We start from the raw sequence: 43,988 nt of genomic DNA, 5'->3' as shown, positions 1-43,988 counted from the left end.
CTTGCTCCCCCCCCCCCCTCTTCGTGGGTGTTTACTTTTACAACTGCGGGGGGGTTGGTTTAACTGTACCCCACGCTCGTTGCTCTCGGCGGGGCCTGGAAGAATGGCCGGCGATGACCTCCCCGACCTCGCACGACCCCGCCCCCCGCCCCGCCGGCACGCTGCTGCCCTACCTGCCCGCCCCCACCGGAGGGGCGCCGGACCCCGACGTGCTGTTCGAGGGCTTCGGCGAGTGGGCCGCGGGCACGGGGCGCCCGCTGTACCCGCACCAGGAGGAAGCCCTCCTCGAGCTGATGACGGGCTCGCACGTGGTGCTCGCGACGCCCACCGGGTCGGGCAAGTCCATGGTCGCGATGGGCGCCCAGTTCGCGGCGCTCGCGAACCGCCGCTCGGGCCGCGGCGGCCGCACCTTCTACACCGCGCCGCTCAAGGCGCTGGTGAGCGAGAAGTTCTTCGACCTCGTCGCCGCGTTCGGGTCGCGCAACGTCGGCATGATGACCGGCGACTCCGCCGTCAACGCGGACGCCCCGATCATCTGCTGCACGGCGGAGATCCTCGCCAACCTGGCGCTGCGGCGCGGCGACGACGACGGTCCGGGGGGCGACGGCGCGGACAGCACCGTCGACGAGGACGACGCGATCGCGCAGGTCGTCATGGACGAGTTCCACTTCTACGGCGACCGGCAGCGCGGCTGGGCGTGGCAGGTGCCGCTGCTGGAGCTGCCGCGCACGCAGTTCCTGCTGATGTCGGCCACGCTCGGCGACACCACCCGCCTGCGCGAGGACCTGGAGGAGCGCAGCGGCCGCCCCGTCGCGGAGGTCGCGGGCGCCGAGCGCCCGGTGCCGCTGACGTTCTCCTACGTCGTCGAGCCGCTCACCGACGTCATCACCGAGCTGGTCACCACGCACCGCGCGCCCGTCTACGTCGTGCACTTCACACAGAAGGACGCCGTCGAGCGCGCCCAGGCGCTCCTGTCCACGAACCTGGCGTCCAAGGACGAGAAGGCCGCCATCGCCGCCGAGATCGGCGCGTTCCGGTTCGGCACCGGCTTCGGCAAGACGCTGAGCAAGTTCCTGCGCGCGGGCGTCGGCGTGCACCACGCGGGGATGCTGCCCAAGTACCGGCGGCTCGTGGAGCGGCTCACCCAGCGCGGGCTGCTCAAGGTCGTGTGCGGCACCGACACGCTCGGCGTCGGCATCAACGTGCCCATCCGCACCGTGCTGATGACGTCGCTGGTGAAGTACGACGGCGAGCGCATGCGCCACCTCACCGCGCGCGAGTTCCACCAGATCTCCGGCCGGGCCGGGCGCGCCGGCTTCGACACCGTGGGCGAGGTGCTCGTCATGGCGCCCGAGCACGTCATCGAGAACCGCAAGCTCCTCGCCAAGGCCGGCGACGACCCCAAGAAGCTCAAGAAGGTGGTGCGCAAGAAGGCGCCCACCGGGGCCGTGAACTGGACCGACTCCACGTTCGAGCGGCTGCGGGACGCCGACCCGGAGCCCCTGACCAGCCAGTTCCACGTCAACCACGCCATGGTCCTGAACGTGCTCGCCCGCACCCGCGACGAGCGCGGCGGCGCCGACCCCGTGGAGGCGATGCGGCACCTGCTGACCGCGAACCACGACACCGAGTCGCAGCAGGCCGAGCACGTGCGCCAGACGTTCCGCATCTACCGCTCGCTGCGCGTCGCCGGCGTCGTGGAGAAGGTGCGCGTGCCCGACCCGTCGCGCCCGGCCGGCTACCGCCCCAGCGTGCGGCTCGTCGTGGACCTGCCCCGCGACTTCGCGCTCAACGCGCCGCTGTCGCCGTTCGCGCTCGCCGCGATGGACCTGCTCGACGTGGAGAGCCCGACGCACGTGCTCGACGTCGTCTCCGTCATCGAGGCGACCCTCGACGACCCGCGCCAGATCCTCTACGCCCAGCAGTCCAAGGCGAAGGGCGAGGCCGTCGCGGCGATGAAGGCCGAGGGCATGGAGTACGAGGAGCGCATGGAGGCGCTCGAGGACGTGAGCTGGCCGAAGCCGCTCGCCGACCTGCTCGAGCCCGCCTTCGCCACGTACAAGCGGGCCAACCCGTGGGTCGCGGACGCCGAGCTCGCGCCCAAGTCCGTGGTGCGGGACATGCTCGAGCAGGCGATGACGTTCGCCGAGCTCGTCAGCGTGTACGGCCTGGAGCGCACCGAGGGCGTGGTGCTGCGCTACCTCGCGGACGCCTACCGCGCGCTGCGCCAGGTGGTGCCCGAGGAGCACCGCTCCGAGGAGGTGCACGAGGTCGTCGAATGGCTCGGCGAGCTGGTGCGCGGCGTCGACTCGTCGCTCCTGGACGAGTGGGAGCGCCTGCAGAACCCGGTCGACGACGACGCGGACGCCGTCGTCGAGGGCGAGCTCGCCGAGGCCGGCGCGGAGGCGCCCGCGCGCCCCGTCACCGGCAACCCGCGCGCGTTCCGCCGCCTGGTGCGCAACGCGACGTTCCGCCGCGTCGAGCTCGCGGCCCGCGAGGACTACGACGCGCTCGGGCGGCTCGACGGCGCGCACGGCTGGGACGGGGACGCCTGGGCGTCCGCCCTCGACCCGCTGTTCGAGACGCAGGGCGACGACGCCGTCAGCATCGGCCCCGCCGCCCGGTCCGCCGCCCTGCTCACGGTGCTCGAGCCGGGCGCCGAGCTGCCCGGCGGCGCCACCACGACCACACCGGACGGCGTGGAGGTCGCCGAGGTGCCCGCGGGCACGTGGTGGGTGCGCCAGGTGCTGGACGACGCCGACGGCGACCACGACTGGGCGATCACCGCGCTCGTGGACCTCGCCGCCAGCGACGAGGCGGGGGCGGTCGTGCTCACCGTCGTGGACGTCGGGCGCATCTAGCCCGGCCCGGCGGGCCGACGAGCGACGTCAGGCGAGGTGGGCGAGCCCCTGCGCGAAGGTCGCCGCCCCGCCGACGTACGCCAGCACGATCAGCCCGCGCCGGACGGCCGCCGCGGGCACGCGCGGCGTGAGCCAGTCGCCGACCATCAGGCCGGCCACGATCGCGGCCAGCACGACCACCCACTGCCAGAGGGCGAACGGCGGGAACGACGCGTCGGTGAGCGTCAGCTTGGCGGCGAGCGCGGCGAGCGCGTTGGTGGCGAAGAAGGGCTGCGCCGTCGCGGCGAAGGCGCGCGGCTCCCAGCCGCTGAGCACGGAGTAGATCGCCACCGGCGGGCCGCCGATGCCCGCGGCCACGCTCCCGACGCCGCTCGCGACACCCGTGACGACCAGCGGCGCCCGGGCCCCCGGCCGCACGGGGTGCCGGCCGTCGCGCCGCAGCCGCGTCGTGACGACGGCGAGCGTCATCGCGACCACGACGAGAGCCCCGACGGCGACCTCGAGCGCCGCGCGGCTCGCGTCGCGCAGCAGCAGGGCGGCGGGCACCATCACCAGCACGGACGTGGTGGCGAGCCAGGCGTAGCGCCGCCAGTCCACGTCGCGCACCACGCGGCCCAGGATGAGCGCGGACGCGATCGAGCCCGCCAGGTTGACGAACAGCACGCCCTCGAGCGGGCCCACGAGCAGCACGATGAACGGACCGGCCACCAGGCCGAAGCCCATGCCCGTGACCCTCTGAAGAGCCCCTCCTACCAGGATCGCGAGGACGAGGAGCAGGAGCACCGCACCACCCTACTCAGGCACAATCGACGGCGTGTCCAAGAAGAAGACGCACGCCTCGCACGGCACGCCGGCGCTCGTCGCCCTCGACCGGGCCGGCGTCGCCTACGACCAGCACGCCTACGAGCACGACCCCGCGTCGGAGCTGAGCTACGGGCTGGAGGCGGCCGGGGCGCTCGGCGCGGACCCGGCCCAGGTGTTCAAGACGCTCCTGGCGGACGTCGACGGGCGGCTCGTCGTCGGGATCGTGCCCGTGGACGGCAGCCTCGACCTCAAGGCCCTGGCGCGCGCCGTCGGCGGCAAGCGGGCGGCGATGGCGGACCCGGCCGCCGCGCAGCGCGCCACCGGCTACGTCGTGGGCGGCATCTCGCCGCTCGGGCAGAAGCAGCGGCACGCCACCGTGCTCGACGAGTCCGCGGCCGGCTTCGACGTCGTCTACGTGTCCGGCGGGCGCCGGGGGCTGGACGTGTCCCTCGCCCCCGACGACCTGCTGCGCCTCACGGACGGGACGACGGCGCCGATCGCCCGCGCATAGCGCGGTCGCGCCGTTCGGCAGCGCCGCTCAGTGCTGATAGGTCGGGTACCGGGCGTCGCTGGGCACGATGTCCTTGCCGAGCGGCAGCAGCGAGATCGGGATCATCTTGATGTTGGCGATCGCCAGCGGGATGCCGATGATCGTGATCGCCTGCGCGATCGCCGTCGTGATGTGGCCGATGGTGAGCCAGATGCCGGCGAAGACGATCCAGATGATGTTGCCGAGCACGGACCAGCCGCCCGCGCCGGGCTTGTCGACCACGGTGCGGCCGAACGGCCACAGCGCGTAGCCGGCGATCCGGAACGACGCGATGCCCCACGGGATGGCGACGATCGTGATGCAGCACAGGATCCCGGCGGCGGCGTAGCCGAGCGCCAGCCAGAAGCCGCCGAAGACGAGCCAGATGATGTTGAGCAGGGCCTTCACCCCACCATCCTCGCCCGCCGGCGGCGCGGCGCACCACCCGGGATCCCCCTGACGCGACCCTGGTCCGCCGAGGGCTCGGGCGTTCGTAGACTGGCGTCCATGCCCACCGATCGTCCCGGGATCCCCGCACGCCTGGCCGCCGTCCACGACCGCGCCGCCGCGGCCGCCCGGGCGGCGGGGCGCGACCCGCGCGAGGTCCGCGTGCTGCTGGCCACCAAGACGCAGGACGCCGCGACCGTGCTCGAGGCGGTGCGGGCGGCCGTCGACCTCGCCGCCGCGGCCGGCGACGACCGGCCCGTCCTCGTGGGCGAGAACCGGGTGCAGGAGCTCGTCGCCAAGGCCCCCGCGCTGGCCGACCTGGTCGCGGCCGGGCGGGTCGAGGCGCACCTCATCGGGCACCTGCAGAAGAACAAGGTGAACGCCGTCCTGGGCGCGGCGACCGCCGTCGACTCCGTCGATTCCCTCGCCCTGGCCCAGGCCCTCTCGACGCGCTGCGCCCGCGACGGCCGCACGCTCGACGTCCTCGTGCAGGTCAACGTCTCCGGCGAGGAGAGCAAGTCCGGCGTCACGCCCGAGGACGCCGTCGCGCTCGCCCTCGACGTCGCCGCGCTTCCCGGCCTGCGCCTGTGCGGCCTCATGACGATCGGCGCCCGCTCGGACGACGACGCGCGGGTGCGCGCCGGCTTCGCCCGCCTGCGCGCCGTGCGCGACGAGGTGCTCGCGAGCGGTGCGCCCGGCACCGCCGACGCCCGCGAGCTCTCCATGGGCATGACCGGCGACCTGGAGCTCGCCGTCGCCGAGGGCGCCACCGTCGTCCGCGTCGGCAGCGCGGTCTTCGGCGCGCGCCCCACCCCCGCGCCGTAGAGCGCGGCTACCGCGGCGGGGCGGAGCCCAGGCGCGACAGCGCGCCGCGGACACCGTCGCCGCCGGCGAGGGCGGCGCGGGCGGCCGCGGCGTCGACGCCGGCGAGCAGCATCACGAGCGCCACCTGCACCTCCCCGTCGGCGTCCGCGAGCACGGGCGCGCACACCTCGGGCGTGAGCCCCGTGGCCTGGCTGAGCAGCCGCACGAGGCGGGCGCGGAGCTTGGCGTTGGTGGCGCGCACGTCGACCATGAGGTTCGAGTACGTCTTGCCGAGCCGGATCATGGTGGCCGTCGAGAACGTGTTGAGCACGATCTTCTGCGCGGTGGCGGCCTTCATGCGGGTGGAGCCGGTGACGGCCTCGGGGCCCGTGTCGACGAGGATCGCCACGTCCACGAGGTCCGCGAGCGGGGCGGACGGGTTGGCGCTCACGAGGGCGGTGCGGGCGCCGCGCTCGCGGGCCAGCTCCAGCGCGCCGCCCACGTACGGCGTGCGGCCGGAGGCGGCGAGGCCGACCACGAGGTCGTGCGGGCCCACGTCGTCGAGGTCGCGGCGGCCCGCCTCGGCGTCGTCCTCGGCGCCCTCGACGGCGAGGGTCATCGCGTCGGGGCCGCCCGCGAGGTGCGCGTCGAACCACTCGGTCCCGACCCCGTACGTCGGCGAGAGCTCGACGGCGTCGAGCACGCCGAGGCGCCCGGAGGTGCCCGCGCCGGCGTAGTGCACGCGCCCGCCCGCGCGGATCGCCTCGACGGCGAGCTCGACGGCCTGCGTGACCCGGAACCGCTCGGCCCGCACCACGCTCGCGACCCCGGCGTCCTCGTCGAGGATGAGCCGCACGACGTCGGCCGCGGGGAGCAGGTCGATGTCGGTGGTGCGCGGGTTGCGCTCCTCCGTCGGCGAGACCATCCGCGCGACGGCGAGCAGGTCCTCCGGCGCGTCGGCGGGCGCGCCCGCGGGGGTGCCGGAGGGGTCGGGGGCGTGCTCTCCGCTCATCGGGTGCTTCCTCTCGGGGTCGTCAGGTGACGCGGCCGGGCCAGGTGGTCCGGCGGCGAGGTCGCGAGGACGAGTCGCGTGACGGCGCCCCTGACGGGGGCGACGGGCAGCGGCGTCGGCGGGGTCAGCGACCCGAGCACGACGGGGCGGCGGGCGCCGGTGGCCTGCCGCCGCTGCGGCCCGGCGGCGGTGCCGGGCACACCGTGCACGCCGAGGAAGCCGAGCAGGGCGAAGAGGTACGCCTCCTTGCCGTCCACGGGCATCCCCAGCTCGTCGGACGTGACGAGGGTCGTCGTGGCGGGCAGGTGCGCCCGCAGCCGCTCGACGAGCACGGGGTTGCGCGCACCCCCGCCGGAGATCACCACGCGGCCGACGCCGGCGGCCGGGCCGTGCTCGGCCAGCGACCGCGCCACGGTGACGGCGGTCAGCTCGGTGAGCGTGGCGACGAGGTCGGGGGTGCTCAGCCGGTCCGCGCCCAGCCCGGTGGCGGCGAGCCGCGTCGCGACGTACTCGCCGTCGTAGAGCTCGCGGCCGGTGGAGCGCGGCACGGGCAGGTCGTAGTACGGCTCGCCGAGCAGCGCGTCCAGGGCGTCGCGGTCGACGGCGCCCTGCGCGGCGAGCTCCCCGTCGCGGTCGAACGGCCGGCCGGTCAGACGCTGGACGGCGTGGTCGACGAGGCAGTTGCCGGGCCCGGTGTCCCAGCCGAGGACGGGGGCGCCGTGCGCCCCGACCACGGTGACGTTGGCGATGCCACCCACGTTGAGCGCCGCGGTGTCGCGCGCCCCGTCCTCGCCGTCGTGCCCGAGCCACAGCGCGTCGAGGACGCTGACGAGCGGGGCGCCCTGGCCGCCGGCGGCGACGTCCGCGACGCGGAAGTCGCTGACCACCGGCCGCCGCGAGCGCTCCGCCACCCACGCCGGGTTGCCGAGCTGCAGCGTGCCGCGCGTGCGGCCCGCGACCACCCAGTGGTGCAGCGTCTGGCCGTGCGAGGCGACGAGGTCGGCGTCGCCGCCGGCGAGGTCGTCGACGGCCCGCCGCGCGGCGGCCCCGAGCTCCTGCCCGACGAGCGTGTCGAGCTGGCACACCTCACCCATGTCGACGGGGGCGGGCGGCAGCGCCGCGAGGATGCGGCGGCGCAGGTGGTCGGGCCAGGGATACTCGGCGTGGCCGAGCGGGCGCAGGTGCAGCGTCCCGTCCGCGCGCAGGTCGAGGTCGGCGGCCGCGGCGTCGATCGCGTCGACGCTGGTGCCCGACGAGACACCGATGACGATCATCGCCTCACCTCCGCGCGGGATCCAGCGAGCAGCGCGACCGCCGCCGCGGCGTTGGCCCGGCCGGTGCCGCACGCGAGCACGGTCGCGGGCAGGCCGCCGGGCAGCGCGGCGAGCCAGCGCTCCCCCGCCGCCGGGACGCCGGTGTGCACGACGACGAGGCCGGGCCGCGCCTCCTGCAGCGCGGCCAGCCGGGAGTGCTCGACGCTGCCGGGGACCGGCTCGCGCGTCACGACGACCAGCGGCCGCGCCCCCGCGGGGGCCCGCAGGGCCGCGTCGAGAGTGGCGTCGAGGGCCGCGTGCACGTCGGCGTCGGGCCAGCGCTCCGCGATCGCGCGCTGCACGTGCGTGGCGGTGCGGCCGGCGGCGTGGTCGAGGCGCAGGCGCAGGTCGACGACGTCGGGCGCGCCCGGGAGGACGGGCGACGGCCCGACCCCGCGCACCGCCCGCCGCGCGGCCTCCGCCCCGACGGCGGCGAGCTCCACCAGCGCGCGCCGGGCGTCGGTCGTGCCCGCGCCCACCGCCGCGCGCCGGGCGCGCAACCGCGCCACCAGCGCGTCGGTGCGGCGCCGGGACGCGGCGAGCCGCTCGGGGGTGACGCGCCCCGTGCGGAGCGCCTCGACCAGCGCGTCGACGGCGGAGCGGAACAGCCCCTCGTCCTCGCGGCCCGAGGTGGTGCCGAGGCAGAGCAGGTCCGCGCCGCCCTCGACGGCGCGCACGGCGGCCTCCCCCACGTCCGCGCCGTCGGAGACGGCGCGCATGTCCAGGGCGTCGGTGATGACGGGCCCGGCGTGGCCGAGCTCGCGGGCGAGCGCCGCCACGGCCGGCTCGAGCGACGCCGGGGCCGGGCCGACGGCCGGCACGACGACGTGGGCCGTCATCACCGTGTCGAGGGCGGGCGCGTCGTCAGGGCCGGCGCCGTCGTCCGCGAGCGCCGCGGCGAAGGGCACGAGGTCCCTGCGACGCAGCGTGCCGAGGTCGGCGTCGACGACGGGCAGCTCCAGGTGGGAGTCGACGGTGGTCGACCCGTGCCCCGGAAAGTGCTTGGCGCACGTGCCCGCTCCCCCACGCTGCAGCCCCCGCGCGAAGGCCGTACCGTGCCGCGCGACCACCTCCGGGTCGGTGCCGAACGCGCGCACGCCGATCACGGGGTTGCCCGGCGCGTCGACGTCGAGCACGGGCGCGAGGTCGAGATCGACCCCGGCGGCGGTGAGCAGCCGCCCGAGCGCCTCGCCGGCGGAGCGGGTCAGGGCCTCGTCGCCGGCCACCCCGAGCGCCGCAGCGCCGGGCAGGGACGACCCGGTCGCCGCCTCGAGCCGCGACACGTCGCCGCCCTCCTCGTCGGTCGCGACCAGCAGGTCCGGCGCGACGTCGTGCAGGGCCGCCGTGAGCGCGGCCGTCGTGTCCAGGTCCGGGGTGTTGTGCCCGAAGAGCACGACCCCGGCCAGCCCGGAGCGCGCGGCGTCGGCGAGCCACGGCGGCACGGTGGTGCCCGAGAATCCGGGGAGCAGCACGCCGTGCACGGCGCGCAGGACCACGTCAGCCGTGGCGTCGGGCGCGCTCATCCCTTCACCGCCCCGGACGTCAGGCCGGAGGCGAGCCGCCGCTGGACCAGGATGAAGAAGATCATCACGGGCACGGTGATGATGGTCGAGGCCGCCATGATCGAGCCCCAGTCGTTGGAGTGCTGCCCGAAGAACGACCGCAGCCCGATCGCCACCGTGTAGTTCTGGGTCTCGCCGCCGAGCAGCGTCATGGCGAAGACGAACTCGTTCCACGCCGTGATGAAGCTGAAGATGCTGGTGGCCACCAGCCCCGGCGCGACGAGCGGCAGCAGGATCGAGCGGAACATCCGACCCCAGGTGGCGCCGTCGAGGTAGGCGGCCTCCTCGAGCTCCACCGGCACGGCGGCGACGAAGCCGCGCAGCATCCAGATGCCGAACGGCAGCGCCAGCGCGACGTACACGACGACCAGGCCGGTGAGCGTGCCCAGCAGGTGCAGGTTGCGCACCTGCACGAACAGCGGGATGACGAGCGCCTCGAGCGGCACCATCTGGATCACGAGCACGAGCATGAGCACCTGCGTGCGCAGCCGGAACCGGAACCGCGCGACGGCGACCGACGCCAGCAGGGCGAGCAGCGACGACGCGAGCACCGTCAGGAGCGCGACGAGCAGCGAGTTGCGCAGGAAGACGTCGAAGCCGCCGTCGGTGAGCACGAACTCGAAGTGCTCGAGGGTGGGCTCCGCGGGCACGAACGACGAGCCGCGGCCCGCCTTGCCGTCGAAGGCGCTGACGAGCATCCAGTACGCCGGGAACAGCGTGAAGACGAGCAGCAGCGCGACGGCCACGCCCTTGCCCACCTGCGTGGCGGTCCTCGGCCGGCTCACAGCTCGTCCTCCTTCAGGATGGTGCGCACGTACGCGACGGTGATGCCGAGCAGCAGCAGGGTGAGCAGCACCGCGATCGCGGCGCCGAAGCCGTACCGGTTCTGCCCGAACGACTCGGTGTACGACCAGACGCCGAGATTGAGCACGTCGCGGTTGCTGCCCGCGCCGCCGGGCATGAGGTAGACCTGCGCGAAGACCTTGAAGTCCCAGATGGTCGACAGGATGATCACGACGGCGAAGATCTGCTTGAGCTGCGGCACGATCACCGAGAAGAAGCGGCGCCACGGCCCGGCCCCGTCGATCTGGGCGGCCTCCAGCAGCTCCTTCGGCACGCCGAGCAGGCCGGCGAGCACGGTGATCGCCACGAACGGGAAGCCGTGGTGCACCACGTTCAGCAGCACGATGGCGTAGAACGACCACCGGTCGGTGAACCAGTTCACGGGCGCGTCCTGCAGCCCGAGGCCCTGCAGCACGTGGTTGAACACGCCGCGGTCGGCGTCGAAGATCCAGATCCACACGTACGTGCCGGTGACGGCGGGCATCGCCCACGCCGCCATGATCGCGCTGGAGACGATGGTGCGCCAGACACGTCCCAGCGAGGCGAGCAGCACCGCCACCGCGGTGCCGAAGACCACCGTGCAGGACACCGACAGGACCGCGAACACCACGGTGTTCGGCAGCACCACGGCCCACAGCTGCTCCGAGGTGAAGACCTCGGTGAAGTTGTCGAGGCCGATCCAGTTCGGCTCGCCGGAGACGATCTCCTTGAGCCCGTAGTCCTGCAGGGAGAACAGCACGACGCGCACCAGCGGCCACAGGAGCAGCACGGCGAGCACGAGCAGCGCGGGCGTCAGGAGCATCCACGGCCGGGTGCGCGCCAGGAGCGACCGGCCGGGCGGGCGGCGCCCGCCGGGCCCGGGCTGCTGCCCGGGCCCGGCGGGGACCGCGACGGGAAGAGTGCTCGTCATCCGTCAGCTGCCGCCGTTGAGCAGCGACGTCATCTCCTTGGCCGCCTTCTCGGAGGCGGTCGGGACGTCCTCGCTCCCGGACAGGATCGACTGCATCATCGTGCTGGTCGTGAGCTTGGCCTGCACGGCGCCGAAGTTCGGCGACACCGGCACGGACGCGCCGCCCTCGACGAACTGCTTCGCGAACGGCGCCACCAGCGGGTCGGTGCTCTTCAGCGTCTCGTCGAGCAGCGACTTCTGGCCCGGGAAGTACCCGGCCTGCTCGCCCCACTTCGTGGCGAACTCGCCCGTGGTCATCATCTTGATGAACGCGAACGCGAGGTCCTGGTCGTCGGCCGTGGAGAACATGCTCAGGTGCGAGCCGCCGAGCACCGACGGCGACATGCCGCCGTCCTTGCCCGGGATCGGCACGGCGGCGAACTTGCCGTCCATGTCCTTGTTCGCCTCGACGATGGCGCCCGGGGTCCAGGAGCCCATGATCGCCATGCCGACGTCGCCCTGGGCGAACGCGTCGAGCACGTCGGTCTCGCGCCAGGTCGTGGCGCCCGCCGACGAGTAGCCGTCCTTGGCCAGGCCGGTCCAGAAGCTCAGGCCCTCCTGCGCCTCGGGGCTGTCGAGGCCCGAGGTCCAGGTGTCGCCGTCGAGCGTCGCGACCTCGCCGCCCGCGCCCCAGACCCACGGGTACACCGTGAACTCGGCGTCGCCGGGCACCGCGACCGCGGTCTTGTCCGGGAACTTCGCCTTGATCGCCTTCGCGGCCGACTCGATCTCCGCCCAGGTGGTGGGCGGCTCCACGCCGGCCTGCTCGAGGATGTCCTTGTTGTAGACGAGGGAGCGGACGCCGGCGTACCAGGGCATCCCGTACAGCTTCCCGTCGTACGTCCCGGCCTCGACGAGGCCGTCCACCAGGTCGTCGCCCAGCCCGGCGTCCGCGATGTAGTCGTCGAGCGGCGCGAGCGCCCCCGCGTCCGCGAACTCCGGCGTCCACGTGGTGCCCGTCTCCGCGACGTCCGGCGTCGTGCCGCCCGCGATCGCGGTGACGAACCGGTCGTGCGCGTCCGCCCACTCGACGAACTCGACGTTCAGCGTGGCCCCACCGGTCTCCTCGGTGAAGGCCTTGCCGACCTCGTCGAAGAACGCGTCGGCGCTGGGGTTGGTGCCCTGCATGATCCACACGTCGAGGGTCTTGCCCTCGCCGTCGACGGTGCCGTCCCCGTCGCCCGAGCCGCCGCCGCTGCTGCAGGCGCTGACACCGAGCGCCACGAGCGCCGCGGTCGCCACGGCCCCCAGCCTCGTGCGGGTCCACATGTCTCGACGCATCCCTGTTCCTCCCCTGGCGGCCCCGACGGGCCGTCTCCGTGGTGGGCAGCGCCGCCGTCCTCACGGTCGCGCGCCGCCCTCGCGGTCATGTCCTGCCGACGTCGTCGTCGTGCTGCGTGACGTCGTCGTCTCGCTCTCGTGCCGATCGCCGTGCTGATCGCAGTCGCGCGCGGCAGCACCCGGCCCCTGAAAGGAAGTTCCGAGGTGCTGCTCGTGAAGGAAGATTACTGACCGTTCGGGGATATGGAAAGCCACCGCACCAACCCGTGTCGCGTCGGTGGTCCCGACGGCGCGTCGCGGGTGGGTGCGGTGGCTCCCGGCGAGGTCAGGGGACCCGGTTGATCCAGGTCGGGTTGCCGAACTTGGTGCGCACCAGGTCCTGCGCGCGGGCGAGCTCGTCCGCGCGCAGCTCGGAGTCGACGGTGCGGTAGCGCGCCTTGAAGTGCGCCTCGAAGGCGTCGACGATCTCGTCGCGGGCCATGCCGGTCTGCGAGCGCAGCGGGTCCACCCGCTTGTTGGCGCTGGTCGTGCCCTTGTCGGAGAGCTTCTCGCGGCCGATGCGCAGCACCTCGAGCATCTTCGCGTTGTCGATGTCGTACGCCATCGTCATGTGGTGCAGCACGGCCCCGCCCGCGAGGCGCTTCTGTGCCGACCCCGCGAGCTTCCCGGCCGGCGACGAGACGTCGTTCATGCCGGAGAAGTAGGCCTCGACCCCGACGTCCTCCAGGGCGCCGAGCACCCAGGAGTCGAGGAAGGCGTACGACTGCTCGAAGGACATGCCGTCCACGAGCGAGGCGGGGACGACGAGGGAGAACGTCACGCAGTTGCCGGCCTCCATGAACATGGCGCCGCCGCCGGAGATGCGCCGCACCACGGTGACGTCGTGCTTGCGCACGCCCTCGGGGTCCACCTCGTTGCGCAGCGACTGGAACGACCCGATGAACACCGCGCGCTCGGTCCAGTCCCAGAACCGCAGCGTGGGCCCGCGCCGTCCCTCCGCCAGCTCCTCGGTGAGCACCTGGTCCAGCGCCGCGAGGGTGGCCGGCGCCAGCGGGCCCGGGCGCAGCACCTCGAAGGTGTGGTCGTCCCAGGTGGTGGCCAGCCCCAGCGCGCGGCGCACCGCGACGGCGACCGACCAGGCGTCGAAGCCGACCATCGTCACCTCACCCGCCACGCGGCCGTCCTGCTCGGCGCGCCGCAGCCCGTCGTCGACGGCGCGGGCCAGCTCGCTCGTGGACGCCTCGCGCGGCTGCCCCGTGAGGGCGGCGTCGATCGCCTCGAGCGCCTCGTCGGGCTCGAGGAAGAAGTCGCCGCTGAGCCTGACGTCGGCGAGCAGCCCGTCACGCACGTCGAGGTCGACCGTCACGAGCTTGCCACCGGGAACCTTGTACTCACCATGCACGTCACCACGGTAGCCGCGTGGCGCCCGGAAGGGGCGCGGCGTCGGTCACACCCCGCCCCGTGCCGGCGAGATTCGTTTCGTTAGCCGCCCTTCGCGAGAAAATGACTGCCACACTGTTCCCCGTGACCGGCACGGACGCCCCGCCCCCCACCCTCGAGCGCGTCGTCGCCGTCGACGTCGGCGGCAGCGGCGCGCGCCTGGTCGCCGTGCCGCCGTTCCTGGCGCCCGGCGCCTCGGGCGGCGCCGACGCCGGACCCATCACCCTCGCCGGGCGGCCCGTGCGCATCACGCCCGCCGGGAGCGACGCGGCCGACGTCGTCGCCGAGCTCGTCGCCGCCCTGCAGCGCCGCCTCCCCGGTGTGCGCATCGCCGCCGCCGCGGCGTCGGTGACCGGCCTGCCGTCCCTCGTGCCCGACCCGGGCGCCCTGCACGACGTGCTGCACGCGGCCGGCGCCCCCGCCACGGCGGTCGCCGCCGACGCGCTCGCCGCCCACCTCGGGGCCCTCGGCGGACGGCCGGGCGCCGTGGCCGCCGTCGGCACGGGAGCGATCGTGCTGGCCACCGACCTGCGCCACCGCTGGCACCGCGCGGACGGCTGGGGCCACCTGCTCGGCGACCTCGGCTCCGGGTCGTGGATCGGCGCGCACGGCCTGCGCGCCGCGGTCGCCACGCACGACGGCCGCCCCGGCCCGGCCTCCCCCACCCTGCTCGCGGCGGCGACCGAGCGCTTCGGCCCCGTCGAGGGCTGGCCGGCCGCGCTCTACGGCCGCGACGACCGCGCCCACCTGCTCGCGTCCTTCACGCCCGCGGTCGCCGACGCCGCCCGGGCCGGCGACCAGGTGGCCCAGCGCATCCTGCACGACGCCGGCACCCACCTCGCGGAGACGCTCGCCGCCGCGCTGCGGCCGGGCATCCCGCCCCTGGCCGCCGTGACCGGCGGCGTCCTGCAGGTCGGGGACGCCGTGACCACGCCGCTGCGGGCGCGCCTGTCCGCCCTGCGCCCCGACGTCCGGCTCGTCCCTGCGGACGGCAGCCCGCTCGACGGCGCGCTGCGCCTCGCCCGCTCCCTCGCCGACGACCGCGACGGCTCGCTCGTCGAGCCCACCGACCCCTGGCTCACCGTGCGCCGCACTCCGCGGGGCGCCGTGTCGCCCGCACCACCCCACCACCCGTCCGACGCCGGCTCCCGCCGGGAAGGAGAACCCCGCGCATGAACGGTGACGTCCTCGTCCGGCTCCGCCAGACGCTGCCCACGCTGCGCCCCGCCGAGGCGCGGATCGCGTCGGTCGTGCTCGACGACCCGCCCGGCGTCGTCGGCGCCACCATCACCGAGCTCGCTGCGCGCGCCGGCACGTCCCAGGCGACCGTCGTGCGGTTCTGCCGCGCCGTGGGGTACGCCGGCTACCCGGAGTTCCGGATCGACCTCGCGCAGGCCACGAGCCGCCGCGCCGTGGAGCTCGAGCGCTCCGGCATCGCGGAGGGCGAGATCAACCGGACCGACACCGCCACCGACGTCGTGTCCAAGATCGCGTTCCACGAGGCCCGGACCATCGAGGAGACGGCGCGGATGCTCGACCTGGACGCGCTCGAGCGCGCGGTCGACGCCGTGGCTGCCGCCCCCCGCGTCGACGTCTACGGGTCCGGCTCCAGCGGCCTCACCGGGCAGGACCTGTCGCAGAAGCTCTCGCGCATCGGCATCGTGTGCTTCGCGCCCGTGGACCTGCACGGCCAGCTCCAGTCCGCCGCCCTGCTCGGCGCAGGCTGCGTCGCCGTCGCCGTCTCGCACACGGGGACCACCGTGGAGACGATCCAGGCACTCACGCTCGCCCGGGAGGCCGGCGCCACGACCGTCGCCGTCACCAACTTCCCGTCGTCCCCGTTGGCCGAGCTCGCCGACGTCGTGCTCTCCACGACCGCCCGCGAGACGCAGTTCCGCTCCGGGGCGATGTCGAGCCGGATCGCGCAGCTCGCCATCGTGGACTTCCTGTTCGTGCGCGTCGCCCAGCGCCGCTACGACCAGACCACCGCCGCGCTCAAGGCCACCTACGAGGCCGTCCAGCCCCACCGCCTGCACGCCCGCTCGCAGAAGTAGCGCGGACTACCTCGGCTCGACGCCGGCGTGCAGCAGCCCGTAGACGTACGCGTCGATGAGCGACTCCCACGCCGCCTCGATGACGTTCGGCCCCACACCCACGGTGGACCACGAGTGCTGCCCATCCGTGGTCTCGACCAGCACACGCGTGGTGGCGTCGGTGCCCTGCTGGGCGTCGAGGATGCGCACCTTGAAGTCGATGAGCTCGAACTTCGCGATCTGCGGGTAGACGCGCGTGAGCGCGCTGCGCAGCGCCTGGTCGAGGGCGTTCACGGGGCCGTTGCCCTCACCGGTCGCGACGACGCGCTCGCCGCCGGCGTGCAGCTTCACGGTCGCCTCGGCGACGGCGTCCGCGTCCCGGCTCGCGGCGTCGTGCCCCGCCCCGCCCACGACGGTCTCGACGATCGTGCGCCAGCTCTCCACGCGGAAGTACGACTGCCGGGTGCCGGTGAGCTCCTCGCGCAGCAGCAGCTCGAACGACGCGTCGGCGGCGTCGAACGTGTATCCCTGCGCCTCGGTGTCCTTGACCCGGGTCGTGACGCGGGTGAGCAGCTCCCCCTGGCCGCTGAGGTCGTAGCCCAGCTCGCGCCCCTTGAGCTCGATCGACGCGCGCCCCGCCATGTCGGACACGAGCATGCGCATGTCGTTGCCGACGGCGGTGGGGTCGATGTGCTGGTAGAGGTCCGGGTCCACCTTGATGGCGCTGGCGTGCAAGCCGGCCTTGTGGGCGAACGCGCTGGCGCCCACGTACGGCTGGCGCGCGTACGGGGAGATGTTGGTGATCTCGGCGACGGCATGGGCGATGCGGGTCGACTCCTCCAGCCCGCCGCCGACGAGCGTGCGCAGGCCGTGCTTGAGCTCGAGGTTCGCGACGACGGTCACGAGGTCCACGTTGCCCGTGCGCTCGCCGTACCCGTTGACCGTGCCCTGCACGTGCCAGGCGCCCGCGGCGACCGCGGCCAGCGTGTTCGCGACGGCGCAGCCGGAGTCGTTGTGCGCGTGCATCCCCAGCACCGGGTCGCCCGCCGTGGCGTCGCGGCCGTGCGGCACGCCGAGCGACTCCCGCACCTCGGTCACGACGTCCGTCACCCAGTGGGGCAGCATGCCGCCGTTGGTGTCGCAGAGCGTGACGACCTCCGCGCCCGCGGCGAACGCCGCCTCGGCCGCGGCCTTCGCGTACGCGGCGTCGAAGCGGTAGCCGTCGAAGAAGTGCTCGGCGTCGACCACAACGCGGCGGCCCTCGCCGACGAGGAACGCCACCGTGTCGGTGATCATCGCCAGGCCCTCGTCCGGCGTGGTGCGCAGCGCGCGCTCCACGTGCCGCACGTCGAACTTGGACACGAGGGTGACCACGGGGGCGTCGGAGTCGAGCAGCGCGCGCACCTGGGGGTCGTCCCAGGCGCGGGTGCCCGCCTTGCGGGTGGAGCCGAACGCGGCGAGCACGGCGTTCTCCAGGCGCAGCTCCTTCGCTGCGCGGCGGAAGAACTCGGTGTCCTTGGGGATCGCCCCGGGCCAGCCGCCCTCGATGAATCCGACGCCCAGCTCGTCCAGCAGCGGCGCGATGGCCAGCTTGTCCGCCACGGAGAGGTTCATGCCCTCCTGCTGCGCGCCGTCGCGCAGGGTGGTGTCGTACACGTGGAACGGGGTGGCGGTCATGCGGGACTCCCCAACGTCGTGGAGCTCTGGGCGATCAGGTCAACAAAAAAGACCCTCCGGGGTACGGAAGGTCTGCGCGTCCGGCGGGTGTGCCGGACGCGCTACCGAATGATGAGGGAGCGACGCTGGTGCGCGAGGCGTGTCATGGGCCACATGGTGCCATACCCACACGCCGCCCCGACAGGGCGTCCACGCCCCGGGCGACCGGCTCAGGCGGGCAGCGACCACGCGACGGACCTCTCGGCGGCGTCGGGCTCGAGGTAGGCGAGGAGCGCCGCCGCCTCCGCCTCGGCCTCCTCCCGCACCGCGGGCGCGACCTGCTCCAGCTCGACGACGCGCAGCGTGGCCCGCTCGCCGTCGCGCTCGGTGGACCACGTGCCGGCCACCCGCCCGTCGACGAGCAGCGTCGGCAGCACGTCCGCGTTGCGGCGGTACACCTGCGGGGCCACCGCCGGCGGGACGAGGCGGTCGCGCACGTCGTGCGCCACGAGCAGCTGGTCCCACCGGGCCAGGAACCGCGGCGGGGCGGCGGCGTCCTCCGGGGCGAGGTCCGCCCCCGCGAGGTCGAGCAGCTCCCGCCCGTCCGGCGCCTCGTAGGCGCGCAGCTCCAGCAGCGCGAGCGCCCGCTTCAGCGCCCCGATCCCCCGGATCCCCACGCCGCGCGCGACGTCTCGGGCCGACGCCGGCCCGAAGGCGGCCAGGTAGCGCCCGACGACGCGGGCCCGGGCCTCGTCCGGCGCGACCTCCGGCAGCGGGTGCGGCAGCCGGTCGGCCAGCCAGCGGGCGCCGTCCTGGTAGCGCACCGCCACGTGGGACGCCCACAGCCCGCTCGGGGGCACGTGCACGAGGCCGCCGCCCGCGCTCGCGAGGCGCCACCACGCCCGGCTGACGCCGCCGGGGATCGCCGCGACGGCGTCCACCCCGGGGTACTGCTCGGCGGCGAACGCCTCCACCTCGTCGAGGGTGCGCGGCTCGGCGCAGTACGCCCGCACGGCCGCGTTGAGGCCGAGCAGGTCGACGCCCGCCCGCCGCGCGCTCGCGCGCCAGGCGGCGAGCCGCTGCTCCGCCGAGACGGCGTCGAGCAGGGGCCACTCGCCGGCGGGCACCAGGTGCAGGGTGGACCGCATGACGGTCGCCTTGACCACGGCGGCGTCGGTCAGGGCCTCCTCGAGCGCCCCGACCGTCTGCCCAGCACGCCGCGACCAGAGCGCCACGTACGGCATGTCAGCGTGCTGCGCCTGCAGGCCGCCCACCCGCCCGACGACGGCGGGGACGTCGTCGTCGGAGCGGGTGAGCAGCTGCTGGCGCGCGAGGGTGGTGCGGCTCAGCGCGCCCGCCGTGATCGGGGTGGTGGGCATCGCGCGGCGGACCTCCCGTGCTGGGTCAGGCGGGTCTGGTCAGGCGAGCCGGCGCATCCAGCCGTGCCGGTCCGCGGCCCGACCGTACTGGATGTCGGTGAGCTCCCCGCGGATCGCCATGGTGAGCTCGCCGGGTTCGCCGCCCGAGACCACCTCGTCGAACGAGTCGCCGGCCAGACGCCCGACCGGCGTGATGACGGCGGCCGTGCCGCACGCGAACACCTCGCGCACGGTGCCGTCGCGCAGCCCGGCGACGACCTCGGCGAGCGGGATGCGCCGCTCCACGGCCTCGTGCCCGCGGTCCGCCGCGAGCCGCAGGATGGACGAGCGCGTGACGCCCTCGAGGAAGGAGCCCGTGAGCTCGGGCGTGTGCACCGACCCGTCCGCCATGACGACGAAGACGTTCATCCCGCCGAGCTCCTCGAGGAAGGAGTTCGTGGGCGCGTCCAGGTAGCAGGCCTGGTCGAAGCCCTTCTCCGCCGCGAGCCGCTGCGGCAGCAGGCTGGCCGCGTAGTTGCCGCCGTACTTCGCGTCGCCGGTCCCGCCGGGGCCGGAGCGGTGATAGTGCTCCTCGATCCAGATCGAGACCGGCTTCACGCCGCCCGCGAAGTACGGGCCGACGGGCGAGGCGATGACGAGGTACTCCGCCTCGGCGGTGGGGCGCACGCCCAGGAACGCCTCGGACGCGAACATGAACGGGCGCAGGTAGAGGCTGAAGTCCTCTCCCGTCGGCACCCAGTCGATGTCGGTGCGCACCAGGGCGGCGATGGAGCCGAGGAAGTCGTCCACGCTCAGCGCGGGGAGCGCCAGCCGGTGCGCCGACCGCGCGAACCGGGCCGCGTTCGCGTCCGGCCGGAACGTCCAGACCGAGCCGTCGTCGTGACGGTAGGCCTTCATGCCCTCGAAGATCTCCTGCGCGTAGTGCAGGACGGCGGTCGCCGGGTCGAGCTGCAGCGGGCCGTACTTCTCGATGCGGCGGTCGAGCCAGCCGTCGCCCTCGCGCCAGCTGATGCGCGCCATGTGGTCGGAGAAGACGGTCCCGAACTTGGGCGCCTCGAGCGCGGCCTTGCGCTCGGCGTCGGGCGTCGGGCTGTCCGTCTCGCGCACGTCGAAGAGGGCGACGAGGTCCTCGAGCTCGGCCGGGAGGATGCCCGGCGCGCTGCTGCTCGAGGTGGTGCTGGCGGCGGACGGGGTGGTGCTGGATGTGGTCATGATCGGGGGCCCTTTCACCGGGTGACCCCTGTAGTTTTCCACGACCACGCACCCTGCGGGCACCCGCGTCGCTCCGACCACAGCGGCCACCCGGGCACGGAGGAGATGTCGGGTGATCGACAGGGGGATGACGGCCGGGGCGGGCGGTGGCTCGGACGACTCGTCCGACGGCGCGGCGCGGGTGGCGCCGCGCCGTCCGGTGACGACGGTGAGGCTGTCGTCAGCCGTTGACGCGAGCGGCGAGGTCGCGCCCGACCTCGGCCGTCGTGCGTACTCGGTCGCCGCGCTCCGCGAGGTCGGCGGCGACAGCCGCCTCCACGCGGGCGGCCTCCTCGGTGAGGCCGAGGTGGTCGAGCAGGAGCGACACGGACAGCACGGTGGCGGTCGGGTCGGCCTTGCCCTGCCCGGCGATGTCCGGGGCGGAGCCGTGCACCGGCTCGAACATCGAGGGCGCGGTGCGGTCCGGGTTGATGTTCGCCGACGCGGCGAGGCCGATGCCGCCGGTGATCGCGGCGGCCTGGTCCGTGAGGATGTCGCCGAACAGGTTGTCGGTGACGATCACGTCGAACCGCGACGGGTTGGTCGTGAGGAAGATCGTGGCGGCGTCGACGTGCAGGTAGTCCGTCGTGACGTCGGGGAACTCCGCGTTGACGGCCTCGACCGTGCGGCGCCACAGGTGCCCGGCGTGCACGAGCACGTTGTGCTTGTGCACCAGCGTCAGGTGCTTGCGGGGGCGGGCCTGGGCGCGGGCGAAGGCGTCGCGCACGACGCGCTCGACGCCGAACGCGGTGTTCACGGACACCTCGGTCGCGATCTCGTGCGGGGTGCCGACGCGCAGCGCGCCGCCGTTGCCCACGTAGGGGCCCTCGGTGCCCTCGCGCACGACGACGAAGTCCACCTCGCCGGGGTTCGCCAGCGGGCTGGTCACCCCCGGGTACAGCTTGCCGGGGCGCAGGTTCACGTAGTGGTCCAGCGAGAAGCGGAGCTTGAGCAGCAGACCGCGCTCGAGGACGCCCGACGGCACGCTCGGGTCGCCGATGGCGCCCAGCAGGATCGCGTCGTGGCCCTTGATGGCCTCGAGATCGGCGTCCGTCAGGGTCTCGCCGGTCGCGTGCCACCGGCGCGCGCCCAGGTCGAACTCAGTAGTGGAGACCTTGACGTCGGCCCCGGAGACCGCCGCCTCGAGGACCGCGAGGCCCTGCTCCACGACTTCGGTCCCGATGCCGTCGCCGGCCACCACTGCCAGGTCGATGCTCCGCGTCATGGGGCCGAGCCTAAGCCCGCCGAATCATGATGCGGACAGAAATCTCACTCCTCGGACGGTCGAGGTCGTGACCTCGCAGGTCACGAACGGCGGTCGACAAATCTCTTGGCCCGCACGCCCGAGCCGCCCACGATCGCCGCATGACCTCGGACGACGACCTCCGGCCGTACTTCGACGCGGCTGCCGCGAACGTGACGCGGGCGACCTCGACCGCGCGGGGGACCTTCGCCGACCTGCCGGGCCTGGCTGGGCTGGCGCGCGCCGCCACCGACGCCGGGTTCCGGGTGCTGCACGCCGCCACGTCCACCGTCGCGGAGTGGGCGACTTCGAGTCCGACTGGCGCGCCGGCATCGAACGCCTCCGCACGCCCGGCTCCCGCGCCTTCGCCGCCCCGCGGCGCGAGGAGCACCTGGGCGGCTACCGCGGCGTGGTCGGCTTCGCCTGGCTGATCCTCACCCCGGCGTCACCGTCCTCGCTCCCACGTGTGCGCCGGTCAGCGGACGTGCCGGACCTCGGCGAGACCCAGCCGCTCGTCGACGAACCGCGCGCCGTCGGGCACGAACCCGTTGCGTTCGTAGAACCGCCGCGCCCGCGGGTTCTGCTCCGCGACCCAGAGCTGCGCGGGCACCCCGGGCGGCACGACGGCGTCCAGCAGCGCCTGGCCGGCGCCCGTCCCGTGATGCTCGCCGAGGACGTAGAGCGACCACAGCTCGCGACCCCGGACGGGCTGGTGGGTTCCCACCTCTCTCGCGGCGCCCGCGATGGCGAACCCCACGACGCGCCCACCGGACTCCGCCACGGTCACGGGCATCTCGCCGATCCGTCGCGGCCAGGACGCCATCCGCCGTTCCAAGGTGTCGGCTTCCCAGTGCTCCGCCGGGAGCAGGCCGCTGTACGTCTCCACCCATGACGCGTGATGGACGAACGCGCACCCTGACGCGTCGCCGGGGGTGGCCTGGCGGAGGACGACGGGCGTCGGCGATGCGGCGGGCATCGCCCCATCCTGCCCCCTGGGCGGGCACCATTCTGCCGACCTGCCAGCACCAACCCGCTCGCGTCGTGTCGGCGGCCTCGGTTGTCCACAGATTGCAGGGAAGGTCTAGAACAGGTGTTCGAACGTCGCTAGGCTGAGGGCATGACGACGACGCTCCCCGACTCCGCGACCGGCACCTCCGCCGGCACGCCTGCGGGTCGTGCGAGCGAGCCGGTGGACCTGAACGCGGCGGCGGAGCGGCTCGCCGCGATGCCACGGTCGTGGACCCCGTCGATCAGCGAGCTACTCGAGGAAGAAGCACCACCCCAGCAAGCAACAGCGCCGTCGCACCACCCGACCCTGGCGGACCTGGACCGGGTGCTCGACCAGCTCGCCGAGAACGACGCCGAGATCGCGACCCTGCACGCCGAGCGCGCAGTCCTGCTCGCACAAGCCATGAGCCTGGCCGAGGCCCTGGAGTCCGACCTTCTGGACCCCGCCGACCCCACCGCCCGCCGGGCCCCCTCCGCCCGGCGGCTCGAGCTCGCCAGACGCGCCGTCACCACCGAGATCGCCACCACCCTGCACCAGGGAGAACACGCCACCGGCACGCTGGTCGACCACGCCGTGACCTTGACCGTCAAGGCCCCCGCGACCCTGACCGCCCTGCACCAGGGCCGCCTGTCCTGGGCGCACGCCACCGCCATCACCAAGCACGTCGCCGACCTCGATCCCAGTGCCGCCGCACACGTCGAGCACGCCGTCCTGACAGCCGTGATCAAGCCCGACGACGCCCCCGGCACCACCACGGGCACGGTCACCTGCACGCCCACCCAGGTCGCCCGCCGCGCCCGCCGAGCCCGCGAGACCGCCCACCCCACCCCGCTCGACGTCCGCCACCACGAGGCCGCCCAACACCGCACCGTCTTCCTCGACGACGACCACGACGGCATGTCCTGGCTCGTCGCCCACCTCCCCGCACCCCTCGCGCACGCCGCCTACGACCGCCTCACCCGCACCGCCCGCCACCTCATCACCAACAACGCCACCAGCAGCGACGCCGGCCGAGCCGGTGGCACAAGCGGCGCAGGCAGCACGGGCAGCGCACGCGGCATGGGCAGTGGCCGCACCCTCGCCCAAGCCCGCGCCGACACCCTCACCGCCCTCCTGCTGGACGACGGCACCCTCGAGACAAGCACCGTCAAGACCAGCACCTCCGCGACGTGCACCCCTGACACGCGCACCCCTGAGACGGGCAGCGCCGAGACGGGCACCGACGACGACCCGGACTCACAGGTCGCGCACGAGCACGAGCACGAGCGGGCCACGCTGGCGGCCCTGGCCCGCTCCATCCGCCCCCAGGTCACGGTCACCGTCCCGGTCCTGACGCTGCTCGGCATCACGGATGTTCCGGCCACGATGAACGGGCACATCCCCATCGACCCCGACACCGCCCAACACCTCACCGCCCTCGCCCCCACCCTGCGGCGGATCCTGACCCACCCCGAGACCGGCACCGTCCTGTCCGTCGGCCGCACCACCTACACCACCCCCGCCGACCTCAAGAACCTCGTCCGCCACCGCGACACCACCTGCCGCTTCCCCGGCTGCACCCACCCCGCCACCCAGTCCGACCTCGACCACACCACCCCCTGGGCCACCGGCGGCACCACCAACGCCACCAACCTCGCCGCACTCTGCCGCCGACACCACGTCCTGAAACATCAAACGACATGGCAGGTCAGACAGACCGATCCGGCCAAGCCCGTCGACGAAAGAACACGCCCAGAACCCACCGACTGGGGCGGCACCCTCGAATGGACCTCCCCCACCGGACGCCGCCACACCACCGCGCCCGAGCCCATCGACACCACACGACACCGGCGTACGCCCACGGGCCCGGTGATCCCCTGCCCGGAGATTCCCGGCCATGAGATTCCAGGCCATGAAGTTCCAGGCCACGGTGCACCGGCCAGCAAGGCACCGCGCAGGGACGGTCCCGGACACGAGACGCTCGACGACCCACCGAGGGGTGACCCGCCGTTCTGATGCCACGACCTGATGCCACGACGCGCCACCACCTCGCGGCGCCGCCCGGCACTCCGGCAGCTCCGTCAGTTTCGTCCTGTGCCGCTACCCGGCCGGTCGTCGGTGTCGGGCGTCGCGTCAGGCGCGGAACAGCACCTTGAACCGCTCGCACACCACTGGCATCGCCGGGTCGAACTCGCGCTCGATCTGCTCGAGCGTGCGGCGCCAGTAGCGCTCGTGCCCTGCCCGCCAGTCGGCGAGGGAACGGTCGCCCTCGCCCTCGGCTGCGGCGTGCTCGACGGTCACCTCGTCGAACGGCACCGTGTCGACCTGGGTGGTCTTGATGAGGAGGCGGGGTGCGCCCGTGCCGTCGAGCACGATCGACAGGTCGCCCTTGCGCGGCAGCGGCTCGTCCGCCGCCTCGTACTCCCACGCGGCCGCGGCGGTCCCGGTCTTCACCCCGTCGAGGACGAGCTGGAGCAGCTCGTCGGCCAGCTCGGGCGAGTCCCCGAACGACCAGGCCGGCGGCGGCACGACGTTCTCGGACCGCTCGCCCACCGCACCGCCGTGGCTGGTGCGGCCGGCGCTGGGCCGCGCGACGTCCCAGAACTGCGTGATGCGGTCAGCCTGCTCGGCGTCGGTCAGCGCCGGGTTCGCGTCGTCGGTCATGCCGGCCATCCTGCCAGGCCGCGGCGCCCTGGACCCCTGTGACATGGCACGATGCCCGGATGTTCACGCGCGTCGCCGCCTACGCCCTCGTCGTCGAGGACGACCGGATCCTGCTCCCCCACTGGTCCGCCGGTACCGGTTCAGGCTGGACGATGCCCGGCGGAGGCATCGACCCCGGCGAGCACCCGGAGGACGCGGTGGTGCGCGAGCTGCGCGAGGAGACGGGGTACGACGTCGCCCTCGACGGCCTGCTCGGCGTCGACAGCATCGTCATCCCCGCCGACCGCCGGATCGCGCTCGACGGCGTCACCCCCGCCGAGCCGATGCACGGCATCCGCATCGTGTACCGCGCGCACGTCGTCGGCGGCGAGCTCACCGTCGAGGCCGACGGCAGCACCGACGACGTCGCCTGGCACCGGCTGTCCGACGTCGACGCCCTCGACCGGGTGGGCCTCGTCGACGTCGTCCGCGGCTGGGCGGGCCTGCTCGACTGAGCCACAAGAAATTCTCCGGACGCACGTGCGGCCGCCGACCGGGGATCACCCGGGCGGCGGCCGCGCGCGTCGCTGCTGACGGTGTGGGTCAGCGAGCGGCGCTGCCCTCCGTGTAGTCGGAGTCAGCGGGCTTGATCCACGAGAACATCTTCCGGAGCTCGCGCCCGGTGGTCTCGATCGGGTGCGCCTCGCCCTTCTCGCGCAGCGCGGTGAACTCGGGCGCGCCCGCGTCCTGGTCCGCGATGAAGCGCTCGGCGAAGGCGCCGTTCTGGATGTCCGCGAGGACGGCCTTCATGTTCTCCTTGACGTGCGGGTCGATGACGCGCGGGCCGGAGACGTAGTCGCCGTACTCGGCCGTGTCGGAGACGGACCAGCGCTGCTTGGCGATGCCGCCCTCGACCATGAGGTCGACGATCAGCTTCAGCTCGTGCAGCACCTCGAAGTACGCGACCTCGGGCTGGTAGCCCGCCTCGGTCAGCGTCTCGAAGCCGTACTGGACCAGCTGCGAGGCGCCGCCGCACAGCACGGCCTGCTCGCCGAAGAGGTCGGTCTCGGTCTCCTCGGTGAACGTGGTCTTGATGCCGCCGGCGCGCAGGCCGCCGATGCCCTTCGCGTAGGACAGGGCGAGCGCCCAGGCGGAGCCGGACGCGTCCTGCTCGACGGCGACGATCACCGGCACGCCACGGCCGTCGACGTACTCGCGGCGCACGAGGTGGCCCGGGCCCTTGGGGGCGACCATGAGCACGTCGTGGCCGGCCTCGGGCTTGATGTAGCCGAAGCGGATGTTGAAGCCGTGCCCGAAGACGAGCGCCGCGCCCTCGGTGAGGTTCGGGGCGATCTCGTCGCGGTACACGTGCCGCTGGACCTGGTCCGGCGCGAGGATGACGACGACGTCCGCCTCCTTGACGGCGTCGGCGACGGTGAGCACGCGCAGGCCTTCGTCCTCGGCCTTCTTCGCGGAGGCGGAGCCCTCGCGCAGGCCGACGCGGACGTCGACGCCCGAGTCGCGCAGGTTCAGCGCGTGGGCGTGGCCCTGGCTGCCGTACCCGATGACGGCGACCTTGCGCTGCTGGATGATGGACAGGTCGGCGTCGTCGTCGTAGAACAGCTCAGCCACGGTGATGCTCCTCGGTTCTCGGTACTGCTGCGGTCTTCGGGGGTGAACGGTACGCGCTCGGCCTCAGGCCGTGCGCACCCGCTCCAGTGCTCGGTCGGTGATGGACCGTGGGCCGCGGCCCACGGCGAGCGTGCCGGACTTCACGATCTCGCGGACGCCGAACGGCTCGAGCGCGTTGAGCAGCGCAGACAGCTTCGCGGCGGTCCCCGTCGCCTCCACGACGACGGTGTCGGGCACCACGTCCACGACGTGGGCACGGAAGAGGTCCACGACCTCGAGCACGCCCGCTCGGGTGGCGGCGTCGGCCCGCACCTTGACGAGCAGGAGCTCGCGCTGCACGGACGACTCCGGGTCGAGCTCGACGATCTTGATGACGTTGACCAGCTTGTTGAGCTGCTTGGTCACGTGCTCGAGCGGGTGCTCCTCGACGTCGACGACCACGGTGATGCGCGAGATCTCCTCGTGCTCGGTGGGGCCGACGGCCAGGGAGTGGATGTTGAACGCGCGCCGCGCGAAGAGCGCGGTGACGCGGGTGAGGACGCCGGGCTTGTTCTCGACCAGCACGGACAGGGTGTGACGCGACATGGGTCTCAGTCCTCTCGGTCCCACGCCGGCGAGATGCCGCGCGCGTACTGGATGTCGTCGTTCGGCACGCCGGCGGCGACCATCGGCCACACCATGGCGTCGCGCGAGACCTGGAAGTCGATGACCACGGGGCGGTCGTCGATCTCCTGCGCCCGCTTGATCGCGGCGTCGACCTCGTCCTCGCGCTCCACGCGGATGCCCTCGCACCCGTACGCGTCGGCGAGCTTCACGAAGTCGGGGATGCGCGCGGTGCCGTGCCCGGTGTGCAGGTCGGTGTTGGAGTAGCGCTCGTCGTAGAAGAGCGTCTGCCACTGCCGGACCATGCCGAGCGAGCTGTTGTTGATCAGCGCCACCTTGATGGGGATGTCGTTGATCGCGCAGGTGGCCAGCTCCTGGTTGGTCATCTGGAAGCAGCCGTCGCCGTCGATGGCCCACACCTCGCGGTCGGGCTCGCCCACCTTGGCGCCCATCGCGGCGGGGACCGCGAAGCCCATGGTGCCGAGGCCCGCGGAGTTCAGCCAGGTGCGAGGGCGCTCGTAGCGGATGAACTGCGCCGCCCACATCTGGTGCTGGCCCACGCCGGCGGCGTAGATGGCGTCCGGCCCGGCCAGCTCGCCCAGGCGGGAGATCACGTGCTGCGGGGCCAGGTGGCCGTCGGCCGTGGGCGTGTAGCCCAGCGGGTAGGTCTCGCGCCACGTGTCGAGCTGGTGCCACCACGCCGCCAGGTCGGGCTTGCCCACCTTGGCGTGCTCGGCCTCGAGGGCGGGCACCAGGTCGGCGATCACCTCGCGCAGGTCGCCCACGATCGGCACGTCGACGGGGCGGTTCTTGCCGATCTCCGCGGGGTCGATGTCGGCGTGCACGACGGCGGCGCTCGGGGCGAAGCTCGACAGCCGGCCCGTGACGCGGTCGTCGAAGCGGGCGCCCAGAGCGACGACGAGGTCGGCCTTCTGCAGCGCCGCCACGGCGGGCACGGTGCCGTGCATGCCGGGCATGCCGAGGTGCTGCGGGTGGCTGTCGGGGACGGCGCCCCGCGCGGTGAGCGTCGTGACGACGGCCGCGCCCGAGACGTCGACGAGCCGGCGCAGCGCCTCCGACGCGCCCCCGCGGATGACGCCGCCGCCCACGTACAGCACCGGGCGGCGGGCGGTGGCGAGCAGCTTGGCGGCCTCGCGGATCTGCTTGGCGTGCGGCTTCGTCACGGGGTGGTAGCCGGGCAGCGACAGCTCCTGCGGCCAGGAGAACGTCGTCGAGGCGGTCATCGCGGACTTGGCGATGTCGACCAGCACCGGGCCGGGGCGGCCCGTCGACGCGATGTGGAACGCCTCCGCGATCGTGCGCGGGATCTCGGCCGGGTCGGTGACCAGGTAGGAGTGCTTCGTGATCGGCATCGTGATGCCGACGATGTCGGCCTCCTGGAAACCGTCCGTGCCGATGAGCGACTGCGCCACCTGTCCCGTGATCGCCACCAGCGGCACCGAGTCCATGTGCGCGTCGGCGAGGGGCGTCACCAGGTTCGTCGCGCCGGGGCCCGAGGTCGCCATCGTGACGCCGACCTTGCCGGTCGCGTGGGCATAGCCCTGCGCCGCGTGCCCGCCGCCCTGCTCGTGCCGCACCAGGACGTGGCGGATCTGCTGGGAGTCCATGAGCGGGTCGTAGAGCGGAAGGATCGCCCCGCCCGGGATGCCGAAGACGTTCTCGACGCCGACCGACTCGAGCGAGCGGACGATCGACTCGGCGCCGGTGACCTCCTCACCGGACACGGCTCGGTCGGCGGGGCGCGCGGTGCGCGCGGCCACCTGGGCGGGGGTCGGGTTCGGCTGGACCATCGGTCTCTCCTGCCGGTCGGTCTGGGCGAGGGGTCTGGCGAAGGGTGTCCGTGCAATAAAAAAGCCCCCGGTCCCGGGACTGCGGGACTGACGAGGGTGAGCGCGCTGACGAAGCCTGGTGCGTGGGCCTAGTCGGCGCGCCCGGGAAGAAGTACTACGAGGATCGTCTGCACGGATCGAACGTTACGCCCGCCACCTCGCGATGTCACGTCGTGAGCCCGGTGTCCCATCATGCGGACAGCATGCGGGACGCCGGGCTCACGACCAGGGGCGACGAGGGGCGGTCAGCTCACGTCACGGCGCCGGAACACGACCGCGGCGACGATCAGGGCCACGACGGTGAGAGCGAGCAGGTAGAGCCCGCCCTGCGCCTGGGAGACCACCTTCTCGACCCAGACGCAGTCGACGATGCCGGACTCCCCCGGCGCGCACTGCTGGGTGTTGTAGACGGCCCCGTCGTTCAGCCACGCGCCGAGGTTCACCACGGGGTTCCAGGCCTGGGCGACGTCGAAGGCGCCGGTCACGAGCGTCCCGACCCAGGCGAGGACGGCCGCCACGCCGATGGCGGCCGCCGCGTGCCGGAAGATCGCGCCGAGAGCCGCGCCGATCATCGCGAGCGCCGTCGCCTCCACGACGAGACGCCCGCCGAACCCGGCGATCTCCCCCCAGCGCTCCGCCGTGAGGTCGCCGACCGTGCCGAACGCCGCGTACACGGCGTAGACCGCGCCGATCAGCGCCACCGTGCCGAGCACCGTCAGCGGGATCGTCCCCGCCCCGGCGGCCACCGCCTTCGACCAGAACACCCGGCGACGGCGCGGCTCGAACGTCAGCCACAGGCCGAGGGCACCGGAGCTCGTCTCGGCGGTCACGAAGCTCACGCCCAGCACGAACGCGATCGCGACGACGGCGAGGGCGCTGGTCGCGATCCGCTGCGTGCCCGCCCCCCAGTCGCTCCACATCGAGGTGTTGATCGCGGCGGCCCGGGGGTCGACGTCGTCACCGTCGAGCCCGCGCTCCTCCGCGTAGGTGTCGAGGTCCGGGGCTTCGGCGGCCGGCGGCACGAAGTAGGGCTGCGGCGGCAGGAACCAGTCCAGCCGCGGCTCCATGTCGTCGCACCCGTAGTCCACGGCCGGGTCGGGGTCCGCCTCCTCGGACTCCTTGCACTCCGCGACCTGCTCGTCGCCGGACTCCTCCCAGCTCGCCAGCTCCTGCTGGTACATCTGCTCGGCTTCCGCGAGCTGCGTCTCCGTGGGAGGCCGGGCGCTCCCGTACGCGGAGAACGCCGTCATGGCCGCGACCGCGAGCACCCCGACCAGCGCCCACCAGGTGAGCCGGCGGGCCCACAGCCTCCGCAGCTCCACGCGCAGCAGGCGGTTCATGCGTCCACCTCCGTCGTCGCGCGGCTGGCACTGGTGTGGCCGCCGGGCGTCTCGTGCGCGGTGAGCCCGAGGAACACGGACTCCAGGTCGGCCTGCAGCGGCGCGAGCTCGTGCACCCAGACGCCCCGCTCGCCGAGCGCGCGGTTCACCTGGGCGGGGTCGGCGGCGCCGTCCACCACGAGCGCGTCGTGCTCGCGGCGCACCAGCAGCCCGCTGGTCTCCAGGACGCTCGTCGCGATCGTGAGGTCCTGCGGCGACACGCGCAGCCGCACGGACCCCGTGGCCGTGCCGGCGCCGATGAGGTCGGCCACCCGGCCCGACGCGACGAGGCGCCCGCGGGCCACGATCGAGACCGTGTCCGCGATGTGCTCCACCTCGGCGAGGATGTGGCTGGACACGAGCACGGTCTTGCCCTGGTCGGCCAGGCCGCGCATCGTCTGGCGGATCTCCCGGATGCCGGCCGGGTCGAGGCCGTTGGTGGGCTCGTCGAAGATCAGCAGGTCGGGGTCCTTGAGCAGCGTCGCCGCGATGGCGAGGCGCTGCTTCATCCCGAGCGAGTACGTGCGGTACTTGTCCCGCGCGCGGCCGGTGAGCCCGACCTCGTCGATGACGGCGTCCACGCGCCCCGCGGGCGCGCCGATCGCGTCGGCGAGCAGGCTCAGGTTGCGGCGGGCGCTGAACGCCGGGAAGAACTTGGGGCTCTCGACGATGGCGCCCACCCGGCCCACGACGTCGGGCAGCTGCTTCGGCACCTCGTGCCCGAAGATCGTGGCGGTGCCGCGGTCCGGCCGGACCAGCCCGAGGAGCATGCGGATCGTCGTCGTCTTCCCGGAGCCGTTGGGGCCGAGGAAGCCGTGCACCCCGCCCACCGGCACCCGCAGGTCGAGGCCCTCGACCCCGACCGACCTCCCCCGCACGCTCCGGTACGTCTTGCGCAGCCCTCGCGTCTCGATCGCGAGCTCTGTGCCGGCTGTCTCGGACACCGCCACCTCCTCGTGGCCGCGGAGTCACCGAGGCCCAGGTCGTCGCCCCGGGCGCTCCGGCGCGCGCCCCGGAGCATAGCGGCAGGTCGGGGTCCTCGGTGGCAGCGCACCGGGCCTGACCAGCGGGTTCTCAGATTTCACCCGGTCGGTCGCGCCGCGGTCAGTCGGCGCCCCGCGCCTCCGCGCGGCCAGGGATCACGGCGATGTCCACCTCGTTGCCCTCGGGGTCGGCCACGGTGCGCCAGAACGGCGACTCCGCGTCGCGCACGACGCGGCCGCCCGCCGCGACGGCCGCGGCGACCCGCGCGTCGGCGACGTCGGCCGGGACCATGACATCCACGTGGATCCGGTTGCGCTGCTCGCGCGGGGCGTCCAGCTGCTGCAGGTACACCGACGGGCCGCGCAGCAGCGGGTCGTACAGGTCGGTCCCGCCCCGCTCGCGGTAGCCGAGCGCCGCGGCCCAGAACGCCTGCACCGCCGCGACCTCCAGCGCGTCGAACGTGAGCTGCACGTCGCGCAGCTGCGCGGGCTCCGCGCGCAGGCCCAGGTCGCGGGCGGCGGCCTGCGCCTGCTGGGCGAGCCGCACCCGGGCGTCGTCGATCCAGCCGTCCTCCGGCGGCCCGACGCGCAGCGTCACCCCGGCGTACCGGACGTCGGCGAACAGGCTCACGCCCGCCTCCTCCGCGGCGCGGGCCGCCCGCGCGACGAGCTCGACGCCCGCGTCGAAGCCGCCCGTCACGTAGTGCGCGCTGGCACCCTGCAGCACCCGCCAGTCCTCGACGCCGCCGGCCGCTCGGAACTCCTCCGGGGTCAGCAGGCCGTCGGCCAGGTCCTCGTCGAAGCCCTCCCAGGCGACGACGTCGGCCTCGTTCCCCTCCACGTCCGCGAGCGTCCACCAGTGCGGCACGAACTCCTCGGTCGTGACCCGCCCGCCGGCCGCGAGCGCCGCGTCGACGCGCGCCTGCCGCACGTCGTGCGGGACGAAGACGTCCAGGTGCAGCCGGTTGCGCAGCGGCCGCGGCTCGGTCATCTCCTGGAACCAGATGCCGGGCCACCGCCCGTGCGGGTCCGCGAGGTCCTCGCCCGTGCGGCGGTGCCCGAGGACGGCGCCCCAGAAGGGCATGACCTGCTCGCGGTCGGCGGCGTCGATCGTCAGCTCGACCTCCTGCACCGCGCCCGGGTCCGCGACGAGCCCGAGGTCGGCGGCCGTCGCGGAGACCTCGCGCGCCAGCGCGACGTCCCGCTCGCTCAGCCCGCCGACGTCGTGGGAGACGACCCGCACGACGACGCCGTCCGGCCGCAGGTCCACGTCGGGGTGGTGGTTCGCCCCGTCCGCGAGCACCCGCACCCGCTCGAGGAGGACAGCGCCCTCCCCCAGGGCACGGGTGCGGAAGAGCGCGCTCGCGCCGGTGCCGAGGGCGCGCCAGTCGGCGGTGCCGGCCGCCGCCTCGAACCCTGCCGGCGTGATCTCGTCGCTCACCGCCGCCCGCCCGCGTGGTGGCGTGCCTCCACCGGGATCTCCAGCTCGCGGGCGGCGTCGCTGATCCGGCGGGCCAGGTCCACGTCGCGCGTGGTCAGGCCCCCGGAGTCGTGCGAGGACGTGCGTACGGTGAGCGTCGCGTACTGCAGGTCCACGTCGGGATGGTGGTTCACCGCGTCCGCGATCTCCGCGATCGCGTCGACGAAGCGCGCGCCGGCCGCGAACGACCCGCTCCGGAAGACCGCCCAGGCGGAGCCGTCGTCCGCCTGCCAGTCCGCGACGCCGTCGGCGTGGAGGAACTCTCGCGGCGTGATCGAGTCGCTCATGCCCCCAGCATCGCCCGGCGGCGTGGCGCTCGCTAGCCCGCGTGGCCGGTGGGAGCGGTGGGGAGGGGGTCGTCGTCGTACGCCGGCAGGCCGTCGATGCTGGTGCGGTTCTTCTGCCGCCGGTACTCGGCCTGGCCCTCGGTGCCCTTGCGGTCCATGAACGGGGGCAGCAGGTCGCGCTCCCCCACGTAGTCGAGCAGCGGCACCCCGTAGCCGCAGGAGTCCGACACCCGGTCGACGTCGACCACGATCACCGCCCGCGCCCCGCGCCTCTCGGGGAAGCGCGGCTCCCAGGCCGCGTACTCGTCGTCGTAGATCGTCACGACGCGGCCACGGCCGTGCATGCGCACGATGTTCGGTGGCCCGTCGAAGGCGCAGAACATCAGGGTGATGCGCCCGTTCTCGCGCAGGTGCGCGATGGTCTCCGCGCCGGACGCCGTGAGGTCGAGGTAGGCGACGGTGTGCTCGTCGACGACCACGAAGGACCCGTCGATCCCCTTCGGCGAGACGTTGACGTGCCCGTCGCCCGCCAGCGGCGCGGTCGCGACGAAGAAGACGTGCTGGGCCTCAAGGAAGCTCCGCAGCCGGCCGTCGATCCGCTCGTGCACCTTTCCCATGCAGCGATCCTGCCTGGTCAGAGCCGGTCGCGTCAGCCCAGGACCGCTCCTCGGGACGCCGACTGCACCAGTTTCGTGTACTTGGCGAGCACCCCGCGCGTGTACCCGTGGCTCAGGGGCGCCCAGCCGTCCCGGCGCGACGCGAGCTCGGCGTCGTCGACCAGCAGGTCGAGCGTCTTGCGCGCGACGTCGAGGCGGATGCGGTCGCCGTCGCGCACGAACGCGATCGGCCCGGCGTCGACGGACTCGGGGGCGATGTGCCCCACGCACAGGCCGGTGGTGCCGCCGGAGAACCGCCCGTCGGTGATGAGCAGCACGTCCTTGCCCAGCCCCGCGCCCTTGATCGCGCCTGTGATGGCGAGCATCTCGCGCATCCCCGGCCCGCCCTTGGGCCCCTCGTAGCGGATGACGACGACGTCACCGGCGGTGATCGTGCCGTCCTCGAGGGCGTCCAGGGCGGCGCGCTCCCGCTCGAAGACGCGGGCCGTGCCCTCGAAGACGTCGGAGTCGAAGCCGGCCGACTTCACGACCGCGCCCTCGGGGGCGAGCGACCCGTGCAGGATCGTGATGCCGCCCGTCGGGTGGATCGGCCGGTCCAGAGCGCGCAGGATCTTGCCGTCCGGGTCGGGCGGGGCGATGTCGGCCAGGTTCTCCGCGACGGTGCGCCCGGTGACGGTGAGGCAGTCGCCGTGCAGCAGGCCGGCGTCGAGCAGCGCCTTCATCACGACGGGGACCCCGCCGATGCGGTCGACGTCGTTCATGACGTAGCGGCCGAACGGCTTGAGGTCGCCGAGGTGCGGCACACGGTCGGCGACGCGGGAGAAGTCGTCGAGGGTGAGCTCCACCTCCGCCTCGTGCGCGATGGCGAGCAGGTGCAGCACCGCGTTGGTGGAGCCGCCGAACGCCATCACCACGGCGATCGCGTTCTCGAAGGCCTCCTTGGTGAGGATCTGGCGCGCGGTGATGCCGCGCCGCAGCAGCTCGACCACCGCCTCGCCGGAGGCCTGGGCGAAGGCGTCGCGACGGCGGTCCGCCGACGGCGGCGCGGCCGACCCCGGCAGCGACATGCCGAGCGCCTCCGCCGCCGACGCCATCGTGTTGGCCGTGTACATCCCGCCGCACGCGCCCTCGCCGGGGCAGATGGCGCGCTCGATGCGGCCGACGTCCTCCTCGCTCATCAGCCCCCGCGCGCACGCCCCGACGGCCTCGAACGCGTCGATGATCGTCACGTCCTTCTCCGTGCCGTCCGAGAGCTTCACCCAGCCGGGCATGATCGAGCCGGCGTAGAGGAACACGCTCGCGAGGTCCAGGCGGGCCGCGGCCATGAGCATCCCCGGCAGCGACTTGTCGCAGCCGGCGAGGAGCACCGAGCCGTCGAGCCGCTCGGCCTGCATCACCGTCTCCACCGAGTCCGCGATGACGTCGCGGGAGACGAGCGAGAAGTGCATCCCCTCGTGCCCCATGGAGATGCCGTCGGAGACGGAGATGGTGCCGAACTCGAGCGGGTAGCCCCCGCCCGCGTGCACGCCGTGCTTCACCGCCTGGGACAGCCTGTCCAGCGAGAGGTTGCACGGCGTGATCTCGTTCCACGAGCTCGCGACGCCGATCTGCGGCTTCGCGAAGTCGTCGTCGCCGAGCCCGACGGCGCGCAGCATGCCGCGCGCGGCCGTCGCCTCCAGGCCGTCGGTGACCTGGCGGGACCGGGGCTTGAGATCGCTCATGCCCCGAGCGTAGGGACGACGGCGCGCACGTGCGCGGCGGCCGGCCCCGCGAGCGCGGCGCGCAGCGCGGCGAACCGTGCGACACCCGCGGTGCCCGGCCAGTCCGCGGGCAGCACGGCGGCAGGCAGCCCGGGGTCGACGTACGGCAGCGGGCGCCAGTCGTCGACGGCGCGCACCCAGCGCGCGAAGGCGTCGGCCGGGTCCCTGCCCGCGGCGGCGGCCTCGGGGTCGGGGTGCGCCGCGAGGAAGGCGCGGTGCCGGGCGGCGAGATCGTCCAGGTCCCACCAGCGGGCGACCGCGTCCGCGAGCGCCCCGGCCACGCGGGGCGTGCCCGTGAGGAACACGGTGGCGGCGTCGCGCAGGCCGAGCCCGTCGAGGATGCCCTCGACCTCGTCGGTGAGGTGGCCGGGGCAGATCCACAACCCGTCCGCGACCGTGCCGCACCCGATGCCGGCCAGGTGCCGGCGCAGCTGGTGGCGCGCGTCGCGCCGCGCCTCGGGGATCGAGAACGACACGAGGCACCAGGGCTCCTCCGAGCCCTGCTGCCGGAAGCCGAAGATCCGCCGGTCGCCGCGCGCGAGCATCGCCTCCGCGCCCGGAGCGAGGCGGTACCCCGCCCGCCCGCCGGGCTCCTCGGCGTCGAGCAGGCCCCGGGCCTTCGCCCGCGAGACCGCCGACCGCGCGACCCCGGGAGCCACGCCTACCGTGCCGAGCAGCGCGACCAGGTCCGCGACGGCCAGGTGCCCGCCCAGGTCGCGGGCGTACAGGCCCACGACCGTGCGCAGCAGCGACGTCGCGCTGCCGGGGCGGGCGTCGAGGTCGTCGAGGATCACGCGGTGCCCGTGATGCCCGCGCCCGTCACCTCGACCAGCGCGTCGCGCACCGCCTCCACGCCGACGCGCACCTCGTCGAACGACGTGGACAGCGGCGAGAGGCCGAGGCGCAGGCCGTTCGGCCGGCGGAAGTCCGGGATCACGCCGCGCTCCCACAGCAGCGGCAGGGTGTCGGCGAACGCGTCGTGGTCGACGGTCACGTGGCTGCCGCGGCGGTCGTCGTCCCGCGGGGAGGCGACGCGCACGCCGAGCGGCACGAGCAGGTCGTCGACGAGCTCCAGCGCGAACCGGGTGAGCGCCACCGACTTGGCTCGGACGGCGTCGAGCCCGGCGTCGGCGACGAGGTCGAGCATGTCCTGCATCGCCAGCATCCCGACGATCGCCGGCGTGCCGGACAGGAACCGCCGCACACCGGCGTGCGGCGCGTACGCGGGGCCCATCTCGAAAGGCTGGTCGCTGCCCATCCAGCCCTGGATCGGCTGCACCAGCTCGTCCTGCAGGTCCGCGCGCACGTAGCCGAACGCGGGCGACCCCGGCCCGCCGCCCAGGTACTTGTACGTGCAGCCGGCGGCGAGGTCGGCGCCCCACGCGTCGAGCGCGACGGGCACCGCGCCCGCGGAGTGACACAGGTCCCACAGCACCAGTGCGCCGGCGTCGTGCGCGCGCCGGGTGATCTCCGCGGCGTCGCTCACGTACCCCGAGCGGTACGCCACGTGGCTCAGCACGACGAGCGCCGTCCGCTCGCCCAGCACCGCGGAGACCTGGTCCGGCGTGACGCCGCCGTCGTGGTCCGGCGCGATCCAGCGCAGCGTGGCGCCGTGCTCGCGGGCCACGCCCTCCAGCACGAAGCGGTCGGTCGGGAAGTTGCCGGAGTCGAGGACGATCTCGTCGCGCCCGGCCGCCCGCGGCGACGACAGCGCCGCGCGCACCAGCTTGTAGAGGATCACGGTGGTGGAGTCGCCGACGAACGTCTGGCCCGGCGCCGCGCCGAGCGCCACCGCGCCGATGCGGTCGCCGAGGCGCAGCGGCAGCTCGTACCACTCCTCGTCCCAGCCGCGGATGAGGCGGGCGCCCCAGACCTCCGGCGCGAAGCGGGCGAGCCGCTCGGCGGACGCCCTCGTGGGGCGGCCCAGCGAGTTCCCGTCGAGGTAGGCCGTCACCTCGTCGGAGGGGACGAACGCGGACGTGAACCGGGCCAGCGGGTCGGCGGCGTCCAGCGCGGCGGCGCGGTCGCGGCGGGTGGCGGCGGCGGTGGTCATGCGGCTCCTCCGGGTGCGGTGGGCTGGTCGGTGGGTGGGACGAAGGCGGGGTCGCTCAGGTCGGCGACGTCGAGGACGGTGGCGCGGGCGAGCCACGCGGCGTGCACGGCACCGTCGTCGGCCCGCGCGGGTGCCCGGCCCGGCACGAACGACACCAGGCCGGCGGGCGGGTCGTCGCCCACCAGCGCCTGGAGCAGGGAGCGTCTGCCGAGCCCGGCCGCCGCGAGCGCGGCCAGCTCGCGGGCGTTCAGCCCCACCGGCAGCGGGCCGTTGCCCAGGTCGGTGCCGTAGCGGACGCGGCCGCCCGCCGCGACGAACCGGCGGACGTTGTCGAGGGCGGTGTCGTAGGCGGCGGCCTCCTCGGGCGTCGGGTCGCCCCAGCCGTGGACGTCGAGGGTGCTGAGCCAGGTCGTCGGCCGGCCCGCGGCCCCGCCCGAGGCCATCGCCACGAGCAGCTCGTCGGGCAGGCGCTCGCTGAACGGGGCGTGCGCCAGCCGGTCGGCCCCCGCCGCGAACGCGCGCGCGGCCTGGCCCGGCCCCTCGGCGTGGGCGACGACGTCCCGCCCCCGGGCGTGCGCCCGGTCGACGACGGCGGCCAGCGTGGCGTCGTCGGGCGTCGGCCCGGCGCCCGCGTGCAGCGCGACCTTGACGAACGACGCCCCGGCGGCCACCTGCCGGTCCACGGCGGCGACGGCGGCCGCCGGGTCGGCGACCTCCTCGACCCAGGCGGCGGGTGCCCACGGCCGGTCGCCCGGGTACCCGCCCGGCGCGGTGAGGAACGCCCCCGCGTACGCGACGCGCGGCATCGCCGGGTCGCCGGCCGTCGCCGTCGCCAAGGCCGCAAGGTCGGCCGCGGTCCCGCCCAGGTCGTGCACGGCGGCGACGCCGCGCGACCTCAGCGGCGCCGGGTCCACGAGGCCCAGGTGCACGTGATGGTCGGTGAACGGCGGGAGCAGGGTGCCCGCCTCCTGCAGGCGGAGGCGGACCTCCGCCGGGACGGTGCCGGGGAGGGTGACCGGGGCGAGGCCCGGGGGCACCCGGAGCGGGCCGGTCACGACCGTGCGCCCGGACCCGCCGTCGCCCCGATCTCGGTGCGCACCGCGAACAGCTCGGGGAAGAACGTGAGGTCGAGCGCCCGCTGCAGGAAGCCGACGCCGCTGGAGCCGCCGGTACCGCGCTTGGTGCCGATGATGCGCAGCACCGTCTTCATGTGCCGGAAGCGCCAGAGCTGGAAGTTGTCCTCGAGGTCGACGAGCTCCTCGCAGGTCTCGTACGCCGACCAGTCGGACTCGGGGTCGGCGTAGATGCGGCGGAACACCTCGACGAGGTCCTCGTCGAGCGCGTGCGCGGTGGTGACGTCGCGGTCGAGCACCCGCTGCGGCACGTCGTGGCCGTGCCGGGCGAGGTAGCGCAGGAACTCGTCGTACACGCTGGGCTCGGCGAGCAGCCGGGCGAGCTCCGCGCGCGCCTCGGGCTCCGCGTCGAACACCGCGAGCATCCGGGCGTTCTTGTTGCCGAGCAGGAACTCGACCGCCCGGTACTGCCAGGACTGGAAGCCCGACGCGTTGCCGAGGAAGCCGCGGAACTGGGCGTACTCGCTGGGCGTGAGGGTCGCGAGGACCGACCACTGCTCGGTCAGCGTGCGCTGCACGTGCTTGACGCGCGCGATGCGCTTGAGCGCCGCCCCGAGCTCGTCGGCCGCGAGGAGGTCGCGGGCGGAGACGAGCTCGTGCCGCACCAGCTTGAGCCACAGCTCCGTGGTCTGGTGCTGCACGATGAACAGCATCTCGTCGTGGTGCGCGGGCGTGCTGATCGGCTCCTGGGCCGACAGCAGCCGGTCCAGGTGCAGGTACGAGCCGTAGGTCATCCGCTCGCGCAGGTCGGTGACGATCTCCGGCTCGAGCTCCCGCTCGTTGCGCGCGGCGGACGTCGGGGCAGGCTGCGGCGGCTGGTCGACCATGCCCGGAGCCTACGCCACGGCTATGACGCGAACGTGACGACCGTCAGCGTCGCGCGATGAGCGACACGTCGCGCACGGCGCCGCGGTCCGCGGACGTCGCCATCGCGGCGTACGCCTGCAGGGCCGGGGACACGTAGCGGTCGCGGTTCTCCGGCTGCCACGGGTTCTCCCGGGCCTCCATCTTGGCGCGACGCTCGGCGAGCACCTCGTCCGGCACGTTGAGGCGGATCAGCCGGGTGTCGACGTCGATCTCGATCTCGTCGCCGTCCTCGACCAGGCCGATCGTGCCGCCGGCCGCAGCCTCGGGCGACACGTGCCCCACGGAGATGCCGCTCGACCCGCCGGAGAACCGGCCGTCGGTGATCAGCGCGCAGACCTTGCCCAGGCCACGACCCTTGATGAACGACGTCGGGTAGAGCATCTCCTGCATGCCCGGGCCGCCGGACGGGCCCTCGTAGCGCACCACCACGACGTGGCCCGGCTGGACCTGCTTGGTGAGGATCTTCTCGACCGCGTCCTCCTGCGACTCGCAGACGAGGGCCTTCCCCACGAAGTGGAAGACGTCCGGGTCGACGCCCGCCGTCTTGAACACGGCGCCGTCGGTGGCCAGGTTGCCGCGCAGCACGGCCAGGCCACCCTCCACGGTGTACGCGTGCTCGAGGTCGCGGATGCAGCCGCCGGCGGCGTCCGTGTCAAGGCTCTCCCACACGTTCGACGTCGAGAAGGCCTGCGTGGTGCGCACGCCCCCGGGCGCCGCGTGGAACAGCTCGACCGCCTGCTGGGTGGCCTTGCCCCCGCGCACGTCCCAGTCGTCCAGCCAGCCCCGCAGGGTCGGCGAGTGCACGGACGTCACGTCGTGGTCGAGCAGGCCGGCGCGGTCCAGCTCGCCCAGCAGGGCGGGGATGCCGCCGGCGCGGTGCACGTCCTCCATGTGGTAGTCCGGGTGGTTCGGCGCCACCTTGCTCAGGCACGGCACCCGGCGGCTGATCGCCTCGATGTCGGACAGGTCGAAGTCGACCTCGCCCTCCTGCGCCGCGGCCAGGATGTGCAGCACCGTGTTGGTGGAGCCGCCCATCGCCACGTCGAGGGCCATCGCGTTGGAGAACGCCGCCTTGGTGGCGATCGACCGCGGCGCGGCCGAGTCGTCCTCGTCGTCGTAGTACCGCTTGGCCAGGTCGACGATCGTGCGGCCGGCCTCGAGGAAGAGCTCCTTGCGAGCGGCGTGCGTGGCCAGCGTCGAGCCGTTGCCCGGCAGCGACAGGCCCAGCGCCTCGGTGAGGCAGTTCATCGAGTTCGCGGTGAACATGCCCGAGCAGGAGCCGCAGGTGGGGCAGGCGTTCTCCTCGACCTGGGCGAGCGCGGCGTCGGACACGTTGTCGTCGGCCGAGTAGTTGATCGCGTTGATGAGGTTGAGCGGGGTCTTCGCCACTCCGTCGGCGACGACCGCCTTGCCGGCCTCCATCGGCCCGCCGGACACGAAGATCACCGGGATGTTGAGACGCAGCGCCGCGTTGAGCATGCCGGGCGTGATCTTGTCGCAGTTCGAGATGCAGACGAGGGCGTCCGCGCAGTGCGCGTTGACCATGTACTCGACCGAGTCGGCGATGAGGTCGCGGCTGGGCAGCGAGTAGAGCATCCCCGCGTGACCCATCGCGATGCCGTCGTCCACCGCGATGGTGTTGAACTCCTTGGACACGCCACCCGCCTCGCGGATCGCCGAGGCCACGAGGTCGCCCATGTCCTTGAGGTGGACATGGCCCGGCACGAACTGCGTGTAGGAGTTCGCGATCGCGACGATCGGCTTGCCGAAGTCCTCCGAGCCCATGCCGGTGGCGCGCCAGAGCGCGCGGGCACCGGACATGTTGCGGCCGTGGGTGGACGTCCGAGAGCGCAGGGGACGGCTCATGTCAGCTCCTTCGACGAGTGGTGCCGCGCCATCACGGACGGCGCGCACGGGAACGCTACGCCCGCCGTCCCGCATCCCGGGCATTCGTCCGTCCTTTGGTCGCTTTGCCGGTCGAAACGACACGAAGGTCACGAAATGGTTGCGACGCCGAGGCAACCTTGGCATCTTGACCCGAGTTCGGCAGCACTCCGTCCAAATCAGACCGGCACCACGCAGCGCACCACGATCAGGGAGCTCACTCATGACCGCGACCGCCGCAGGACACGACACGACCCGTACCACGACCACCGACCGCACCCGCGCGGACGACGACGCGCACGTCGTCACCCGCCCGGCCGCGCGCCGCGCGCTGGCCCTGTGTCGCCTCCTCCTGGCCGGGGTCTTCCTGTGGCCCGTGGCCGACAAGACGTTCGGCCTGGGCTACGCCACCCCCGCCGAGCGCGCGTGGGTGTCCGGCTCCTCCCCCACGGCCGGGTACCTGGGCTCGATCGAGAGCCCGCTCGCCGCCGGCTTCGCCACGCTCTCCGGCCCCGCCGTCGACTGGCTCTTCATGCTCGGCATGCTCGGCACGGGCCTGGCCCTGCTGCTCGGCATCGGGCTCCGCGTCGCCGCCGTGGCCGGCGGCCTGCTCATGCTGTCCCTGTGGGCCTCCGTCTGGCCGTTCGCCGCGGGCTCGCAGAACCCCGTCGTCGACCAGCACCTGCTCTACGCGGCCCTGCTCGTCGCGCTCGCCCTGACCCGCGCCGGCGACACCTGGGGGCTCGGCCGCGCCTGGGCCGCCTCGCCGGTCCCCGGCAGCGCGGGCTGGCTGCGCTGACGCGGCACCTCGCCGCCCCTGCACCACGCACCCCCGCGGCGCCGGCGCCTCACGCGCCGGCGCTGTGGGTGTGCTCCAGCTCGTCGGCGTGGCGGATGTGCCGCGTGACCCACGGCGCGAGCAGCAGCAGGATCCCCGCGAACACGAGCGCCACCACACCGATCCCGCCGAAGTACGCCGTGTCCGACACGCCCTCGGTCGCCTCGATCGTCTGGGCGGTGATCGCCTGCCCCGCGGCGGACGACAGGAACCACAGCGCCATCGCCTGCCCACGGAAGGCGCGCGGCGCCAGCAGCGTCGTGGCCGCGATGCCGACCGGCGACAGGCACAGCTCGCCGAGCGTCTGGATGACGTAGACGCCGATGAGCACCCAGGGCGGCGCCTTCGCGTCGGCGAAGACCTCGGACATCCCGGCGAGGAACAGGAACGACAGCGCCGCGAGCGTGAGCCCCATGACGAACTTGTAGGCGGTCGGAGGGCGGTCGCCCGTCTTGGTCCAGATCCACGCGAACACCGGCGCCAGGACGATGATCGACGCGGGGTTGATCGACTGGAAGAACGCCGGCGACAGCTCGATGCCGAAGAGGTTCAGGTCCGTGCGGTCCGCGGCGAACTGCGTCAGCGTCGTGGCCGCCTGCTCGAAGATCATCCAGAACAGCATCGCCGCGACGAACAGCGGCACGTAGGCCAGCACCCGCGGCCGCTCGGCATCCGTCACGCGCTTCGACCGGTACATCACGGTCAGCAGCACGACCGGGGTCGCCAGCGCGAGGTACGACACCGCGTCGATGAAGGTGTCCGTGCTCCAGCCCCCGGCCATCAGCACCGCGAGCACGGTCGCGACGGCGATGGCGCCCAGCACGATCAGGCCGAGACGGACCACGGCCGGCCGGTCCTCCGGCGTGATCGGGTTGGGCACGTCGGTGCCGGCCTTGCCGAGGTACTTGTACCCGGCGACGAAGAAGACGAGCGCGATGCCCATGCCGACGGCGGCGACCGAGAAGCCCGCGTGGTAACCCCACTGGCGCTGCACGAAGCCCACGACGAACGGCGAGAAGAACGACCCGAGGTTGATCCCCATGTAGAAGATCGAGAAGGCCGGGTCGCGACGCGGGTCGTCGCGGGAGTACAGCTCGCCGACCATCGAGGAGACGTTCGGCTTGAGCAGGCCGGTGCCGAAGGCGACCAGGCCGATGCCGAGCATCGAGAAGGCGTAGGTCGGCACCGTGAGGGAGACGTGCCCGGCGGCGATGATGATGCCGCCGTACAGCACGGACCGGCGCGCCCCGACCACGCGGTCGGCCAGCCAGCCGCCGACCACCGACAGCAGGTAGACGGACGTGCCGTAGATGGACACGAAGGCCGCGCCGGTGGTCGCGTCCATCCCGAGACCGCCGTTGAGCACGGTGTCGGTCAGGTAGAGGTACAGGATGGCGCGCATCCCGTAGTAGCTGAACCGCTCCCACAGCTCGGTGGTGGCGAGCGTCATCAGGCCCCGCGGATGCCCGAAGAACGCCCTGTCCCCCTCGTGCTCCGGGTGCTGCCCGGGCGGCGCCGCCTGGTCGGTCATACCTGAAACTGTGACACCGGCGGTGAACGACGGCGACCGGACGACGCAGGTCC

General features: G+C 73.8%; 38 protein-coding genes. 8 read left to right on the top strand and 30 right to left on the bottom strand.

The window, feature by feature from the left end; genetic code table 11:
* The first annotated feature begins 113 nt into the window (after positions 1 to 113).
* Positions 114 to 2,861: a DEAD/DEAH box helicase gene (locus ACFWDO_RS08625; protein ID WP_380324686.1), complete on the top strand. Its 2,748-nt coding sequence runs from the start codon at positions 114 to 116 to the stop codon at positions 2,859 to 2,861.
* Between the two features lie 27 nt (positions 2,862 to 2,888).
* Here the strand turns inward: ACFWDO_RS08625 and ACFWDO_RS08620 are convergent, their stop codons facing one another.
* Complete coding sequence (locus tag ACFWDO_RS08620) at positions 2,889 to 3,644, bottom strand: sulfite exporter TauE/SafE family protein (RefSeq protein ID WP_380324689.1); 756 nt, start codon at positions 3,642 to 3,644, stop codon at positions 2,889 to 2,891.
* A 31-nt stretch (positions 3,645 to 3,675) separates the two neighbouring features.
* Between ACFWDO_RS08620 and ybaK the strand changes: the two genes are divergently transcribed.
* Complete coding sequence (gene ybaK / locus ACFWDO_RS08615) at positions 3,676 to 4,176, top strand: Cys-tRNA(Pro) deacylase (RefSeq protein WP_380324692.1); 501 nt, start codon at positions 3,676 to 3,678, stop codon at positions 4,174 to 4,176.
* 27 nt (positions 4,177 to 4,203) lie between these two features.
* On the opposite strand, the gene ACFWDO_RS08610 is transcribed toward ybaK, so the two are convergent.
* Positions 4,204 to 4,602 (bottom strand): YccF domain-containing protein, encoded by a 399-nt coding sequence (locus ACFWDO_RS08610; RefSeq protein ID WP_380324695.1) that lies wholly within the window; start codon positions 4,600 to 4,602, stop codon positions 4,204 to 4,206.
* Positions 4,603 to 4,701: 99 nt separating this feature from the next.
* Between ACFWDO_RS08610 and ACFWDO_RS08605 the strand changes: the two genes are divergently transcribed.
* A complete protein-coding gene (locus tag ACFWDO_RS08605; RefSeq protein ID WP_380324698.1) occupies positions 4,702 to 5,466 on the top strand; it encodes a YggS family pyridoxal phosphate-dependent enzyme in 765 nt (254 codons plus the stop codon).
* Between the two features lie 7 nt (positions 5,467 to 5,473).
* On the opposite strand, the gene murQ is transcribed toward ACFWDO_RS08605, so the two are convergent.
* From murQ to ACFWDO_RS08570, 7 genes are all read right to left on the bottom strand, one after another.
* Positions 5,474 to 6,457 (bottom strand): N-acetylmuramic acid 6-phosphate etherase, encoded by a 984-nt coding sequence (gene murQ / locus ACFWDO_RS08600; protein WP_380324701.1) that lies wholly within the window; start codon positions 6,455 to 6,457, stop codon positions 5,474 to 5,476.
* Complete coding sequence (locus ACFWDO_RS08595; protein WP_380324704.1) at positions 6,454 to 7,731, bottom strand: anhydro-N-acetylmuramic acid kinase; 1,278 nt, start codon at positions 7,729 to 7,731, stop codon at positions 6,454 to 6,456. Before ACFWDO_RS08595 ends, murQ begins: the two co-directional genes overlap by 4 nt.
* Positions 7,728 to 9,293, bottom strand: a complete 1,566-nt coding sequence (locus ACFWDO_RS08590) for a glycoside hydrolase family 3 N-terminal domain-containing protein (RefSeq protein ID WP_380324707.1) — start codon at positions 9,291 to 9,293, stop codon at positions 7,728 to 7,730. Before ACFWDO_RS08590 ends, ACFWDO_RS08595 begins: the two co-directional genes overlap by 4 nt.
* Positions 9,290 to 10,117, bottom strand: a complete 828-nt coding sequence (locus ACFWDO_RS08585; RefSeq protein WP_380324710.1) for a carbohydrate ABC transporter permease — start codon at positions 10,115 to 10,117, stop codon at positions 9,290 to 9,292. Before ACFWDO_RS08585 ends, ACFWDO_RS08590 begins: the two co-directional genes overlap by 4 nt.
* The gene (locus ACFWDO_RS08580; protein WP_380346894.1) at positions 10,114 to 11,085 is read right to left on the bottom strand and encodes a carbohydrate ABC transporter permease; all 972 of its coding nucleotides are present in this window, start codon (positions 11,083 to 11,085) and stop codon (positions 10,114 to 10,116) included. Before ACFWDO_RS08580 ends, ACFWDO_RS08585 begins: the two co-directional genes overlap by 4 nt.
* Positions 11,086 to 11,088: 3 nt before the next feature.
* On the bottom strand, positions 11,089 to 12,393 hold the full coding sequence (locus tag ACFWDO_RS08575) for a sugar ABC transporter substrate-binding protein (protein ID WP_380323664.1): 1,305 nt from the start codon (positions 12,391 to 12,393) through the stop codon (positions 11,089 to 11,091).
* A 337-nt stretch (positions 12,394 to 12,730) separates the two neighbouring features.
* Positions 12,731 to 13,807: a lipoate--protein ligase family protein gene (locus ACFWDO_RS08570; protein ID WP_380323661.1), complete on the bottom strand. Its 1,077-nt coding sequence runs from the start codon at positions 13,805 to 13,807 to the stop codon at positions 12,731 to 12,733.
* Between the two features lie 122 nt (positions 13,808 to 13,929).
* Here ACFWDO_RS08570 and ACFWDO_RS08565 point away from each other — a divergent pair, with 122 nt between their 5' ends.
* The gene (locus tag ACFWDO_RS08565) at positions 13,930 to 15,021 is read left to right on the top strand and encodes an N-acetylglucosamine kinase (protein ID WP_380323658.1); all 1,092 of its coding nucleotides are present in this window, start codon (positions 13,930 to 13,932) and stop codon (positions 15,019 to 15,021) included.
* Positions 15,018 to 15,899: a MurR/RpiR family transcriptional regulator gene (locus tag ACFWDO_RS08560; protein WP_380323655.1), complete on the top strand. Its 882-nt coding sequence runs from the start codon at positions 15,018 to 15,020 to the stop codon at positions 15,897 to 15,899. The genes ACFWDO_RS08565 and ACFWDO_RS08560 overlap by 4 nt, the downstream gene beginning before the upstream one ends.
* Before the next feature lie 6 nt (positions 15,900 to 15,905).
* Here the strand turns inward: ACFWDO_RS08560 and cimA are convergent, their stop codons facing one another.
* The 5 genes from cimA to ACFWDO_RS08535 all read right to left on the bottom strand — a co-directional run bounded on the left by cimA (position 15,906) and on the right by ACFWDO_RS08535 (position 22,383).
* The gene (cimA, locus tag ACFWDO_RS08555; RefSeq protein WP_380323652.1) at positions 15,906 to 17,555 is read right to left on the bottom strand and encodes a citramalate synthase; all 1,650 of its coding nucleotides are present in this window, start codon (positions 17,553 to 17,555) and stop codon (positions 15,906 to 15,908) included.
* A 209-nt stretch (positions 17,556 to 17,764) separates the two neighbouring features.
* Positions 17,765 to 18,913 carry a winged helix DNA-binding domain-containing protein gene (locus ACFWDO_RS08550; protein WP_380323649.1) on the bottom strand — a complete coding sequence of 383 codons (1,149 nt, stop codon included), beginning with the start codon at positions 18,911 to 18,913 and terminating at the stop codon, positions 17,765 to 17,767.
* Between the two features lie 39 nt (positions 18,914 to 18,952).
* The gene (locus ACFWDO_RS08545) at positions 18,953 to 20,125 is read right to left on the bottom strand and encodes a branched-chain amino acid aminotransferase (protein ID WP_380323646.1); all 1,173 of its coding nucleotides are present in this window, start codon (positions 20,123 to 20,125) and stop codon (positions 18,953 to 18,955) included.
* A 220-nt stretch (positions 20,126 to 20,345) separates the two neighbouring features.
* Positions 20,346 to 21,389 (bottom strand): 3-isopropylmalate dehydrogenase, encoded by a 1,044-nt coding sequence (locus ACFWDO_RS08540; protein WP_380323643.1) that lies wholly within the window; start codon positions 21,387 to 21,389, stop codon positions 20,346 to 20,348.
* Between the two features lie 493 nt (positions 21,390 to 21,882).
* Positions 21,883 to 22,383, bottom strand: coding sequence for a GNAT family N-acetyltransferase (locus tag ACFWDO_RS08535; protein ID WP_380323640.1), 501 nt, complete (start codon positions 22,381 to 22,383; stop codon positions 21,883 to 21,885).
* 141 nt (positions 22,384 to 22,524) lie between these two features.
* On the opposite strand from ACFWDO_RS08535, the gene ACFWDO_RS08530 reads away from it, so the two are divergent.
* Entirely contained in the window at positions 22,525 to 24,411 is a 1,887-nt protein-coding gene (locus tag ACFWDO_RS08530) for a DUF222 domain-containing protein (RefSeq protein ID WP_380323637.1), read from the top strand.
* Positions 24,412 to 24,528: 117 nt separating this feature from the next.
* On the opposite strand, the gene ACFWDO_RS08525 is transcribed toward ACFWDO_RS08530, so the two are convergent.
* Positions 24,529 to 25,059 (bottom strand): ASCH domain-containing protein, encoded by a 531-nt coding sequence (locus ACFWDO_RS08525; RefSeq protein WP_380323634.1) that lies wholly within the window; start codon positions 25,057 to 25,059, stop codon positions 24,529 to 24,531.
* A gap of 59 nt (positions 25,060 to 25,118) precedes the next feature.
* On the opposite strand from ACFWDO_RS08525, the gene ACFWDO_RS08520 reads away from it, so the two are divergent.
* Positions 25,119 to 25,553 (top strand): NUDIX hydrolase, encoded by a 435-nt coding sequence (locus tag ACFWDO_RS08520; RefSeq protein ID WP_380323631.1) that lies wholly within the window; start codon positions 25,119 to 25,121, stop codon positions 25,551 to 25,553.
* An 88-nt stretch (positions 25,554 to 25,641) separates the two neighbouring features.
* Here the strand turns inward: ACFWDO_RS08520 and ilvC are convergent, their stop codons facing one another.
* From ilvC to ilvD (ACFWDO_RS08450), 14 genes are all read right to left on the bottom strand, one after another.
* On the bottom strand, positions 25,642 to 26,670 hold the full coding sequence (gene ilvC, locus ACFWDO_RS08515; protein ID WP_380322274.1) for a ketol-acid reductoisomerase: 1,029 nt from the start codon (positions 26,668 to 26,670) through the stop codon (positions 25,642 to 25,644).
* A 63-nt stretch (positions 26,671 to 26,733) separates the two neighbouring features.
* The gene (gene ilvN, locus ACFWDO_RS08510; RefSeq protein ID WP_380322271.1) at positions 26,734 to 27,255 is read right to left on the bottom strand and encodes an acetolactate synthase small subunit; all 522 of its coding nucleotides are present in this window, start codon (positions 27,253 to 27,255) and stop codon (positions 26,734 to 26,736) included.
* 5 nt (positions 27,256 to 27,260) lie between these two features.
* Positions 27,261 to 29,084, bottom strand: a complete 1,824-nt coding sequence (locus ACFWDO_RS08505) for an acetolactate synthase large subunit (RefSeq protein ID WP_380322268.1) — start codon at positions 29,082 to 29,084, stop codon at positions 27,261 to 27,263.
* A gap of 284 nt (positions 29,085 to 29,368) precedes the next feature.
* On the bottom strand, positions 29,369 to 30,463 hold the full coding sequence (locus tag ACFWDO_RS08500; RefSeq protein ID WP_380322266.1) for an ABC transporter permease subunit: 1,095 nt from the start codon (positions 30,461 to 30,463) through the stop codon (positions 29,369 to 29,371).
* Positions 30,460 to 31,446, bottom strand: coding sequence for an ABC transporter ATP-binding protein (locus ACFWDO_RS08495; protein ID WP_380322263.1), 987 nt, complete (start codon positions 31,444 to 31,446; stop codon positions 30,460 to 30,462). The genes ACFWDO_RS08500 and ACFWDO_RS08495 overlap by 4 nt, the downstream gene beginning before the upstream one ends.
* 160 nt (positions 31,447 to 31,606) lie before the next feature.
* Positions 31,607 to 32,926: a VOC family protein gene (locus ACFWDO_RS08490; RefSeq protein WP_380322260.1), complete on the bottom strand. Its 1,320-nt coding sequence runs from the start codon at positions 32,924 to 32,926 to the stop codon at positions 31,607 to 31,609.
* Positions 32,923 to 33,252, bottom strand: a complete 330-nt coding sequence (locus ACFWDO_RS08485) for a 4a-hydroxytetrahydrobiopterin dehydratase (RefSeq protein ID WP_380322258.1) — start codon at positions 33,250 to 33,252, stop codon at positions 32,923 to 32,925. Before ACFWDO_RS08485 ends, ACFWDO_RS08490 begins: the two co-directional genes overlap by 4 nt.
* A gap of 32 nt (positions 33,253 to 33,284) precedes the next feature.
* Complete coding sequence (locus ACFWDO_RS08480; protein WP_380322255.1) at positions 33,285 to 33,869, bottom strand: pyridoxamine 5'-phosphate oxidase family protein; 585 nt, start codon at positions 33,867 to 33,869, stop codon at positions 33,285 to 33,287.
* 32 nt (positions 33,870 to 33,901) lie between these two features.
* Positions 33,902 to 35,590 (bottom strand): dihydroxy-acid dehydratase, encoded by a 1,689-nt coding sequence (ilvD, locus tag ACFWDO_RS08475; protein WP_380322252.1) that lies wholly within the window; start codon positions 35,588 to 35,590, stop codon positions 33,902 to 33,904.
* Entirely contained in the window at positions 35,587 to 36,423 is an 837-nt protein-coding gene (locus ACFWDO_RS08470; RefSeq protein ID WP_380322249.1) for a PaaX family transcriptional regulator C-terminal domain-containing protein, read from the bottom strand. The genes ilvD (ACFWDO_RS08475) and ACFWDO_RS08470 overlap by 4 nt, the downstream gene beginning before the upstream one ends.
* Positions 36,420 to 37,682 carry a kynureninase gene (locus ACFWDO_RS08465; RefSeq protein WP_380322246.1) on the bottom strand — a complete coding sequence of 421 codons (1,263 nt, stop codon included), beginning with the start codon at positions 37,680 to 37,682 and terminating at the stop codon, positions 36,420 to 36,422. The genes ACFWDO_RS08470 and ACFWDO_RS08465 overlap by 4 nt, the downstream gene beginning before the upstream one ends.
* Entirely contained in the window at positions 37,679 to 38,737 is a 1,059-nt protein-coding gene (locus ACFWDO_RS08460; protein ID WP_380322243.1) for a hypothetical protein, read from the bottom strand. The genes ACFWDO_RS08465 and ACFWDO_RS08460 overlap by 4 nt, the downstream gene beginning before the upstream one ends.
* A complete protein-coding gene (locus ACFWDO_RS08455) occupies positions 38,734 to 39,642 on the bottom strand; it encodes a tryptophan 2,3-dioxygenase (protein WP_380322240.1) in 909 nt (302 codons plus the stop codon). Before ACFWDO_RS08455 ends, ACFWDO_RS08460 begins: the two co-directional genes overlap by 4 nt.
* Before the next feature lie 43 nt (positions 39,643 to 39,685).
* The gene (ilvD, locus tag ACFWDO_RS08450; RefSeq protein WP_380322237.1) at positions 39,686 to 41,548 is read right to left on the bottom strand and encodes a dihydroxy-acid dehydratase; all 1,863 of its coding nucleotides are present in this window, start codon (positions 41,546 to 41,548) and stop codon (positions 39,686 to 39,688) included.
* 241 nt (positions 41,549 to 41,789) lie between these two features.
* Between ilvD (ACFWDO_RS08450) and ACFWDO_RS08445 the strand changes: the two genes are divergently transcribed.
* Positions 41,790 to 42,365 (top strand): DoxX family protein, encoded by a 576-nt coding sequence (locus ACFWDO_RS08445; RefSeq protein ID WP_380322234.1) that lies wholly within the window; start codon positions 41,790 to 41,792, stop codon positions 42,363 to 42,365.
* Between the two features lie 49 nt (positions 42,366 to 42,414).
* On the opposite strand, the gene ACFWDO_RS08440 is transcribed toward ACFWDO_RS08445, so the two are convergent.
* On the bottom strand, positions 42,415 to 43,935 hold the full coding sequence (locus tag ACFWDO_RS08440; protein WP_380322231.1) for a peptide MFS transporter: 1,521 nt from the start codon (positions 43,933 to 43,935) through the stop codon (positions 42,415 to 42,417).
* Positions 43,936 to 43,988: the final 53 nt, after the last annotated feature.

It is taken from the genome of Isoptericola sp. NPDC060185 (assembly GCF_042728595.1).
Classification (GTDB): Bacteria; Actinomycetota; Actinomycetes; order Actinomycetales; family Cellulomonadaceae; genus Isoptericola.
This window is presented reverse-complemented; position numbering and strand designations above follow the sequence as displayed.

Coding starts and splice junctions, on each gene's coding strand:
- ACFWDO_RS08625 (WP_380324686.1), top strand. CDS start 114: ATGACCTCCCCGACCTCGCACGACCCCGCCCCCCGCCCCGCCGGCACG.
- ACFWDO_RS08605 (WP_380324698.1), top strand. CDS start 4,702: ATGCCCACCGATCGTCCCGGGATCCCCGCACGCCTGGCCGCCGTCCAC.
- murQ (WP_380324701.1), bottom strand. CDS start 6,457: ATGAGCGGAGAGCACGCCCCCGACCCCTCCGGCACCCCCGCGGGCGCG.
- ACFWDO_RS08595 (WP_380324704.1), bottom strand. CDS start 7,731: ATGATCGTCATCGGTGTCTCGTCGGGCACCAGCGTCGACGCGATCGAC.
- ACFWDO_RS08590 (WP_380324707.1), bottom strand. CDS start 9,293: ATGAGCGCGCCCGACGCCACGGCTGACGTGGTCCTGCGCGCCGTGCAC.
- ACFWDO_RS08580 (WP_380346894.1), bottom strand. CDS start 11,085: ATGACGAGCACTCTTCCCGTCGCGGTCCCCGCCGGGCCCGGGCAGCAG.
- ACFWDO_RS08575 (WP_380323664.1), bottom strand. CDS start 12,393: ATGTGGACCCGCACGAGGCTGGGGGCCGTGGCGACCGCGGCGCTCGTG.
- ACFWDO_RS08560 (WP_380323655.1), top strand. CDS start 15,018: ATGAACGGTGACGTCCTCGTCCGGCTCCGCCAGACGCTGCCCACGCTG.
- cimA (WP_380323652.1), bottom strand. CDS start 17,555: ATGACCGCCACCCCGTTCCACGTGTACGACACCACCCTGCGCGACGGC.
- ACFWDO_RS08550 (WP_380323649.1), bottom strand. CDS start 18,913: ATGCCCACCACCCCGATCACGGCGGGCGCGCTGAGCCGCACCACCCTC.
- ACFWDO_RS08545 (WP_380323646.1), bottom strand. CDS start 20,125: ATGACCACATCCAGCACCACCCCGTCCGCCGCCAGCACCACCTCGAGC.
- ACFWDO_RS08540 (WP_380323643.1), bottom strand. CDS start 21,389: ATGACGCGGAGCATCGACCTGGCAGTGGTGGCCGGCGACGGCATCGGG.
- ACFWDO_RS08535 (WP_380323640.1), bottom strand. CDS start 22,383: ATGCCCGCCGCATCGCCGACGCCCGTCGTCCTCCGCCAGGCCACCCCC.
- ACFWDO_RS08530 (WP_380323637.1), top strand. CDS start 22,525: ATGACGACGACGCTCCCCGACTCCGCGACCGGCACCTCCGCCGGCACG.
- ACFWDO_RS08525 (WP_380323634.1), bottom strand. CDS start 25,059: ATGACCGACGACGCGAACCCGGCGCTGACCGACGCCGAGCAGGCTGAC.
- ACFWDO_RS08520 (WP_380323631.1), top strand. CDS start 25,119: ATGTTCACGCGCGTCGCCGCCTACGCCCTCGTCGTCGAGGACGACCGG.
- ilvN (WP_380322271.1), bottom strand. CDS start 27,255: ATGTCGCGTCACACCCTGTCCGTGCTGGTCGAGAACAAGCCCGGCGTC.
- ACFWDO_RS08505 (WP_380322268.1), bottom strand. CDS start 29,084: ATGGTCCAGCCGAACCCGACCCCCGCCCAGGTGGCCGCGCGCACCGCG.
- ACFWDO_RS08500 (WP_380322266.1), bottom strand. CDS start 30,463: ATGAACCGCCTGCTGCGCGTGGAGCTGCGGAGGCTGTGGGCCCGCCGG.
- ACFWDO_RS08485 (WP_380322258.1), bottom strand. CDS start 33,252: ATGAGCGACTCGATCACGCCGCGAGAGTTCCTCCACGCCGACGGCGTC.
- ACFWDO_RS08480 (WP_380322255.1), bottom strand. CDS start 33,869: ATGGGAAAGGTGCACGAGCGGATCGACGGCCGGCTGCGGAGCTTCCTT.
- ilvD (WP_380322252.1), bottom strand. CDS start 35,590: ATGAGCGATCTCAAGCCCCGGTCCCGCCAGGTCACCGACGGCCTGGAG.
- ACFWDO_RS08465 (WP_380322246.1), bottom strand. CDS start 37,682: ATGACCACCGCCGCCGCCACCCGCCGCGACCGCGCCGCCGCGCTGGAC.
- ACFWDO_RS08455 (WP_380322240.1), bottom strand. CDS start 39,642: ATGGTCGACCAGCCGCCGCAGCCTGCCCCGACGTCCGCCGCGCGCAAC.
- ilvD (WP_380322237.1), bottom strand. CDS start 41,548: ATGAGCCGTCCCCTGCGCTCTCGGACGTCCACCCACGGCCGCAACATG.
- ACFWDO_RS08445 (WP_380322234.1), top strand. CDS start 41,790: ATGACCGCGACCGCCGCAGGACACGACACGACCCGTACCACGACCACC.
- ACFWDO_RS08440 (WP_380322231.1), bottom strand. CDS start 43,935: ATGACCGACCAGGCGGCGCCGCCCGGGCAGCACCCGGAGCACGAGGGG.